The organism is Deefgea piscis, from assembly GCF_013284055.1.
GTDB classification, from domain to species: Bacteria; Pseudomonadota; Gammaproteobacteria; order Burkholderiales; family Chitinibacteraceae; genus Deefgea; species Deefgea piscis.
This window is the reverse complement of record NZ_CP054143.1, coordinates 2,818,020-2,875,690: the sequence shown is the minus strand read 5'-3', so window position 1 is coordinate 2,875,690 and position 57,671 is coordinate 2,818,020. Positions and strand designations below refer to the sequence as shown.

General features: G+C 47.6%; 59 protein-coding genes (2 of these 59 cut by a window edge). 14 read left to right on the top strand and 45 right to left on the bottom strand.

Going from position 1 to position 57,671, the window contains the following annotated elements; translation table 11 throughout:
- The 4 genes from ileS to HQN60_RS13470 all read left to right on the top strand — a co-directional run.
- Positions 1 to 967, top strand: partial view of an isoleucine--tRNA ligase gene (ileS, locus tag HQN60_RS13485; protein ID WP_173534143.1) — the 3' portion only. 1,913 nt of this gene lie to the left of the window's left edge; the window shows 967 of its 2,880 coding nt (coding positions 1,914-2,880); its start codon lies beyond the left edge, outside the window; its stop codon occupies positions 965 to 967.
- Complete coding sequence (lspA, locus tag HQN60_RS13480; RefSeq protein ID WP_173534142.1) at positions 960 to 1,442, top strand: signal peptidase II; 483 nt, start codon at positions 960 to 962, stop codon at positions 1,440 to 1,442. The genes ileS and lspA overlap by 8 nt, the downstream gene beginning before the upstream one ends.
- A complete protein-coding gene (gene ispH, locus HQN60_RS13475) occupies positions 1,439 to 2,368 on the top strand; it encodes a 4-hydroxy-3-methylbut-2-enyl diphosphate reductase (protein ID WP_217390143.1) in 930 nt (309 codons plus the stop codon). Before lspA ends, ispH begins: the two co-directional genes overlap by 4 nt.
- Before the next feature lie 121 nt (positions 2,369 to 2,489).
- Complete coding sequence (locus HQN60_RS13470) at positions 2,490 to 4,259, top strand: GGDEF domain-containing protein (RefSeq protein WP_173534141.1); 1,770 nt, start codon at positions 2,490 to 2,492, stop codon at positions 4,257 to 4,259.
- 59 nt (positions 4,260 to 4,318) lie between these two features.
- Here HQN60_RS13470 and rfaE1 read toward each other — a convergent pair whose 3' ends face one another.
- The 33 genes from rfaE1 to apaG all read right to left on the bottom strand — a co-directional run bounded on the left by rfaE1 (position 4,319) and on the right by apaG (position 35,467).
- Positions 4,319 to 5,248 (bottom strand): D-glycero-beta-D-manno-heptose-7-phosphate kinase, encoded by a 930-nt coding sequence (rfaE1, locus tag HQN60_RS13465; RefSeq protein ID WP_173534140.1) that lies wholly within the window; start codon positions 5,246 to 5,248, stop codon positions 4,319 to 4,321.
- A 2-nt stretch (positions 5,249 to 5,250) separates the two neighbouring features.
- Positions 5,251 to 5,943, bottom strand: a complete 693-nt coding sequence (gene pyrF, locus HQN60_RS13460; protein ID WP_173534139.1) for an orotidine-5'-phosphate decarboxylase — start codon at positions 5,941 to 5,943, stop codon at positions 5,251 to 5,253.
- A gap of 47 nt (positions 5,944 to 5,990) precedes the next feature.
- Positions 5,991 to 7,163, bottom strand: a complete 1,173-nt coding sequence (lapB, locus tag HQN60_RS13455; RefSeq protein ID WP_173534138.1) for a lipopolysaccharide assembly protein LapB — start codon at positions 7,161 to 7,163, stop codon at positions 5,991 to 5,993.
- 18 nt (positions 7,164 to 7,181) lie between these two features.
- Complete coding sequence (locus HQN60_RS13450; RefSeq protein ID WP_173534137.1) at positions 7,182 to 7,487, bottom strand: LapA family protein; 306 nt, start codon at positions 7,485 to 7,487, stop codon at positions 7,182 to 7,184.
- Between the two features lie 123 nt (positions 7,488 to 7,610).
- On the bottom strand, positions 7,611 to 7,895 hold the full coding sequence (locus HQN60_RS13445) for an integration host factor subunit beta (RefSeq protein ID WP_173534136.1): 285 nt from the start codon (positions 7,893 to 7,895) through the stop codon (positions 7,611 to 7,613).
- 14 nt (positions 7,896 to 7,909) lie between these two features.
- Positions 7,910 to 9,601, bottom strand: a complete 1,692-nt coding sequence (rpsA, locus tag HQN60_RS13440) for a 30S ribosomal protein S1 (RefSeq protein ID WP_254456631.1) — start codon at positions 9,599 to 9,601, stop codon at positions 7,910 to 7,912.
- A 152-nt stretch (positions 9,602 to 9,753) separates the two neighbouring features.
- Complete coding sequence (gene cmk / locus HQN60_RS13435; RefSeq protein WP_173534135.1) at positions 9,754 to 10,425, bottom strand: (d)CMP kinase; 672 nt, start codon at positions 10,423 to 10,425, stop codon at positions 9,754 to 9,756.
- A gap of 68 nt (positions 10,426 to 10,493) precedes the next feature.
- Positions 10,494 to 11,483, bottom strand: a complete 990-nt coding sequence (locus HQN60_RS13430; protein ID WP_173534134.1) for an aldo/keto reductase — start codon at positions 11,481 to 11,483, stop codon at positions 10,494 to 10,496.
- Entirely contained in the window at positions 11,480 to 12,361 is an 882-nt protein-coding gene (locus tag HQN60_RS13425) for a prephenate dehydrogenase (protein WP_173534133.1), read from the bottom strand. The genes HQN60_RS13430 and HQN60_RS13425 overlap by 4 nt, the downstream gene beginning before the upstream one ends.
- A 19-nt stretch (positions 12,362 to 12,380) precedes the next feature.
- A complete protein-coding gene (locus HQN60_RS13420; protein WP_173534132.1) occupies positions 12,381 to 13,397 on the bottom strand; it encodes an N-acetylneuraminate synthase family protein in 1,017 nt (338 codons plus the stop codon).
- Positions 13,398 to 13,553: 156 nt separating this feature from the next.
- On the bottom strand, positions 13,554 to 14,702 hold the full coding sequence (locus HQN60_RS13415; RefSeq protein WP_173534131.1) for an MFS transporter: 1,149 nt from the start codon (positions 14,700 to 14,702) through the stop codon (positions 13,554 to 13,556).
- Between the two features lie 117 nt (positions 14,703 to 14,819).
- Entirely contained in the window at positions 14,820 to 15,392 is a 573-nt protein-coding gene (gene pgsA / locus HQN60_RS13410) for a CDP-diacylglycerol--glycerol-3-phosphate 3-phosphatidyltransferase (RefSeq protein ID WP_173534130.1), read from the bottom strand.
- A gap of 12 nt (positions 15,393 to 15,404) precedes the next feature.
- A complete protein-coding gene (gene uvrC / locus HQN60_RS13405; RefSeq protein WP_173534129.1) occupies positions 15,405 to 17,300 on the bottom strand; it encodes an excinuclease ABC subunit UvrC in 1,896 nt (631 codons plus the stop codon).
- Positions 17,297 to 17,791, bottom strand: coding sequence for a phosphatidylglycerophosphatase A family protein (locus HQN60_RS13400; RefSeq protein ID WP_173534128.1), 495 nt, complete (start codon positions 17,789 to 17,791; stop codon positions 17,297 to 17,299). Before HQN60_RS13400 ends, uvrC begins: the two co-directional genes overlap by 4 nt.
- Entirely contained in the window at positions 17,788 to 18,750 is a 963-nt protein-coding gene (thiL, locus tag HQN60_RS13395; RefSeq protein ID WP_173534127.1) for a thiamine-phosphate kinase, read from the bottom strand. The genes HQN60_RS13400 and thiL overlap by 4 nt, the downstream gene beginning before the upstream one ends.
- A 47-nt stretch (positions 18,751 to 18,797) precedes the next feature.
- Positions 18,798 to 19,274 (bottom strand): transcription antitermination factor NusB, encoded by a 477-nt coding sequence (gene nusB, locus HQN60_RS13390; protein WP_173534126.1) that lies wholly within the window; start codon positions 19,272 to 19,274, stop codon positions 18,798 to 18,800.
- The gene (gene ribH, locus HQN60_RS13385) at positions 19,271 to 19,738 is read right to left on the bottom strand and encodes a 6,7-dimethyl-8-ribityllumazine synthase (protein WP_173534125.1); all 468 of its coding nucleotides are present in this window, start codon (positions 19,736 to 19,738) and stop codon (positions 19,271 to 19,273) included. The genes nusB and ribH overlap by 4 nt, the downstream gene beginning before the upstream one ends.
- A 2-nt stretch (positions 19,739 to 19,740) precedes the next feature.
- Positions 19,741 to 20,841 carry a bifunctional 3,4-dihydroxy-2-butanone-4-phosphate synthase/GTP cyclohydrolase II gene (gene ribBA / locus HQN60_RS13380; protein WP_173534124.1) on the bottom strand — a complete coding sequence of 367 codons (1,101 nt, stop codon included), beginning with the start codon at positions 20,839 to 20,841 and terminating at the stop codon, positions 19,741 to 19,743.
- The gene (locus HQN60_RS13375; RefSeq protein WP_173534123.1) at positions 20,841 to 21,449 is read right to left on the bottom strand and encodes a riboflavin synthase; all 609 of its coding nucleotides are present in this window, start codon (positions 21,447 to 21,449) and stop codon (positions 20,841 to 20,843) included. The genes ribBA and HQN60_RS13375 overlap by 1 nt, the downstream gene beginning before the upstream one ends.
- Before the next feature lie 8 nt (positions 21,450 to 21,457).
- Complete coding sequence (locus HQN60_RS13370) at positions 21,458 to 21,631, bottom strand: YfgJ family double zinc ribbon protein (protein WP_173534122.1); 174 nt, start codon at positions 21,629 to 21,631, stop codon at positions 21,458 to 21,460.
- Positions 21,628 to 22,737, bottom strand: a complete 1,110-nt coding sequence (gene ribD, locus HQN60_RS13365; protein WP_173534121.1) for a bifunctional diaminohydroxyphosphoribosylaminopyrimidine deaminase/5-amino-6-(5-phosphoribosylamino)uracil reductase RibD — start codon at positions 22,735 to 22,737, stop codon at positions 21,628 to 21,630. Before ribD ends, HQN60_RS13370 begins: the two co-directional genes overlap by 4 nt.
- Positions 22,738 to 22,739: 2 nt before the next feature.
- The gene (nrdR, locus tag HQN60_RS13360; RefSeq protein ID WP_173534120.1) at positions 22,740 to 23,192 is read right to left on the bottom strand and encodes a transcriptional regulator NrdR; all 453 of its coding nucleotides are present in this window, start codon (positions 23,190 to 23,192) and stop codon (positions 22,740 to 22,742) included.
- A gap of 208 nt (positions 23,193 to 23,400) precedes the next feature.
- Complete coding sequence (glyA, locus tag HQN60_RS13355) at positions 23,401 to 24,648, bottom strand: serine hydroxymethyltransferase (RefSeq protein WP_173534119.1); 1,248 nt, start codon at positions 24,646 to 24,648, stop codon at positions 23,401 to 23,403.
- 111 nt (positions 24,649 to 24,759) lie between these two features.
- Positions 24,760 to 26,415: a CorA family divalent cation transporter gene (locus HQN60_RS13350; RefSeq protein WP_173534118.1), complete on the bottom strand. Its 1,656-nt coding sequence runs from the start codon at positions 26,413 to 26,415 to the stop codon at positions 24,760 to 24,762.
- A gap of 36 nt (positions 26,416 to 26,451) precedes the next feature.
- Entirely contained in the window at positions 26,452 to 27,000 is a 549-nt protein-coding gene (locus HQN60_RS13345) for a hypoxanthine-guanine phosphoribosyltransferase (RefSeq protein ID WP_203564326.1), read from the bottom strand.
- Positions 27,001 to 27,136: 136 nt separating this feature from the next.
- A complete protein-coding gene (locus HQN60_RS13340; RefSeq protein ID WP_173534116.1) occupies positions 27,137 to 27,703 on the bottom strand; it encodes an adenine phosphoribosyltransferase in 567 nt (188 codons plus the stop codon).
- Positions 27,704 to 27,715: 12 nt separating this feature from the next.
- A complete protein-coding gene (locus HQN60_RS13335; RefSeq protein ID WP_173534115.1) occupies positions 27,716 to 29,008 on the bottom strand; it encodes an NCS2 family permease in 1,293 nt (430 codons plus the stop codon).
- Between the two features lie 79 nt (positions 29,009 to 29,087).
- On the bottom strand, positions 29,088 to 29,657 hold the full coding sequence (locus HQN60_RS13330) for a TMEM165/GDT1 family protein (RefSeq protein WP_173534114.1): 570 nt from the start codon (positions 29,655 to 29,657) through the stop codon (positions 29,088 to 29,090).
- Between the two features lie 260 nt (positions 29,658 to 29,917).
- Complete coding sequence (locus HQN60_RS13325) at positions 29,918 to 30,379, bottom strand: low molecular weight protein-tyrosine-phosphatase (protein ID WP_173534113.1); 462 nt, start codon at positions 30,377 to 30,379, stop codon at positions 29,918 to 29,920.
- A gap of 22 nt (positions 30,380 to 30,401) precedes the next feature.
- Entirely contained in the window at positions 30,402 to 31,769 is a 1,368-nt protein-coding gene (locus HQN60_RS13320; RefSeq protein WP_173534714.1) for an L-serine ammonia-lyase, read from the bottom strand.
- A gap of 107 nt (positions 31,770 to 31,876) precedes the next feature.
- Positions 31,877 to 33,112 (bottom strand): amino acid permease, encoded by a 1,236-nt coding sequence (locus HQN60_RS13315; RefSeq protein ID WP_173534112.1) that lies wholly within the window; start codon positions 33,110 to 33,112, stop codon positions 31,877 to 31,879.
- Between the two features lie 202 nt (positions 33,113 to 33,314).
- Positions 33,315 to 35,090, bottom strand: a complete 1,776-nt coding sequence (locus tag HQN60_RS13310; RefSeq protein ID WP_173534111.1) for an ABCB family ABC transporter ATP-binding protein/permease — start codon at positions 35,088 to 35,090, stop codon at positions 33,315 to 33,317.
- Entirely contained in the window at positions 35,090 to 35,467 is a 378-nt protein-coding gene (apaG, locus tag HQN60_RS13305; RefSeq protein WP_173534110.1) for a Co2+/Mg2+ efflux facilitator ApaG/CorD, read from the bottom strand. The genes HQN60_RS13310 and apaG overlap by 1 nt, the downstream gene beginning before the upstream one ends.
- Before the next feature lie 155 nt (positions 35,468 to 35,622).
- Between apaG and rpe the strand changes: the two genes are divergently transcribed.
- The 8 genes from rpe to trpC all read left to right on the top strand — a co-directional run bounded on the left by rpe (position 35,623) and on the right by trpC (position 42,257).
- A complete protein-coding gene (rpe, locus tag HQN60_RS13300; RefSeq protein WP_173534109.1) occupies positions 35,623 to 36,300 on the top strand; it encodes a ribulose-phosphate 3-epimerase in 678 nt (225 codons plus the stop codon).
- Positions 36,300 to 36,638, top strand: a complete 339-nt coding sequence (locus tag HQN60_RS13295; RefSeq protein WP_173534108.1) for an ArsC/Spx/MgsR family protein — start codon at positions 36,300 to 36,302, stop codon at positions 36,636 to 36,638. Before rpe ends, HQN60_RS13295 begins: the two co-directional genes overlap by 1 nt.
- Before the next feature lie 59 nt (positions 36,639 to 36,697).
- Positions 36,698 to 37,363, top strand: coding sequence for a phosphoglycolate phosphatase (locus HQN60_RS13290; protein WP_254456630.1), 666 nt, complete (start codon positions 36,698 to 36,700; stop codon positions 37,361 to 37,363).
- A 371-nt stretch (positions 37,364 to 37,734) separates the two neighbouring features.
- Positions 37,735 to 39,204: an anthranilate synthase component I gene (trpE, locus tag HQN60_RS13285; protein WP_173534106.1), complete on the top strand. Its 1,470-nt coding sequence runs from the start codon at positions 37,735 to 37,737 to the stop codon at positions 39,202 to 39,204.
- Between the two features lie 11 nt (positions 39,205 to 39,215).
- Positions 39,216 to 39,608, top strand: a complete 393-nt coding sequence (locus HQN60_RS13280; protein WP_173534105.1) for a GxxExxY protein — start codon at positions 39,216 to 39,218, stop codon at positions 39,606 to 39,608.
- A gap of 49 nt (positions 39,609 to 39,657) precedes the next feature.
- Positions 39,658 to 40,227 (top strand): anthranilate synthase component II, encoded by a 570-nt coding sequence (locus tag HQN60_RS13275; RefSeq protein WP_173534104.1) that lies wholly within the window; start codon positions 39,658 to 39,660, stop codon positions 40,225 to 40,227.
- 87 nt (positions 40,228 to 40,314) lie between these two features.
- On the top strand, positions 40,315 to 41,340 hold the full coding sequence (gene trpD / locus HQN60_RS13270; protein ID WP_173534103.1) for an anthranilate phosphoribosyltransferase: 1,026 nt from the start codon (positions 40,315 to 40,317) through the stop codon (positions 41,338 to 41,340).
- Positions 41,341 to 41,447: 107 nt separating this feature from the next.
- Entirely contained in the window at positions 41,448 to 42,257 is an 810-nt protein-coding gene (gene trpC, locus HQN60_RS13265; RefSeq protein WP_173534102.1) for an indole-3-glycerol phosphate synthase TrpC, read from the top strand.
- Positions 42,258 to 42,402: 145 nt separating this feature from the next.
- Here trpC and HQN60_RS13260 read toward each other — a convergent pair whose 3' ends face one another.
- From HQN60_RS13260 to HQN60_RS13245, 4 genes are all read right to left on the bottom strand, one after another.
- Entirely contained in the window at positions 42,403 to 43,278 is an 876-nt protein-coding gene (locus tag HQN60_RS13260; protein WP_173531757.1) for a hypothetical protein, read from the bottom strand.
- A 118-nt stretch (positions 43,279 to 43,396) separates the two neighbouring features.
- Positions 43,397 to 44,638, bottom strand: coding sequence for a tRNA adenosine(34) deaminase TadA (gene tadA, locus HQN60_RS13255; protein ID WP_173534101.1), 1,242 nt, complete (start codon positions 44,636 to 44,638; stop codon positions 43,397 to 43,399).
- Positions 44,639 to 44,834: 196 nt separating this feature from the next.
- Positions 44,835 to 46,487: a DNA repair protein RecN gene (gene recN / locus HQN60_RS13250; protein ID WP_173534100.1), complete on the bottom strand. Its 1,653-nt coding sequence runs from the start codon at positions 46,485 to 46,487 to the stop codon at positions 44,835 to 44,837.
- A gap of 228 nt (positions 46,488 to 46,715) precedes the next feature.
- Positions 46,716 to 47,591 carry an NAD kinase gene (locus tag HQN60_RS13245; RefSeq protein ID WP_173534099.1) on the bottom strand — a complete coding sequence of 292 codons (876 nt, stop codon included), beginning with the start codon at positions 47,589 to 47,591 and terminating at the stop codon, positions 46,716 to 46,718.
- Between the two features lie 73 nt (positions 47,592 to 47,664).
- On the opposite strand from HQN60_RS13245, the gene hrcA reads away from it, so the two are divergent.
- Entirely contained in the window at positions 47,665 to 48,681 is a 1,017-nt protein-coding gene (gene hrcA, locus HQN60_RS13240; protein ID WP_308419405.1) for a heat-inducible transcriptional repressor HrcA, read from the top strand.
- 13 nt (positions 48,682 to 48,694) lie between these two features.
- Positions 48,695 to 49,708: a lytic murein transglycosylase B gene (mltB, locus tag HQN60_RS13235; RefSeq protein WP_173534098.1), complete on the top strand. Its 1,014-nt coding sequence runs from the start codon at positions 48,695 to 48,697 to the stop codon at positions 49,706 to 49,708.
- Positions 49,709 to 49,862: 154 nt separating this feature from the next.
- On the opposite strand, the gene HQN60_RS13230 is transcribed toward mltB, so the two are convergent.
- The 8 genes from HQN60_RS13230 to cysM all read right to left on the bottom strand — a co-directional run.
- The gene (locus HQN60_RS13230; protein ID WP_173534097.1) at positions 49,863 to 52,391 is read right to left on the bottom strand and encodes a bifunctional diguanylate cyclase/phosphodiesterase; all 2,529 of its coding nucleotides are present in this window, start codon (positions 52,389 to 52,391) and stop codon (positions 49,863 to 49,865) included.
- 222 nt (positions 52,392 to 52,613) lie between these two features.
- On the bottom strand, positions 52,614 to 53,150 hold the full coding sequence (gene scpB / locus HQN60_RS13225; RefSeq protein ID WP_173534096.1) for an SMC-Scp complex subunit ScpB: 537 nt from the start codon (positions 53,148 to 53,150) through the stop codon (positions 52,614 to 52,616).
- Positions 53,151 to 53,350: 200 nt separating this feature from the next.
- Positions 53,351 to 54,163 carry a segregation and condensation protein A gene (locus tag HQN60_RS13220; protein ID WP_173534095.1) on the bottom strand — a complete coding sequence of 271 codons (813 nt, stop codon included), beginning with the start codon at positions 54,161 to 54,163 and terminating at the stop codon, positions 53,351 to 53,353.
- Positions 54,160 to 54,519, bottom strand: a complete 360-nt coding sequence (locus HQN60_RS13215) for a hypothetical protein (protein ID WP_173534094.1) — start codon at positions 54,517 to 54,519, stop codon at positions 54,160 to 54,162. Before HQN60_RS13215 ends, HQN60_RS13220 begins: the two co-directional genes overlap by 4 nt.
- Before the next feature lie 9 nt (positions 54,520 to 54,528).
- Entirely contained in the window at positions 54,529 to 55,173 is a 645-nt protein-coding gene (locus HQN60_RS13210) for a site-2 protease family protein (protein ID WP_173534093.1), read from the bottom strand.
- A 19-nt stretch (positions 55,174 to 55,192) separates the two neighbouring features.
- Positions 55,193 to 55,816 (bottom strand): L-threonylcarbamoyladenylate synthase, encoded by a 624-nt coding sequence (locus HQN60_RS13205; protein ID WP_173534092.1) that lies wholly within the window; start codon positions 55,814 to 55,816, stop codon positions 55,193 to 55,195.
- Between the two features lie 49 nt (positions 55,817 to 55,865).
- Positions 55,866 to 56,732, bottom strand: coding sequence for a 3',5'-nucleoside bisphosphate phosphatase (locus HQN60_RS13200; protein WP_173534091.1), 867 nt, complete (start codon positions 56,730 to 56,732; stop codon positions 55,866 to 55,868).
- 91 nt (positions 56,733 to 56,823) lie between these two features.
- Positions 56,824 to 57,671 carry the 3' portion of a cysteine synthase CysM gene (gene cysM, locus HQN60_RS13195; protein ID WP_173534090.1) on the bottom strand. The gene runs 31 nt beyond the window's last position, so 848 of the gene's 879 nt are visible here — the last part of the coding sequence; its start codon lies off the right edge, out of view; its stop codon occupies positions 56,824 to 56,826.

The following is a 57,671-nucleotide window of genomic DNA, read 5'->3' as shown; positions in this document are numbered from 1 at the left end:
CAAAGGCATGAAAATGTCAAAATCCAAAGGCAATGTGGTTGCACCGCAGCAAGTGATTAATCAAATGGGCGCCGATATGCTGCGCCTATGGACTGCGAGTACGGATTATTCCGGTGAAGTATCGATTTCAGATGAAATCTTAAAGCGCACTACCGACTCATATCGTCGTGTTCGTAATACCTTACGTTTCTTGCTGGCTAATTTATCTGACTTTACACCCGAAGATAAACTGCCAGTGAACGAATTGCTGACATTAGATCGTTATGCTTTGGTTGAATTGGCCAAATTCCAGCACAACTTGACGGCATTTTATGACAAGTATGAGTTCCATCTGGGCGTGCAAGAAATTCATCGCTATTGCGCTGATGAATTAGGTGCTTTCTACCTCGATATTATTAAAGATCGACTGTATACGATGGCAGCCGGCTCACATGGCCGCCGCTCAGCACAAACCGCCCTATGGTATATCACACAAGCTTTAGTGCGTTTGCTCTCACCGATTTTGTCATTTACCGCCCATGAAGCATGGGATGTACTGAAAAACGACGGTAATGTCTTTGTCGGTGAGTGGTTAACTCTGCCAGAAATTCATGATGCCGATACGCTACAAGCGACGTTTGCTTTGATCCGTGAAGTGCGGGCTAGCGCGCAAAAAGACATCGAACTGCAGCGCGCTGAAGGCGCTCTTGGTTCAAGCTTACAAGCGGAAGTAACGATTCATGCGCAAGGCGAAGTGTTTCAAGCCCTTGAATCTTTGGGTGATGAACTGAAATTCATCATGATTACCTCGCAAGCCCACATTCAGCCCGGCACGCCGGCGATTGAAGTGGCTGCGGCGACAGCGGAAAAATGTGAACGCTGCTGGCACTACCACCCAAGCGTAGGCACGATTGCGGCACACCCAACACTGTGTACTCGTTGCGATTGCAATTTGCATGGAGCCGGAGAAACTCGTCAACATGCCTAAGCGTTTTATGCAGTTTATGTTGCTGGCGTTGGTGGTTTTATCCTTAGATCAAATCACCAAACATGCTGCCGAGGCGGCGTTTCAGTACGCTGAAATTCTAACGGTGATTCCTGGCTTTTTTGACTTGACGCTAAGGTATAACCCCGGTGCCGCCTTTTCATTTTTGGCCGATGCAGGGGGATGGCAGCGCTACTTCTTTACTGGCTTAGCACTGATTGTTTCTGTGGTTTTGGTTTTTTTAATCAAAAAACATCATGCCGAAACGCGATATGCTCTGGCCTTGTCATTGATTTTGGGCGGCGCTTTAGGTAATGCGATTGACCGTATGGTGTTTGGCCATGTGATTGATTTTTTGCTGTTTCATTGGAAAAATCAATGGTATTACCCGGCGTTTAATCTTGCCGATTCAGCCATTTGCATCGGTGCGGTGCTGATGGTGATTGATAGTTTTAAAAAACCCGAGAAAACCACATGAGTATGAATATCATTTTGGCGCAGCCACGTGGATTTTGCGCTGGCGTTGATCGCGCGATTGCCATTGTTGAGAAAGCATTAGAAAAATATGGCGCACCGATTTATGTGCGCCATGAAGTGGTACACAATAAATTTGTCATTGAAGATCTCAAAGCCAAAGGCGCGATCTTTATTGAAGATTTATGTGATGTGCCAAGTGGCAATACGCTTATTTTTTCTGCACACGGCGTTTCGCAAGCAGTGCGTGCTGAAGCAGCTGAGCGTGGCTTAAATATTTATGATGCAACCTGCCCTTTAGTGACCAAAGTACATTTGGAAGTTAAACGTTTGCGCGAGCAGGGTTTTGAAATTGTAATGATTGGCCATAAAGGCCACCCAGAAGTTGAAGGGACAATGGGCCAGGCGCAATCGGGCATGTATTTAGTCGAAGAACCTAGCGATGTAGCTCATTTGCAAGTGAATGATGCCAGTAAATTGGCGTACGTCACTCAAACGACATTGTCTGTGGATGATGCCCAAGTGGTGATTGAAGCATTACGTATGCGTTTTGCTGATATCGTCGGCCCGAAAAAAGACGATATTTGTTACGCAACGCAAAATCGCCAAGATGCAGTAAAACAACTCGCGCGTGATGTTGATATTTTAATTGTGGTTGGCTCACCCAATAGCTCAAACTCGAATCGTCTGCGTGAAGTGGGTGCTAGTTTAGGGATTGATGCCTATATGGTTGACAATGAAACTGAACTCAATGCAGCTTGGTTTGATCAAAAAATGAAAGTTGGTATTACCGCTGGCGCTTCTGCTCCCGACGTTTTAGTGCAACAGGTCATTGCTAAAATCAAAAGTTTTGGCGCTGATTCAGTCGTGGCAATGGATGGCATTGAGGAAAATGTGATTTTCTCTTTGCCAAAAGGGTTGCTGTCTTAAGCTGGTTTTGGTACTCAAAATGCAAAACGCCGCGATTTTCGTGGCGTTTTGTTATTTAAATTGCGGAGCATGACTTTGGCTCAACTATAATGCGTTTACCTTTCGTGGCTAGAATCGACAAATGACCAAGCTCACCAATCCCACAGAAATCGCCCGTGAAACGCTTAAACAACTGGCAGTTCGGCGTATTTTGCCTTCGCCAGATCATTATGAAGCGATTTATCATGAAATAGCGCAAACACCCGACGATGCCCGCCTACACCCAGGATTTAAAGAATTAGTGGCTGCATTTGAGGCATTACCGATTCAATCTCCGGTGTTAAGTCGGCAGATCAGCCAAATTCGTACCTCAATTAGTACCGAAAAATGGGGTGAGCTGCCAGAACAAATATTTCGCATTATCAATAGCCAAAGTGGCCAAACCGAACTGACCAAAACTTGGTCTGATTTGATTCGAGAATTGATTTTGCAGTGGGATTTACGCAATCCAAGCTATCCGCCGAGTAGAAAAAAAGATGCGCTTGAAAAAGTGTTGCTCAATTTCAAGCAAGACAGCAATGTTCTAAATGAAAAACTCAGTGGTTTAGTGAATTCCTGGGCAGAAACTGGGATTGCTGGCTTGGGTTCGGTGATCGAACCCACTGCCAATGTGGAAAATACGGCAAACAGCAGCACCGATAATGTGGATATCCGTTGGCAAGAGTGGCGCGATGCATTTACGCAGGCCTTAGAGTTTGGGCTATCTGCCCGTTTATTACATAACCCAGATTTACAAACTGAAACCAATGCCATTGCTCAAGAAGCCAAAAGTGTGGATAACTCGGCATCTATGGAGAAGTGGCTGCCTCGTTTAAGAAAGTTTTGGCTCAAGCTGGAGCTAGAGAACGATAACGAGCAGCGTTTGTGCGATGGTTTGATGGGTTTGCTTAGACTACTGACCGATAATATTGCTTCAATCGTCATTGATGATGATTGGGTGCGAGGGCAAATTGCGGTTGTGCAGCACATCATGGCTCAACCACTCGATATGCGAGTGATTTATGATGCCGAGATGGGGCTGAAAGAAGTTTTATTTAAACAAAGTCAGGTGAAGCACAGTTTAGTAGAAGCACAAACCGTACTCAAAACCATGCTAACCTCTTTTATTGATCGATTGGGCGTGATGTCGGAAAGTACGGACAAATATCACGACAAAATCAATCAATATGCTGAAAAAATCGACTCTGCGAATGATTTAACCAGTATCCGGCATGTCATGGAAGATTTACTGCTGGATACTCGAAGCATGCAATTGGATGTGCAGCGCTCAAGAGATGATTTATTTAATGCACGAAAGCAAGCCGATGAAGCCCATAGCCGTGTGATTGAGTTAGAGCAAGAACTCAGCTCGCTCAGCGATAAAGTAAGGTCTGATCAGCTGACCGGCGCTTTAAATCGTCGCGGTTTAGAAGAGGCTTTTGACGTTGAGGCGGCAAGAGCTGTACGCAATTCATCGTCTCTAGCTATCGCACTTTTAGATATCGACAATTTCAAAAAACTCAATGATTTACAAGGCCATGCTGTTGGTGATAAAGCGCTCGTGCATTTGGTACAAGTCGTCAAAGATTTAGTACGCCCAACCGATAGTGTGGCTCGTTATGGTGGTGAAGAATTTATTGTTTTGATGCCTGATACGGATTTAGAGGCCGGCGTGCAAGTGATGCAAAGAGTGCAGCGTGAGCTAACACGACGCTTTTTTACGCATAATAATGAAAAGGTATTGATTACCTTTAGTGCTGGCGTGGCACTGTTTCACGCAGAAGATAGTCGAGATGCCGTTATCGAGCGCGCCGATCAGGCGATGTATGTTGCAAAAAAATCAGGAAAAAATCGGGTAGAAACCATGGATTAAATGGGTATTGCTTGCAAACGCCTCAAAGTCAAAGCGTAGTAAGCAATACCTATCAAAATTTATGCAAATAGTTCTGCGTTTGTCGCGACCGCTGTTCCTAATTTAGCAACAACAATCCCTGCTGCGCGATTTGACCAATCCATTGCTTCCGGTAAGTCCAAGCCGGCAGCCAGCATGAGTCCCATTGTGGCAATCACTGTGTCGCCAGCGCCAGAAACATCAAATACTTCTCGCGCTTGGGTTGGTTTATGCACCACCTGCCCATCGCGAAACAAAGTCATTCCTTCTTCACTACGTGTCACTAGTAAGGCATCAAGATTGAATTTTAATCTCAATTGATCGGCTTTTTCGATCAGTTCAGCTTCACTATTCCACTTTCCGGCGACTTGTTTGAATTCACTACGATTAGGGGTAAGCAAGGTTGCACCACGATATGCCTCGTATTCATCCCCTTTAGGATCGACTAAGACCGGCTTATTCATCGCGCGTGCAGCCAAAATCATTTGTTGCACATGCACTAAACTGCCTTTGCCGTAATCCGATAAAATAACTACATCACAATCAAGTAACGAAGCTTTGAAATCATCAAGCTTGGCTGCCAAAATTTCATGACTTGGGCTGTTTTCAAAATCAATGCGGAGTAATTGCTGTTGTCTGGCCAATACGCGCAATTTAACCGTGGTCGAGATTTCGGCGTCACGATGCAATACAGTTTCAACCCCTTGCGCAATAAGTAAGCGCTCAAGACTGGTACCCGCTTCATCATCCCCCACCACGGATAGTAATTTTGCTTTCCCACCCAAGGCGACTACATTACGTGCAACATTCGCTGCCCCGCCCGCTCGCTCATCGGTCTTGGTGATCCGAGCAACAGGTACTGGTGCTTCTGGTGAAATTCGTTCGACATCACCAAACCAGTAACGGTCTAGCATCACATCGCCCACCACGAGCACCTTGGCATTTTTAATTCGATCGTTCAATGTGTGCATACTTAGGCCAACTCTGCGTTAATTTGCTGCAAAGTCAAAATAGGATCAATGCTTTGGGTGATTGGACGGCCAATCACTAAATAATCTGAGCCAGCTTGCATTGCTGATTTTGGTGTCATGATCCGAGTTTGGTCATTGCTATCACTACCCATTGGGCGAATGCCAGGTGTAACCAGTTTAAAGTCCGCACCACAAACTTGCTTGAGTTGACTGGCTTCTTGTGCAGAACAAACCACGCCATCTAAACCGCATGATTGCGCTAATTTGGCAAGACGTTCAACTTGTATTGCCGGCGCAGGTAAGCCCATTTCTGCGAGTTCTTCTGCACCCATGCTGGTTAAAACAGTTACCGCGATTAACAACGGACGATGCGGTAACGCTTCAAGTGCGTCTTTTGTCGTTTCTAGCATTTTACGACCGCCAGATGCATGCACATTGACCATCCATACACCTAAACTGGCCGCAACTTTACACGCCTGAGCAACCGTGTGTGGAATGTCGTGAAATTTCAAATCTAAAAATACATCAAACCCACGAGCAACCAATTGTTCAACTAAAGCAGGGCCTGATGCGGTAAACAATTCTTTACCAACTTTTAATCGGCATAAGCTTGGATTGACGCGATCAGCAAAAGCTAAGGCTGCAGCAGCACTTGAAAAATCGAGAGCGACAATAACACGTGGATCAAAATTCATAATTCTTCCTATCAAGCTTTATATCTAATAATTACCAATGCAATAAATTACACCACTGAACGGCTTTTTCCGCGAACTGGAGCGTACGTTTCCCACTGATTGCAGCCAGGGCAATGCCAGAAAAATTGACGGGTTTTAAAGCCGCATTCACTACAGTAATACATGCTGTAACTGCGGGTATTGTCGTGCAGTAGTTTACCAATGACCTCTAGCTCAGACTTTTGATCCGCAGGTGCGACCAACAAATGAGCATCTAATAATTTTTTCAGGCCCGGCATGCTTGGATGTTCACGTAAACGTTCGCGAACAAAATCATAAGCAGCATCAATGCCTGCTGTCGCTAATAATTGTTCATAAATCAGATCAACGACATCTAATTCGGGATACTGCTGAACATAACGAATTAATAGCGCAATGCCATCGGCAAGTTGATTTTTGCTGTGGAAGGCCGCAATAAGATGCCTTGCGGCGAGTGCTAAGTAATGGATGTCTTGGGCTGGCATTTTTAGCCAATGTTCAATTGCGTCATCTGGCCGTGCTTCTGAAAGCGCAATTTCACCCAGCATCAGACGAGCGCGAGCACTATGGCGGTGCTCTTTTAATGCCAGATTGAGTTCGTTAATTGCTTTTTCGTTTTGATTACGAATCAGGCTTTCTGATGCTAGTTCACAGTAAAACTGAGCAATCTCATGCTGGAAACTGTTGCTTTCATCACGAAGTAGTTCGGCGGTTGCAATGGCTTTTTGCCACTCATGTTCTTGCTGATAAATTGCCAATAATTCTACACGCGCTAACCGAGCAGAGTCAGTATTTGATAGATCGTGCAAAATTTTCTCAGCGCGATCAAATAAACCCGACTTAATAAAATCAATGGCCAAATCAAGTTGTGATTGCTGTCTTTGTGACTCGCTTAAGTCGCGACGAGATAGGATTTTTTGATGCATGCGAATTGCACGTTCAAGCTCCCCTCTGCGACGAAACAAATGTCCGAGTGTGACTTGGAGTTCAATTGTTTCGGAATGATTCTTTGCGATTTCTATATAGATATCAATTGCTTTATTCATTTCACCGGCTAATAAATGATTAACCGCTTTGAAGTAAGCTATTGGCAAAGAATGGCTTTCGGCAATAACGTGCTTAATGTCAACACGAGCGGCTAGCCAACCAGCACCAAAGAAAATAGGTAGGATGGCTAACCACCAAAATTGGATTTCAATCATGTATAAACGCTTTAAAAATTAAAGGGCATCACGCGGCGGTTCGAATGCGACGGTAGGAGGAGCGGTAACAATACTATTAATCGGTTGACGCTTTTCTTTACGTAAAGCAACGAGTTCTCGACGCAAGCGAATAACCTGACCTAGGCTTGCCAAAAGGCCAATCACTGCACCAGAAACAAAAAATACCAATAAAATCAAAGCCAGTGGCGCATGCCAAGTATAATTAAAGAAGAAATTCAATGTTACTGGATTTGCATTGTGCATTGCAAAGCCAAATAGCATAACAAAGGCTATAAATTTAACTGCCCAAAATAAATATCGCATTATATTAAAACCTCCTGTTTTTGATATTGTAGCTTAATTACACATTATTTTTTTGGTTTAAGTACCCAACAAAAAGGCGACACTCGAAAGTGTCGCCTTTTTTATGCCACAATGAATTAAGAATTACGCATCAATATCAACACGTTCTCGTAATTCTTTGCCCGCTTTGAAGTGCGGAACAAACTTCTCCGGAACGGACACTTTCGTGCCCGACTTTGGATTTCGTCCAGTCCTTGGCGGGCGGTAGTTCAGGTCAAAGCTGCCAAATCCACGAATTTCGATACGTTGGCCTTGCGAAAGGCTGCGTGCCATCGCATCAAGTATCGTTTTTACGGCTAACTCTGCGTCTTTTGCTACCAACTGCGGATAACGAGCAGCAAGTTTCGCAATGAGTTCTGATTTGGTCATTCTAGCTAATACCCTTACTCAGCAGAGCCTGACAATTTAGCTTTTAACAATGCGCCGAGGTTAGTCGTGCCTGCATTGTCATCGCTAGAAGACAATTTGCTCATTGCTTCGCTTTGTTCAGCTTGATCTTTCGCTTTGATTGACAAGTTGATCGAACGGTTTTTGCGGTCAACATTGATGATGACAGCTTCAACTTCGTCGCCTTCTTTCAGAACAGTGCGGATATCTTCAACACGGTCACGCGAAACTTCAGTCGAACGCAAGTAGCCTTCTACATCATCCGACAAGGCAATTGTTGCGCCTTTAGCGTCGAGTGATTTAACAGTACCCTTAACGATCGCGCCTTTGTCAGACGTAGAAACGTAGTTGTTAAATGGATCACCTTCCATTTGTTTGATGCCGAGGCTAATGCGCTCTTTTTCAACATCAATAGAAAGAACCATTGCTTCAACTTCGTCGCCTTTCTTGAAGTTGCGAACGGCTTCTTCACCAGCAACGTGCCAAGACAAGTCAGACAAGTGAACCAGACCGTCGATACCGCCAGCCAAGCCAACAAACACACCGAAGTCAGTGATCGATTTGATCGCGCCTTTCAGTTTGTCGCCTTTCTTGAAGTTTTCTGCGAAATCATCCCATGGATTAGCCATGCATTGTTTCATGCCGAGGCTGATACGACGTTTGTCTTCGTCGATATCCAAGATCATCACTTCAACTTCATCACCTAAAGAAACAACTTTAGATGGGTGAACGTTCTTGTTAGTCCAATCCATTTCAGAAACGTGAACCAGGCCTTCAATGCCTTGTTCGATTTCAACGAATGAACCGTAGTCAGTCAAGTTAGTTACTTTACCGAACATGCGAGTGCCCGATGGGTAACGACGTGATAGACCCACCCATGGATCTTCGCCCAATTGTTTCAAGCCAAGAGATACACGGTTTTTGTCTTGATCGAACTTGAGAACCTTAGCTTCAAGTTCATCACCCACTGCCAATACTTCAGATGGGTGTTTAACACGACGCCATGCCAAGTCAGTAATGTGGAGCAAGCCATCAATACCGCCAAGATCAACGAACGCGCCGTAGTCAGTGATATTTTTAACGATACCCTTAACAATCGAACCTTCTTTCAAGGTTTCTAGCAATTTCTGACGTTCTTCACCTAGTGAGTCTTCGAGGACTGCACGACGTGAAACAACGACGTTGTTGCGTTTACGATCAAGTTTAATAACTTTAAACTCAACCATTTTACCTTCGTACGGCGTGGTATCTTTAACCGGACGAATGTCAACCAATGAACCTGGCAAGAAAGCGCGCAAGCCGTTGACCATAACAGTCAAACCGCCTTTTACTTTGCCAGAAATAACGCCAGACATGATCTCGCCGCGTTCGAGGCAGTCTTCCAACTCGATCCAAGACGCGAGGCGCTTGGCCTTTTCGCGAGAAAGCTTAGTTTCGCCGTAACCATTTTCAAGGCTGTCGATCGCAACAGGAACAAAATCACCGATCTTAACGTCGATTTCGCCGTTGTCGTTTTTGAACTCTTCCAACGGGATCAGCGATTCAGACTTCAAACCTGCATTCACAGTTACGAAGTTGTTGTCGATACCGACCACTTCAGCAGTAATCACTTCACCCGAGCGCATTTCTTGACGGGTTAAGCTTTCCTCAAATAGGGCGGCAAAGCTTTCCATAGTATCAATAGTCATATTTAGTGGAAAATTCCATTAGCTAGTGTGGAATACACCAGCAGGTTAGTTAATCAATCCCGACCCACGAATATGGGGCGAGCATTCAAAATCAGCACATGCCAAAAACGAATCTGGCGATTATACGGAAATCTTCTTGCTCTATCAAGTGCTTAGAGCGTTTTAGTCGATTTATCACGCCACCAAAGCAAGACTTGATTCACCGCCGCTTCAATCGATAAATTGGACGTTTCTAGTAAGTAAGCATCCGCAGCTTGAACTAGCGGCGCAACACTTCGTAAACGATCCCGCTCATCTCTTGCTTGCAAATCAGCAGTAATCACCGCTAAATCGGCCGGCTCGTTGCGAGCAAGTAATTGCTTAAATCGGCGCTGCGCACGAACTTCAGGTGTTGCGGATAAAAAGATTTTTAATTGCGCATGAGGAAAAACGACCGAGGCCATATCTCGTCCATCGGCGACCAGCCCCTCTTTCTCAGAAAACGCACGCTGTCTTTGCAATAAGGCCACGCGGACTGCAGGCAAGGCAGCAACTTGGGAAGCACCAGAGCCAATCAATTCCGAACGAATCTCGACTGAAACGTCGTCGCCCGACAACAAAATAGACTCACCAACAAAGACCACATCCAGTTTCGCCGCCAACTCAGCCACCGCCGCCTCATCAGTCCACAACACTCCTGCGCGTTGCGCGGCCAATGCCGTTAGGCGATACAACGCCCCCGAATCAAGATAAGCAAAACCAAGTTGATTGGCGACCTTTTGCGCGACCGTACCCTTGCCTGATGCGGATGGGCCATCAATTGCAATCACTGGAAAATGATTCATATTGTTCCTTAAATTAAAAAACCAGCGATGAACACGCTGGTTTTTTAATTATACGGACTCGCTACACCTTACGTCGACGCTAAAATGCGCTCTATTTCCTGCAATTCAGCCGCTGAAAAAGCTAAATTAGCAATCGCTCCGACGTTTTCTTCTAACTGCGAAACACGACTCGCGCCAATAATGACGGAAGTGACCGTGAGCAATGCCCATGCCAAAGCCATTTGCGCCAAGGTTTGCCCACGTTGCAAGGCCAAGTCATTCAACTGGCGCAATTGCATCAGACGCGGCGTCACCGCATCGCCATTTAGAAAATGATTATCGAGTGCAGCAGCCCTAGAATCAGCAGGAATGTCATTCAAATATCGGCTGGTTAACAAGCCTTGCGCTAAAGGACAGAATGCAATGCTGCCTATTCCTGAGTCACTGAGCACTTGTGTTAATCCTTGTTCAATTTCACGCTCGAACATTGAGTATTTAGGCTGATGAATTAGGCAAGGTGTACCCAGCGCTTGTAAAATACTGGCGGCTTCTAAAGTTTGCGCTGGCGAATAAGATGAAATACCGACATAAAGTGCCTTACCTTGACGCACGATCGCATCTAACGCGCCCATAGTTTCTGCCATAGGCGTTTCGGGGTCTGGTCGATGCGAATAAAAAATGTCGACATACTCTAAGCCCATACGCTGCAAGCTCTGATCCAAACTCGCCATTAAATATTTGCGACTACCCCATTCACCATAAGGGCCAGGCCACATCTCCCAGCCCGCCTTAGTACTTACAATCATTTCGTCACGATAAGCGCGTAAATCTTGCTTTAAAACTCGGCCAAAGGTTTCTTCGGCGGCACCGGGACGTGGGCCATAATTGTTGGCCAAATCAAAATGCGTAATCCCCAAATCAAAAGCGCGTAACAACATCGCCCGACTATTATCAAAGGGCTTGTTATCGCCAAAGTTATGCCACAATCCCAAAGAAATTGCGGGCAACTTTAGGCCACTATGACCGCAGCGGCGATAAGGCATTGAGGCGTAACGATTCTCTGCTGCTTGATAAGTCATTTTTTACCCTTTAACGGCTTGCCCCACTCAATTCGAGCCAAGCTTGCACGTTGAATGTAATTCGTTAAAGCGATACCGTCGCTCGATTCAACCAACTCGATTAAAGACTGCAATTGCTGCATATTGGCGCGTAAATCATTCAAAATGGCACTTTGATTGGCCAGCGCAATATCACGCCACATATCCGGATGCGAACCGGCAATGCGAGTAAAGTCGCGAAAGCCACTGGCAGCAAAATCCAAGCATTCAGCCGCATTGTAGCGATCCAGCACCGAATTCATATACGCAAAAGACAGCAAATGCGGTACATGGCTGACTGAAGAAAAAATTTCATCATGCGCTAAAGCACTCATTTGATACACCTGAGCGCCACAGGCCAGCCACCAATTTCGGACTTGTTCAATCACCACCGCATCCGATTCAGGCAAGGGCGTTAATACCACGCGGCGCCCTTCATACAAACCAAATTGCGCGGCTGCGGCACCCGATAAATCCGAACCCGCAATTGGATGACCTGGTACACAGTATGCCAACTGCTGCGGTAAATAAGCTTGATATAAAGCAGCGACATCTTGCTTGGTTGAGCCACCATCGGTCACGATACAATCGCGAGACAAATGAGGGGCGATTTTTTGCATTAAAGCGCCCATTTGTCCAACTGGTGTGCCAATAAACACCAAATCGGCACCGACAACCGCATGCGCTGCATCGTCGCTGATGGCATCAACCACATTTAAATCGAGCGCACGCTGAAGATTGTCTAGATTTCGGCCAACGCCAACCACGTGTTCAACCAAACGGGCGCGTTTTAATGCCAAGGCAAACGAGCCAGAAATCAAACCCGTCCCCAGTAAAACCAATTTTTTTACTGCCTGCATAATATAAAAACGCCAAAGTTTAAATCGTACGATTGAGCGCGGGAGCCATCGCGCGCAAGGTCGACAGCAAAGTCGTTAATTGGCACAAATCAAGCGACTGATCTGCATTGCGCCAAGCGGCATTCGGATTAGGGTGTACATCCAGCCAGATGCCATCGGCACCTGCGGCGACTGCCGCCTGCGCCAAAGATGGCACCAGCCAAGACTTACCTGCCGCACTGCTGGCGTCCACCACCACCGGTAAATGCGTCTCTTGCTTTAACCATGCAATACTTGCGACGTCGAATACATTGCGCCCTTCACTACCCAAGGCGCGCGCGCCATGCTCACAAAAAACAATATGATGATTGCCACCGGCCGCAATATATTCTGCTGCCATCAGCCATTCTGCCAGTGTTGCGGCATGACCGCGCCGCAATAAAATCGGCTTATTAATCCGACCTAATTCTTTGAGTAAAATCCGATTTTGCATTTGCCCTGCGCCCACTTGAATCAAATCCACATCGTGCGCCATCAAATCATCGAGCATTTGCAAATCAACTAATTCAGCAGCAAAGGGCAATTTAAACTGGCTGGCCACTGACTGCAGCAAAGACAAATTATCGTGCTCATTGCCTTGCAATTGATAAGGACCATCTAGCGTTTGGGCGATATCGCCCCATAAAAACGGACACCCCAAATCCACAATGCCTTGTGCCAAAGCAGCCATTTGCGCGGCATTTTCGATTGAACTGCTACCGGCAAAGACTTGAATCTGCTGGCCACCCAAAGGAATGCCACGGATTTTAACCACCGAGCCCGCTGGATGGGTATCGCGTGCGACGATACGGTACTGCTTGGTCACGCGAGACACCCGATCAACGCCAGGGAGCATTTCAAAACGCGCCGGATTGAGCGCGTCTTCGTCACCAATGGCACCAATAATCACGAGTTCCGCACCCCGCGAAACATGTTCAGTCAAACCGGCGCTGCGTATATAGGCAATGACTGCTGCAACCTCAGCTTCACTGGCATTGAACTTCATCACAATAATCATGCAAGCCTCACACTGATGTATTTAAAGCGAGGCTATGCTCAGTAAGCACTCACTGGCAATACCTCTATGCATTGAATATTAAACACTCAATGCTAGGATTGAATTTAACGCCTTGGTGCTTGGCAAAATCAAGCCTAAGCAACCATAAAGCGCAAATTAAGTATTATTTTTATTGATGCCGACCCAAGCCACACCAAACCCCAATAACGCCATGCAAGCGGATAGCATAAACACCATCGCCCCGCCTTGCGGCCACAGCACGCCAGCCAAAATACCACCTAAGCTACCACCAAGACCAAATGACACGGCAATATTTAATGCCTGCCCTTTGGCTTGATGCGCGCCAGAAAAATGACGATGAATATAACTCATCGTCACGGCATGATGGCTACCAAAAGTGAAGCCATGCGCCAATTGCGCCACAATTAAAAGCACAATAAAGTCAGCTGCCAAGCCAATGAGCATAAAGCGCAATACTGCCAGCAACAAACCCCATAAAAATATCTTTTTAAGGCTAAAGCGCTGCGTAATCGACGGCATCAACCAGAAAACCGCAATCTCAGCAATCACCCCCAAAGTCCATAACCAAGCAACAACTCGCTTGCTATAACCGTGCTCCACCATATAAATGGAATAAAAACTGTAATAAGCCCCGTGGGCCAGCGCCATTAAAAAACACGCCAACAATAAGGCTTTAACTTCGGTTTTGGCTAAAACATCAAAAAATTTCACGCTGGCTAGCTGATTTTTAACCAGAGCAGGCGCTTCGGGCACGTAAAAAGAATAAATAGCCAGCCCGGCCATCACGGAAACTACAGCCATTGGCAACACGCCAACACCGAAAGCTTCGATCAAATAGCCGGCCAGCAAAGCGGCAACGACAAAACCAATTGAGCCCCAGACGCGTAGTCGCGCATACGCCCCGCTATTGCCGGCGAGCAAAGTCATGCTCGTCGCCTCAACCAAGGGGAGTGCCGAGCTCCAGAAAAAACTCGCGATCCACACAGAAATCAATAAAGGCCAAAACGAATGCGTCAACAGTAGCGGCAAGAAAAAAACCAAACCCATCACGCCCGCCAGACGTAATATTTTTTGCCGTTGCCCACTGCGATCAGCTAACCAGCCCCATAGGGCTGGCGCATAAATTCGATTGATTTGCGTCAGAGACGTCAGAATACCGATTTGCCATGCAGGAAACGACAGTTCGGCAAGATACAAGCCCCAATAGGGAGAGAACAGGCCGTTAAAAGCAAAATAACAAAAATAAAACCCGGCGATCAGCAGTAATGCTTTTGACTTTTGCATGTCTTAGATGGGGTATATAAATAGAGAGGAGTAATACAGATCGCTAGCGATCAATACTCTTAGATATTAGTTATACGGCGTTAAACGTTGACGATACGAGATAACGCCGTAGTTGACTTATCCATGCTCGCGAAATTGCTCCGCAGCGACGCGTAGATAATAAAACATCGACCAAATGGTGAGGATAGCGGCAATATATAAGGCCAAAGTGCCCAATAGCTGCGTCGATACGCCCGGAATCAGCGGCTCAGACCAAAGTAACAACACAATCGCGATCATTTGCGCTGTGGTTTTAAGTTTGCCAATCAAATTCACCGCAACACTTTTCGCCTTACCCAATTGCGCCATCCATTCGCGTAAGGCCGAAATGGTAATTTCGCGACCAATAATAATCACCGCCAGCCAACTTTCGGTTCGATCTAGTTGCACCAACAAGATTAACGCAGCAGCCACCATCAATTTATCGGCCACCGGATCCAAAAATGCGCCAAATTGTGAGGTTTGATTCCAGCGCCGCGCTAAAAATCCATCAAACCAATCGGTCACTGCCGCCAGCATAAACAGGCTAGCGCCGACCATATTTTGCCAAGCCAAAGGATATTCAGCGTACGGCAAAGAAAAAACCCCGACAAAAACGGGAATGAGCGCAACGCGCAACCAAGTCAGAAAAATAGGTAAATTAAATGGCATTAGGACACTTTATTAGCCGCGCAAAGCAGCGTGAATTTTCTCAGCAAGCGCTTGGTTAATGCCATCAACTTGCACTAACTCATCCACACTTGCAGCTTTTACTCCTTGCAAACCACCAAAGCGGGCCAGCAATTTTTGCCGACGTTTGGGGCCAACGCCTTCAACGTCTTCAAGCGTTGAAGCGAGTCTGGCCTTGCCGCGCCGAGCGCGATGCCCGGTAATGGCAAAGCGATGTGCTTCATCCCGAATCTGCTGAATCAGATGTAAGCCAGGATGGTCGCGGCGTAATTGTACCGTGTTTCCTGACTTGGGCACGATCAATTGCTCTAAACCGGCTTTGCGTGTTTCGCCTTTGGCCACGCCAACCAGCCATGGCGTAGTCAAGCCGATTTCATTCATCACCTCAATCGCAATGCCCAACTGCCCTTTTCCGCCATCAATCAAAATCACATCCGGCATCACGCCTTCACCTGCAGCGACCTTCTCGTAACGGCGTAACAAGACTTGGCGCATTGCGGCATAATCGTCACCAGGCGTAATTAAAGTAAAGCCATCTTTGGCCGAACCCGAGTTATCGGTGCCAATGTTGTAGCGTCGATACTCCTTCGGTTGCATCGCTTGTCGATCATAAACCACACACGATGCCACAGTCGCCTCACCTAAGGTATGCGAAATATCAAAGCACTCTAAACGTTGCGTCTCCTCAGGCAAACCTAGCGCTTCAACCAAGGCCGCCAAGCGGCTCGCCTGATCGGCTTGCTGGCCTTTTTTCTGTAGTATAGCCAGCTCAGCATTGCGTTTAGCCATCTCCAGCCAAATACGTCGCTCACCATTGGGGTTGACATTAAGCAGCACTTTTCTTGCAGCCTGCGCGCTTAATAGCTCAGCCAACACCTCGCACTCATCGGGCTCTGGCGAACATAAAATCATCGTGGGGGTAATTCGGTCTAGATAATGCTGGGCTAAAAATGCATGAATCGCTGCGGCAGGTGTGTAGTCATCGGCATGGCTAGGAAATAAATTTTTGTCCCCAACATGGCGCCCGCCTCGAACCATCGCCAGATTGACACACAACATGCCCTCGCTTTCAACACAGGCCACAATATCAACGTCCATTTCACTGGTATTGGACGAAACAAACTGCCGCTCTTGTACTTGTGACAATGCTTGGATTTGATCGCGCACTGCGGCGGCGGCTTCAAATTGCCATTCTGTTGCCAGTACGTGCATTTTTTCTTCAAGGGTATTGAGAACTTCGTTTTCTTTGCCAGATAAAAACAACACGGCGTTATGCACGTCTTGTCGATATGCTTCAGGCGTAATCAAACCGACGCAAGGGGCTGAACAGCGTTTGATTTGGTGCAATAAACAAGGACGAGAGCGATTGGCAAAAACGGAGTCTTCACAGGTGCGCAGCAAAAAGACTTTTTGCAGTAACTGAATGCTTTCTTTGACCACATAGCCATTGGGAAACGGGCCAAAATAAGTGTTTTTTTTATCTAAACTGCCGCGGTAATACGCTAGCCGTGGGCTGGCGTGACCGCTGAGCATCACATAGGGATAAGACTTATCATCGCGAAATAAAATATTGTAACGAGGACTTAAGGCTTTAATTAAATTGTTTTCTAGCACGAGGGCTTCGGCTTCAGAACGCACCACCGTCGTTTCAACCGTTGCCACTTGCGCCAACATTAAGCGAATTCGTGGGCTTTGATCGTTTTTTTGAAAATAAGACGACACCCGCTTTTTTAGACTTTTGGCCTTGCCGACATATAACACCGTCCCATCCGCGGCAATATAACGATAAACGCCGGGCAAATCGGGCAAAAGACGTACGGTATCGAGCAAGGCCGCTCTTTGCAGTTGCGCCTCGTTCAATTCGGGTAATTCAGCAGGCGAATCGATCATAAATAAGCACGAAGCAAATACAGCGGAATCATGGCAAAAACAGCCGCCAAGATGTCGTCGATCATGACGCCAAATCCGCCTTTAACATACTGATCCAGCCAGCGAATTGGCCAAGGTTTCAGAATATCAAACACACGAAACAAGACAAAAGCCAACACCCAAGCCAATGCCGTCGGCGGCGCAATGCAAAGAACCAGCCACATGGCGACGATTTCATCGATCACGATGCCGCCATAATCACTCACCCCCAAATTGCGACCTGTCAGCTCTGCAGCCCAAGTACCAATAATGAAAGCGGGAATACACAGCAGCGCGATGGTCAGTGGCGTAAAAAAATACTGTAAGAGCGCAAATAAAGGCAGTGCCGCCAAAGTGCCCCATGTGCCCGGTGCAACTTTAGCTAAACCACTACCAAAGCCCAGCGCAATAAAATGTGCTGGATGCGCCAAAAGAAAGCGCAGATTGACTGCAATCTGAGGTTGTTTTTTCATTTAAAGTGGTCAAAACCAGTAAACGGGGTCGCAATGACGCCCCCTGATGCATCTAATACTTGCACTAACGGCGATTGCGGCTGATGGTCGATTATTTCCCCGACCCGATACAAAGGCGTCGCCAAACTTTGTCCAAGGGCTAAAATTTGCTGGCGATGCAAAGACGATGCCGTAAAGCAAAGCTCATAATCATCGCCACCCGCAAGTACGGCCTCTAAAGACAGCGCTGGGGAGAGTTCTTTTAGCTCTTCTGCATAAGGCATTAAATCAATATGAAGTCGTGCGGCACATTTTGATTGCTCACAAATATGCGCCAAATCACCCAGAATGCCATCCGACAAATCCAGTGCCGCGCTGGCAATACCGCGCAAAGCCATGCCTAAAGCCAGCCGTGGTGTTGGCTGATCTAAGCGTAAATCACAGCGCTGGGTGATATCGGGAGGCAAGGCGACGCGACCGGTACGGTGCATGACCGCGGCAGCGGCGGCGCCCAAAGGGCCCGACACCCAAACGTCGTCGCCGATTTGAGCGCCGCTACGTAGTAAAGCTTGCCCGCTTGGAATCTCGCCGGCAATTTGAATTGAAATGGTTAATGGTCCTTTGGTCGTGTCGCCGCCGACCAAAGACACCGCATGCTGATCGGCTAAGGCAAATAATCCACGACTAAATGCTGCCAACCAAGCTTCGTCCATGGCGGGCAAGGCCAGCGACAGCGTAAACCACGTCGGTTTAGCCCCCATTGCCGCCATGTCAGATAAATTAACGGCCAAGCATTTGTGCCCTAACCGTTCAGGATCGGCATCGGCAAAAAAATGCCGACCCGCGACCAGCATGTCCACCGAAATGGCCAATTGATGCTGAGCGGAGATCGACATTAATGCGGCATCATCACCAATACCTAAGTCGGCATTGACCGCTGGGCGGGTAAAATATTTAGCGATTAAATCGAATTCATTCACAAAATTTAACCCTGCCCAATCAACTGGGCAGTTAAGGGAATTTAAAATTAACGACGTTTTGCTGCAGCCGCCGCAAACTCATCGGCACGTACTAATGCAGCCAATTTGTCGAGTACACCATTCACAAAACGATGACCATCTGAACCACCGAATGTTTTGGCCAATTCAATCGACTCATTGATAATGACCGGATAAGGTGTTTCTGGCATTGAAATAATTTCGAAAGCGCCAGTATATAAAATCGCCATTTCAACGATGCTGACTTCTTCCAATGGGCGCTCAACGTGTGGCTCAAGTGCTTTGGTTAAAGCGCCGGCATCTTTAATCACGCCAAACAAAATGCCACGGTACAAGGCTTCATCGCACTTGTTAAAATAAGAAGTGCTGTTGTGAATAAACAGATCAATATTATTGACCGTATCCCGCGTCATTAGCCATTGGTAAGTCCCTTGAACGGCAAATTCACGCGCACGGCGACGAGCCGATTTTGGTTTTGGACGAGGTGCTACGATGGCTTCAGTCATACTTGTAATGCCTTAATTAAATTAGCCGTTTCCACGACAGTGCGAGCCGCATCACGGCCCTTTTCTTTGATACGAATTTCTGCTTGTTCATCAGTGTCGGTGGTTAAGATGGCATTCGCAATCGCGATTCCAAAATCCAAGCCCACGCGAGTTACTCCTGCGCCTGACTCATTGGCCACCAGTTCAAAATGATAGGTGTCGCCTCGAATGACTGCGCCAAGTGCAATCAAGCCATCAAAACGATCGCTTTCTGCCATGGTTTGCAACACGACAGGAATTTCTAATGCGCCAGCCACCGAGCACAGCACAATGTCTTGCTCTGCCACGCCAAGCGCTAATAACTCAGTCAGGCAAACATCACGTAGGCCTTCACAAACCGGGGTATTAAATCGGCTCATTACCACGCCAATTCGCAATCCCGCGCCAGACAAAACGGGTGCAATTGTTGGAATATTTTTTGACATTCTCATTTTCCTTCTGGGGCTACAAAGCCCGTAATTTCCAATCCAAATCCCATCATGCTCGGAATTTTACGCTCCGGCGACATCAGGCGCATACGGCCAACGCCAAGATCTTTTAGCATCTGCGCACCGATACCATAGGTGCGTAAATCCCATTTTTGCGGTGGATTTAGCTTCAACTCCGGTAGCGCTCGACCTAGTAAATCGGAGCCCAGTTCGGTGCGATGCAATAAAATCACCACGCCTTCACCTGCGGCGGAGATGGCATTCAAGGTGGCTTCAATCGACCAAGAATGCGCAGATGAGTCTAGATCAATCCAATCCATCACCGATAATGGCTCATGTACCCGAACCAGAACCTCACGATCGACTGCTGGCTGACCTTTGATTAACGCTAAGTGCGTTGCGGCGGTGAGTTTGTCGCGATAAACCGCCAATTCAAACTCGCCAGCCAAGGTGCGAATCATACGCCGACCAACACATTCGACCAGTGATTCTGTTTGACTACGGTAATGAATGAGGTCGGCAATAGTACCAATCTTGAGTTGATGTGTTTTCGCAAATTCAAGCAGCTCTGGCAAACGGGCCATGGTGCCGTCTTCATTCATGATTTCACAAATGACTGATGCTGGGGTTAAACCCGCCATCATTGCTAAATCACAACCAGCCTCGGTGTGTCCGGCACGCACTAAAACACCGCCCGGTTGTGCCATAATGGGGAACACATGGCCAGGCGAAACTAAATCACTGGCTTTAGCGCCAAAAGCAACGGCTTTTTGGATCGTCAGTGCACGATCATGCGCTGAAATGCCGGTGGTAACCCCTTCAGCCGCTTCGATTGAAGCAGTAAAGTTGGTGCCAAACGACGAGCCATTGTTTTTTACCATTGTTGGTAAATTAAGATGCTGGCAACGCGCTTGATCCAGCGTTAAGCAAATTAAGCCACGACCAAATTTAGCCATAAAGTTAATGGCTTCTGGTGTCACAAAATCAGCGGCCAACACCAAGTCACCTTCGTTTTCGCGGTCTTCTTCGTCGACCAAAACCACCATGCGACCAGCTTTTAATTCGGCAATAATTTCATTAACAGGTGCAATCTGGCTCATTATTTTGACTCCAAAGAAACCATACGTTCAACATAGCGAGCGATCAAATCAATTTCTAAATTGACCCGCTGACCTGGCTCAATCGCCCCTAGCGTTGTGACTGACAGTGTGTGTGGGATTAAGTTAATTGAAAATTCACAGCCATCGTTCACGTCACGGATCCAGTTGGTCGTGAGCGAAACGCCATTGACGACCACTGAGCCCTTTACGGCTAAATATTTGGCTAAGACCACCGGCGCCAGAATAATTAATTCGCGGCTATCACCCACTGGATCAAAACTACGTACTATCCCAACACCATCCACATGCCCTGAAACCAAATGACCGCCAAGCATATCGCCCAAGCGCATGGCTTTTTCTAAATTAACTGGGCCAACAGCATCTAATCCTGCAGTACAACGCAAAGACTCATCTGAAACGTCGATTAAATATTTACCATTGGGTATTTGCTCGACAACAGTCATGCATGCACCATTGTGAGCAATACTGTCCCCTAAACCAACATTAGATAAATCTAAATCACCCGCATCGATGGTTAAGCGTACGCCGCCATCAAAAGGCGAAACGGCTTCAATTTGGCCGATCGCTTGAATAATGCCTGTAAACATAAACGTCCTTATTTTTCCGGTTGAGCGGGAAAGACAATCGGATTGGCTGCCTTGACGCGCTGTGACGACTTCAATTCATTGCAATGATTGCAAAAAAAGTTACTAGCGCCACACGCTTTTAACACTTCAATTTCCTTGCCGCAATCAGGGCAAACAATGATGGGTTTTGAATTCATTTTCATTTTCCTAGCCAATCGGTTGCGGGGTCAGTAAAACGCATAATAATGCGCTGATCATCCCCCACCATACGTCGAGCAATATGCGTTGGGACTTGTTTTTGACTTAAATCACTTAAGGAAAATTGCGCCATCGCCTGCCCTTGTCCCAGCAATACCGGCGCTTGATATAGGCACAATTCGTCAATCAACCTTGCCGCAAAAAAAGCGCCAACTAAAGTGCCGCCGGCTTCAAGTGTGACTTCATTGCAACCGCGTGCTGCCAATACGCCACATAATGCGGCCAAATCAATACGAGCACCGGATTGGTCAGGACACAAAATTACTTGTGCACCCGCCGCCTCCAAAGGCAAACGACGCTCAGTCTCTTGCGCCGCGACAATCAACACAGGACCTTGCTGTAGAATTTTAGCCGAGACTGGGGTGCGCATTTGGCTATCTAAAATAACTTTAATCGGTTGACGCTCAACCGGAAAATCACGCACATTCAGCTGTGGATCGTCATGCAAAATCGTTGAAATGCCGGTGATCATCGCACATGAGCGCGCACGGATTCGCTGAACATCGGCACGTGCTGCAGCACCCGTAATCCATTGCGATTGCCCATTTCCTAGCGCAATTTGCCCGTCCAAACTAGCGGCAACTTTGCAACGCAGCCAAGGTCGTTGCCGAATCATTCGGCTAAAAAAACCTTGATGATGCGCCAATGCCTCGGCAGCCATTAAACCATGTTCAACGACAATGCCATGCTCGGCCAGTCGGCGTAAACCTTGCCCGGAAACCAGCGGATTCGGGTCCAATAATGCGGCGACCACTCGAGTAACACCAGCAGCAATCAGCGCATCCGCGCAGGGTGGTGTTTTTCCAAAGTGGCTGCATGGCTCTAAAGTGACATATGCAGTGGCACCTTGCGCAGCATGGCCCGCAGCACGCAGTGCCATCACTTCTGCGTGCGCGCCACCTGCGGCTTGGGTATGCCCCATGCTTAATATTTGATCATTTTTAATCAGAACACAGCCAACACTTGGATTGGGCGAGGTGTTGTTTTGGCCCAATTTCGCCTGATGCAACGCCTGGGCCATCATAAAGTAGTCGATCGAACGCCAAGCCATGTTTATTCCTTGCTGACTTCACGAATGACGTCGCGAAAATCTTCAACGTCTTGAAATGAGCGATATACGGAGGCAAAGCGGATATAGGCGACTTTATCGAGCTTGGCGAGCTCAGCAATCACCATTTCACCAATCTGTCGCGACATAATTTCTCGCTCGCCAACAGTCAGTACTTTTTGAATAATTCGGGAAATGGCTTCATCAACCAAAGGGGTCGGCACCGGGCGTTTGTGTAAGGCGCGCATAAAACTAGTGCGAATTTTTTCTCTTTCAAATTCGACACGCTGACCGGTTTGTTTCACCACTTGCGGCATACGCACTTCAGCAGTTTCAAAGGTGGTGAAACGCTTATCGCAAATCGCACAGCGACGACGACGGCGTACCGTATCCCCTTCGTCAGAAACGCGAGAATCCACGACTTGAGTGTCGGGTGAACCGCAAAATGGGCATTTCATAGCACGAAAACCTAAAAAGAACGAATAAAGAGCATCTTAAGCTGTTCATTTCATATTGAACAGTCAAGCCAAGGTACATTGGTAGTAATACGCTTGGTATATTAATCCAAGTCAACTGACAGCTGCCTTGGATTAATATACCTCAAACTAACACGACAAAATGCAAAAAGGTGGTGCAGGTGCACCACCTTTTTTAATTGCGTACGAATTATACTTCGTAAACTGGGAAACGCGCCGTTAATGCTTTTACTTTTTCAGCAACTGCCGCCAAATTAGCTTCATCATTCGGGTTGTCTAATACATCAGCAATTAAATGCGCAACTTGAATGGCTTCTGCTTCTTTAAAGCCGCGAGTGGTAATTGCAGGTGCGCCAATACGGATACCTGAAGTTACAAACGGGCTTTCAGGGTCATTTGGGATCGCATTTTTATTAACGGTAATGTGAGCTTTACCCAAAACGGCATCAGCAGCTTTACCTGTTAAGCCTTTAGGGCGCAAGTCAACCAAGAATACGTGCGATTCGGTACGACCAGAAATAATCCGTAAACCACGTTCAGCCAAAGTTGCTGCCATGGCTTGCGCATTGAGCAACACTTGTTTTTGGTATGTTTTGAATTCTTCCGTTGCCGCTTCTTTAAACGCAATCGCTTTACCGGCGATTACGTGCATTAGCGGGCCACCTTGCAGTGTTGGGAACACATTAGAATTGATTGATTTTTCAAACTCAGCTTTCGCCAAGATAATCCCGCCACGTGGGCCACGCAATGTTTTGTGTGTAGTCGACGTTACAAAGTGAGCGTGTGGCACTGGGTTAGGATAAACACCTGCCGCAATCAAACCGGCGTAATGCGCCATATCGACCATAAAGTAAGCGCCAACTTTGTCGGCGATCTCACGCATGCGCGCCCAGTCAAAACGCAGTGCGTAGGCTGAAGCACCACCGATCAACAATTTTGGCTTGGTTTCTAGCGCAACGCGCTCCATATCGTCGTAATCGATTTCTTCATTTTCATTCAAACCGTAAGCCACGATATTGAATAATTTACCCGATAAATTTGCTGGCGAACCATGCGTCAAATGACCACCATGACCCAGATTCATACCCATGATGGTATCGCCTGGTTTCAAGATAGAAAAATACACGGCTTGATTGGCTTGCGAGCCAGAATGCGGCTGCACATTGGCGTATTCAGCGCCAAACAAAGCTTTTACGCGATCAATAGCGAGTTGTTCGATGACGTCAACGTATTCACAGCCACCATAAAAACGCTTACCAGGATAACCTTCGGCGTATTTATTAGTCAGTTGCGAGCCTTGAGCCTCCATCACTGCTGGGCTAGTGTAGTTTTCCGATGCGATCAGCTCGATGTGTTCGTGTTGACGAACAACTTCGGCCGCCATGGCAGCGGCGAGATCAGGATCATACTGGGCAATGGTTTGAGACTTAGAGAACATGAGTTAACGCATCCGTATTCATCGTTAAAAGATGCGCAATTCTACCACGACATGAGCAACTTACAGCAGTCCGATCAACAAAACATCTACTCACACCCGCATGCATTATTTTCATGACCGAGTTTTTATATGCAAAAACTGCTTAAATTTACTCACCCAAAGCACTCGGTCGTCAGATAACACATCCAAAAACTCCGACAGGCTTTTTGATTTAGCCACGGTAAATAAAATTAAAATCGTAATTGGAATACTCACGCCAATGAAATACCACAAGCGATGCCAGCCACTTTCTTCCGCTAAAGCAAATAGATTCATCCCTAAAAAACCAGTAATCGTCGTACCCACTAAACCTAAAATAGTCACCACGGTCAAGCGCACAACGGTATCGGCTTGTCGACGTAAGTCTTCATTTTCAAGGTATTGACTCATTGCTTGCACCGACTCACGCACGTCCGAATATAAGGTCTCGGTATCTAGATGGCGCTTGAGCATCAAAAACAATTGACTGCTAATAGCTTGATTGGAAACTTCGCGAAACCAATATCGCTGGGTGAAACGCAAAAAAGCGGCCTGAAGTAGCCGCGTTTCACGCTTAAAATTGCGAATTGAGATTTCATCTTGCACATTAAGCTTGGCCAGCGCCACCGCTAGACGATCAGAAAACATCAATAACGAAGCTTTGTGAAAGTGGGCGATCAGTGTCAGCAAAAAATATTGATGCCGAAATTGCCCTAAAGAACCCGTATAAGGATCAACAAAGAATGGATTACCCGCCATACCCACCATCACAAACGCGTGACCATTACACATCAACCGTGTTGAGGCCATGGGACTGTTATTTTCTGGAATCCAAAATCGATCGTAGCAGCAATCAGCCTCAAAAGCCGCAAACACCTTGCTAGAAAAAGGCAGTGCATCCATGTCGCTCGGTCGACTGACCGTACCTAACCGATAAAAATCTTCGTCCGACAGCGCAAAAGGGTTCTCGAATGACAGGTAGGCCAACATCGGCATTCGATGGTATTCGATTTGTCGGTAGCGTAAATCGCCCACCGCATTAGAATGGTGCATCACCAAAGGGCTAAGCAAATATTCCCAATGGGATGCCATTTTGGGGGCGCAAAATTGCCCCATATGCTGCAAATAACCTGTTCGATCTTCGTAATCACTGGAGGCAATCACTTCACCAGCGGCGTCGAGCCAAGCCACTTTGCGCATACAACTCGTTGCAGTTTCGTTTTCATCCCATTGGGCGGGAAAGGTACGACCAAAACGAAACATGGCATCTTGCACCCGCCTTAACGATAAATTGTCACCCCCCAATTCCATCGCCAAAATAACAACATCAAGATCGTAAAAAAAATACAGGTCTAAATGGATCACTTTAAAATGGTGTGTTTTACCATCTTTAAAGACCATTAAGACCTGTTGAATATCTTTACGACGAAAGACGTGCATGGGTGAGTGCCCATAATTAGCAGCATCACCGGCTTCACTACGCCCTTCCCCGTACAAAAAACGCTGCACATACGGTAAAAAAGTGACAAATTCTCGATAGTGCCGTTCTTTAAATTCGGCTGGGTCGCCATCAAATTCCGTTGGCCTGGGTTGCCAAGGCGAGCCTGCAGCGGACATCGCTGACATCACTTCCCAGTGACGCCCCATCGCACGACTTCGCCCCCTTACCTCAGGCAAAGGCATTAATTGCAATGGCCAAATCAAAATTTGTCGATAATGCTTAACAACGATATCGGTGCTGTTGCCCATGATGTCTCCATGGCTGCAACACGCACCAATGCGGGATTACAGCCCTTTTACCGCATAAATCGCTAAAGTATTACGCCAGTAACCCTGATAATCCATACCACAACCAAACAAGAAGCGATCTTCTACTTCAAGACCAACAAAGTCGGCCTTAATTCCTGGTGCTTTGCGATCGTGTTTTTTATCAATCAACACCGCAACGTGCACAGCACTAGCACCTTGTTGCTTGCAATATTCAACGATGGCGGCCAAGGTATGACCCTCATCGAGAATATCATCAACAATAATGACCGTACGACCACGCAAGTCTTCGCGGGGTTTTACTTTCCAATCGAGCTCGCCACCACTCGTTTCATTGCGATAACGTGTGGCATGCATGTATGAAATTTCAAGCGGAAAACGTAGACGAGGCAATAAATGTCCCGACACAATCAAGCCGCCATTGAGTACGGTATAGACAATGGGATTGGTATGAGCCAATGTGGCGCACATGGCCTCACCCATTTGGTCTAACGCAGCTTGAACCTCAGCTTCATTATGCAGGCAGTCCGCATTATCAAGAATAGTTCTAGCTTCAGGTAATTGCATCGTCACGATAAATCCTTTATTTGTTTCATTACACTTACAACACCACACATCACACAAAGGTGAATCAATTCAAGCTAAACAAGCTATTTCAATGAATTGATCAGCACCTTGGTATGAATAATGTTAGTGCCTTTATTTAATGCCCAGAGAAATCACAAACTGTAAATAATTCAATATGTTGATCTCTCACCAATTTTGAGCCGCCTAACTCTGGCAAATCAACAATGGCTGCAGCTTCAACAACTTCAGCACCCAGCCGTTTCAACAGGTTTGCTGCGGCAATCATGGTGCCACCGGTTGCTACCAAATCATCAATCAGTAGAACGCGATCACCAGCCTGACATGCATCAGCATGCAATTCCACGGTAGCTGAGCCATACTCCAGCTCATACTCTTCGGCAATCGTATCAAATGGCAGCTTGCCTTTTTTACGAATAGGAACAAAACCGAGGTTGAGCTCATAAGCGACGACCGCACCCAAAATAAATCCACGCGCATCTATTCCAGCGACGACATCTAACTTTTGATCCATGTAGCGATGGACAAAAATATCCACTAACAGACGAAAAGTTTTCTTATCTTGCAATAAGGGCGTGATATCGCGAAACATAACCCCAGCCTGCGGCCAGTCGGCCACAGTTCGGATTCGATCACGGATATAGTTCGCATTAGGTAATGCGTTATTGCTAATGGATTTATTCATCCGAACGCTCGCTTAATGGAAAAAGGCAAATTTAACAACCCACAACGCAGCAATAATCAAAACTGCAGCACTCAGGTCTTTATAACGGCCTGCCAACAGTTTAATCACAGCATAGCTGATAAAGCCAAATGCAATACCATCAGCAATTGAGAAGGTAAATGGCATGGCCAGCGCGGTCATGACTGCCGGTGCTGACTCAGTTAAATCATCCCATTCAATCTCAGCCAAACCACGTGTCATTAATACGGCGACATAACACAGTGCTGGCGCTGTTGCGTAGGCTGGAACTGTGGCGGCCAAAGGCGAAAACCATAACGCCAATAAAAATAGAATCGCAACAACCAAAGAAGTCAAACCAGTGCGGCCACCAACTGCAGTGCCTGCGGCAGATTCAACATAAGCGGTACTTGAAGAAGTACCCATCACAGCACCGGCAGTAATTGCAACTGAATCAGCCAGCAAGGCTTTTTTCAAGCGTGGCAACTTGCCATCTTTATCTAACAAACCAGCGCGGTGTGAAACACCCACTAAAGTACCGGTGGTATCGAACAAATCGACAAAGAACAACACAAACACCACGCCCAACAAGGCCACATCTAATGCACCCATTAAATCCATTTGCATGAACGTTGGCGCCATTGACGGCGGAGCAGAAAATACGCCTTTAAATTCAGACAGCCCCATGCCAATTGACATTAAAGTGACTGCCAAAATTGAAATAATAATCGAGCCATGCACCTTGCGGTATTCCAAAGCAACGATCAAAAAGAAGCCAAAAATCGCCAGCAATGTTTGCGGCGCATGAATATCACCCAAGGTAACCAAAGTAGCAGGTGAACCTGTCACCACACCCGCGTTTTTCAGCGCAACAATCGCCAAAAACATACCAACACCGGCAGAAATCGCCAATTTAAGTGAGTGTGGGATCGCATTTACGATCGCTTCACGGACTTTAAAGAGTGAAACGCAAAGAAAAATCACCCCAGAGATAAATACGGCCCCTAGTGCTACCTGCCAAGAAACCCCCATACCCAAAACCACGGTATAGGTGAAATAGGCATTTAAGCCCATACCTGGTGCAAGTGCGATAGGATAATTGGCTACTAAAGCCATAATTGCAGTACCCAATGCCGCGGCTAAACAGGTAGCGACAAACACTGAATTAAAATCCATCCCGGTTTTAGCTAAGATCGACGGATTAACAAAGACGATGTAAGCCATCGTTAAAAATGTAGTGAAACCTGCGATAACTTCGGTTCTTACATCGGTACCGTTTTCTTTTAGCTTAAAGAAAGACTCCAGCATACCTACTCCCTGAGATGTTTTTTTAATTAACGAATAACAAAAGCGAGCACAAGGCTCGCCTTCTCTTTCAACTACATTTTTAACCCGCAACACCCATCAGGGCCAAGACACCTAGAATCGCAAAGACGCCAGCCGCAACAAATCGAATCATTTGCAATAAATGCATTCGCGCGGCAATCCAATTACCCAAATACACTGCGGGCACATTGGCTAGCATCATTCCTATCGTTGTTCCCATAACCACCTGCCACAATGGGGTGTACTTTAAAGCCAACGCGACCGTTGCGATTTGCGTTTTATCACCAATTTCGGCAAAAAAGAACGCTATTGTTGTCGCAACAAAAGCCCCGTACGGTTTTACTTGTGATTCTTCTTCGCTGATTTTATCGGGCACCAAAGCCCACGCAGCAATCGCCAAGAAACCAAGTCCGACAATCCAGCGCAAAATCTCGGCAGAAATCAAACCAGCCACCTGCTGCCCTATCCATGCAGCAGCAAAGTGATTCAAAACAGTTGCAACAAAAATGCCCGCCACAATCGGCAACGGCCGACGAAAACGGGCAGCAAGAATCAACGACAGTAATTGTGTTTTATCGCCCATTTCGGCAATAGCCACTACGCCAGTTGAAACTAACAACGTATCAAACATAAACAGCACTCCGGATGGGCAGAAACAAGAAGTCATTGCGCGTAGCCCATCCAGGAATACGCGACAATAACTTCAGGTCTCGTCAGGCGAAGCAAAAAGCTCGCTATCTATGCCATGCGTTCAGCTGCAAATATGTTGACACAGACCCTGCTCAAACGATTAGGCAATAGACCTAAACTCAGGCAGGCGACTACTCCCCCGAAGGGTAAGGCGGCATTTTAATGCTTTTTATGCCCTAAGTGCAAATCGGGGTTTACCCGCTAACGCAGAGATTGCAAAATCCCGTCGCAAGCATCTTCAATCAAATCAAGCACCAACTCAAAACCAGCATCCCCACCGTAATAAGGATCAGGCACTTCACGCTCGCTCGATTGGGTCGCAAAAGTCATAAATAAGCGCAGCTTGTGCTGATGGTTAACAGGGCAATGCTGTTTCAAGTAAGCTAGGTGACTTTTATCCATAGCTAAAATCAAATCATACTCAGCAAAATCCATAGCATTAACTTGCCTAGCCCGTAAAGCTGACAAATCATAACCACGGCGCAAAGCATGTTTTTGCGCCCGTCGATCGGGCGCCTCACCCACATGATAACTTTGCGTTCCAGCAGAATCGACTTCAATTTGTCCCGCCAAATGCTGTGCCAGCACTTTATGTCGCAACACACCATCCGCAGTTGGGCTGCGACAAATATTGCCAGTACAAATCATCAGCACTTTTTGCATGTGCTTACCTCCTGTTATTGGGTTAACACGCAGGCACACCCACCGTCAGCGCCAAACCACCCAGGGATGTTTCCTTATAGATATTATGCATATCCATGCCCGTGCGGTACATCGTCGCAATGACTTCGTCTAGGCTCACCTTGTGCTCGCCGTTTTCCATCAGCGCCAATTGTGCGACTTTAATTGCTTTTTCCGCAGCAACACCATTGCGTTCTACACATGGAATTTGCACCAAGCCACCAACAGGATCACACGTTAATCCAAGATGATGTTCCATACCAATTTCAGCGGCATTTTCAACTTGTTCTAAAGTACCGCCGAGCACCGCACAATACGCACCCGCTGCCATTGAACAAGCCACGCCCACTTCGCCTTGACAGCCAACTTCAGCGCCAGAAATAGACGCATTCATTTTATACAACATGCCAATCGCCGCGGCCGTTAGCAAAAAGTCCACCACACCAGCTTCATTGGCATTAGGCGTAAAATTACGATAATACTGCAATACTGCGGGAATAATCCCTGCTGCACCATTGGTCGGAGCGGTGACAATGCGTCCGCCACTGGCGTTTTCTTCAGAAACCGCAATCGCATAAATCATCGGCCACAGCATAAAATCAGCTCGACCCGTTAGCTGCATGCCAACCATTTTGCGGAAAATCCCCGGTGCGCGACGTTTTACGTGGTAGCCGCCCGGCAATTCACCCTCACGAGTACAACCATTATGAATGCACTGTTGCATCACATTGGCAATCTCTAATAATTGCGCACGGACAGTTGACTCAGACTGAGTCGCCAACTCATTGGCCATCATAATCTGGGCGATGGACTTGCCTTGTGCACGGCAATGCGCCAATAAATCAGCGGCATTTTGAAATGGAAACGGCACCGGCGTAGATTCACGAGTCTGACCAAATTCAGCCTCGCTCACCACAAAACCGCCACCAATCGAAAAGAACACATCGTTGGCCAACTCAACTTCATCGCCATCAAAAGCACGGAAACGAATGCCGTTAGAATGCTGCTTTAAAAACAAGTGTTTATGCAACTGAACGTCACGCTGAAAATCAAAAGCAATCGGGTGCGTGCCCGCGATCAACAATTGCGCATCTTGGCATTTAAGCTGCTGAAAACGTAAACCAACGCGCTCTGGCTCAACAAACTTAGGCGTATCACCCTCTAGACCAACCAAAGCAGCACTAACAGAGCCATGCCCCTCGCCCGTTAAAGCTAAAGAGCCGTAAAAATCAACGGAAACCCGACGCACTTGCAGCATCTTTCCCTGCGCGAGCAGATCATCAACAAACGTTTTTGCCGCAACCATCGGCCCCACGGTATGAGAACTCGATGGACCAATACCAATTTTAAATAAATCAAAAACACTTAACATCATTCACTCCCGTTAGCAGGATCACCACTAACTCTAAATAAAATGGATCAGACAGGCGGTGCGCCTGACTGATCCAGCAAAACAACCGTATTCAGTATTTATACTAATTACAAATAACTACCGGCAAAGTCGCCAACAATACCGACCAAACCCATCACAAAGATAAATCCAGCGGTCTTTGATTGATAGATAAACAAACGCGGAATTCGTTTCATCAACATGACTGGCATTAAGTACGCATAAATCGCAATAATTGGCGCCGACAAAGCACCGATGATTTTTAGAATGGGTGGGTTGTAAACCGCCAAGAACCAAAGACCAATCATCATGACAATGGTTACGATCATATTGATTTTTTTAAGATTTAAATTTGCTTCCGCCGCTGGATTATTCCAAGTCATCACTCGAGTCGTAATTCCCACCAAGCCTTCACGGGTGCCGACAAAATGACCAAAATACGAGCTAGCAATGGCTAAAAATGCAATCAGTGGAATCAAATATTGCAAGAAAGGCTGCGAAACAATTAAAGACACCGTTGTCAAAATATCAACATTCTTCGCTTGGGATGCCGCCAGTACTTCAGGCGAAGTCGCTAGCACCATCGAAAACACAAAGAACATCACAAAGACCAACAAAATCAATGAAGTCCATTTGATAACCCCATCCGTGCGCTTCACGGCTTCTTCAGCACCAAATTGCGAACGATACGAAGCCGCTAGTGTTGAACAAACTGGCGAAAAATTCATCGCAAAAACTAACACTGGGAACAATAACAACATATTTTTAAACACGTCACCCATCTCAAATGGCGCGCTTAGAATCGCTGTATTCCATTGTGGAATCATATAAATCGACAAACCAGCCAGCATAATGATCAATGGAAACGTCATCATTGACGTAATGCGAACCATGAATTTTTCACCGGCCAAAATGACACCCGTCAAACCGGCCAAGAGCAAAAAGGTCAACACGGTGCGTGACGTGCCAACAATGCCCAATTGATTATGCAAAAAAGACTCAACGATATTGGTTACACCCGTGGCATAGCCCACGCAAATGGTCACAATCGACAAGAAGTAAAGAATAGAAACTGCAAACCCAACATTACGGCCAAGGTCATATTCAACCGCGCCAATAATATCTGTCGGCTTCGGGCACGAAGCAACAACCCGAGTGATCCCGCGATGCGCAACAAACGTAATCGGAAAAATAATTGCGGTCAAAATCAACATCGGCCAGATTCCACCCAAACCAGCCCGGATAGGGAGGTATAAGATCCCAGCCCCCACCGCCGTTCCGAAACACGTCAATACCCATTCCCAATCTTTACGATCTAACGACATATGCAACCCCCAAAATAATAGCGCCACACACTGACGTACAGTATGTAGTCGATGTGGGCGCTATTACACGCGAATCGCATAAATAAAACTGTGACAAATTTACGCTATTTGCTTACATTCTGATTGGTGTTTGATTTTTAACAACAAACTCAATAAAGCTAGGGCTTTACTGTATATATTTTTTAAAAATCGAAGGTTTCGCTTATTCGGAACTCAATTGCAGGGCCCACATTTGCGCGTAAACGCCATCCAAAGCCAGCAATTGACGATGGTTGCCACGCTCGACAATGCAGCCATCGCGCATCACCAAAATTTCATCAGCATCCGATATCGTCGACAAGCGATGCGCCACAACCAAGGTCGTTCGATTTAGAGAAATCGCTTTTAATTCAGCCTGAATCGCTTTTTCAGTGTGTGAGTCAAGGGCACTGGTGGCCTCATCAAAAATTAAAATCGGCGGGTTTTTCAAGACGGTACGCGCAATCGCCACCCTTTGCTTTTCACCACCTGACAGTTTCAAACCACGCTCACCAACGGTCGTTTCAAATCCTTCGGGCAAACTCATAATGAAATCGTAAATATGGGCTGATTTTGCCGCCTCAATCACCTCATCACGACTCGCTGTTGGCTTGCCGTAAGCAATGTTGTAGTAAATTGTGTCGTTAAACAAAACCGTATCTTGCGGCACGATCCCGATATGCGCGCGCAAACTCGATTGCGTTAAATCACGCAGATCAACGCCATTAATCTCGATTGCACCCGAATTCACATCATAAAAACGATACAACAAGCGCGACAAGGTCGATTTCCCCGCGCCACTAGCACCAACAACCGCCACCGTTTTACCCGCAGGAATGCTAAAGCTAATATCTTGTAGGATTTGTCGATTTTGTTCATAGCCAAAATCAACATGTGAAAAGGTGATGGCCGCACTCGGGGTTTGTAGGGCTTGTGCATTGGGCTTGTCTTTGATTTCAGCGCCTTTACTCATTAAGCCAAACATTTTTTCCATATCGGCTAAAGAATTTTTAATCTCTCGGTAAACAAAACCCAAAAAATTCAATGGCGCATACAATTGCAATAAAAATGCATTCACTAACACCAAATCGCCCAGCGTCATCGTGCCCTTCACCACGCCATCGGCCGCCATACCCACCAAAAGCGTCACCCCAACGGCAATAATGATGGCCTGCCCAGCGTTTAAAAACGACAAAGACACTTGATTGCGTACCGCCGCGCCTTCCCACTGCTGCATGCTGGCATCGTAGCGCTCGGCCTCCCAGCGCTCATTGCCGAAGTACTTCACGGTTTCATAATTAATCAAACTATCAATGGCCCGGGTATTGGCATTGGAATCTAAGGTATTCATTTCTCGCCGATAGCGCATCCGCCACTCGGTAACGCCCAGCGTAAATGCGATATAAACCGCCACCGTTGCAAAAGTGACCGCAGCAAACCACCAATCGTATTTTTTAAGCAAAATCACCGCGACTAAAGCAATCTCAACCAAGGTTGGTAAAATATTGAACAACATAAAGTTCAATAAAAACGCAATGCCCTTGGTGCCGCGATCAATATCGCGACTCATGCCGCCGGTTTGGCGCTCCAAATGAAAGCGCAGCGACAAGCGATGTAAATGTTCAAACACCTGCAAGGCCACTCGACGAATCGCACCTTGGGTGACTTTGGCAAATACCGCATCGCGCATTTCACCAAAAACCGCCGAACTCAGCCGCAGCGCGCCATACGCCAAAATCAACGTTAAAGGCAATACTAAGGGCTGATTTTGCACATCCAGGTGATCAACAATGTCTTTGAGTACCAAGGGCACTGACACATTGGCCAGTTTGGCGGCAATCAGCAGACTGAGGGCAGCAAAAACCCGAAACTTATATTGCATCAAATACGGCAACAACGTGGATAAGGTCTGCCAATCTTTACGCGGTTTGTTTGATTTTTTTTCTACTGTTGATCTCATTAATGCAATGTCCGGGGCATAGAAAGAATAAATGGCGCGATGATCGCTTCGAATTCAGTGCCATCTGCGGCCATCATTTGGTAACTGCCGCGCATGGTGCCAACAGGGGCATTGAGCGTTACACCACTGGTGTATTCGAAACTCTCACCCGGCGCAATTTCTGGGTGTTCACCGACCACCCCCAAGCCGCGCACTTCTTGCTTTTGACCTTGGCCATCTTCAATCACCCAATGCCGCGCCATCAATTTGGCGGGCACATTGCCTTCATTGGTAATGGTAATTTGATAGGCAAAAGTGTATTGCTCTGCACTTTCATTGGACTGCTCAGCGAGATAAAACGGCCGAGCCGTCACGCTAATTTTATAAGTGGCTTCCAATTTAAAATTCTCCGTATGTCCTGTGGTAGATCAGGGCGATGTGGCAGTTTACCAGCGTGGCGAACGCATATTGAGCAAAGTCATCTTGTTTTCGCGTTAAACTGGCACACTAGAGCCTACTAGTGCCTATTCTTGCCTTCTTAGGAGCCGGATTCATGACTTATCGCATCGCCCCAAGTATTTTATCGGCTGACTTTGCCCGTTTGGGTGAAGAAGTAAAAAACGTTATCGCTGCTGGCGCCGACATCATTCACTTTGATGTCATGGATAACCATTATGTGCCTAATCTCACCATAGGTCCTTTGGTTTGCGATGCCATCCGGCCATGGACCGACGCGCCGATTGATGTGCATTTAATGGTAAAACCGGTTGATCGCATTATCCCCGACTTTGCCAAAGCGGGCGCCAACATCATTACTTTCCACCCCGAAGCCTCTGAGCATATTGATCGCTCATTGGGTTTAATTAAAGAATCGGGCTGTAAAGCAGGCTTGGTATTTAATCCGGCCACACCACTGCATTACCTTGACTACGTGATGGACAAAATTGACATGATTTTGCTGATGTCAGTCAATCCCGGTTATGGCGGCCAATCCTTTATTGCCGAAACTTTAGTCAAAGCACGGCAAGCGCGCGCTTTAATCGATGCTTATACCGCCAAAACTGGCCGAGAAATCTGGCTGGAAATCGATGGCGGGGTCAAAGTCGACAATATTGCCGCGTGTGCGGCGGCGGGCGTCGATACCTTTGTTGCGGGTTCCGCTATTTATGGTCAACCCGATTACAAAACCGTCATTGACCAAATGCGCGCCGAACTGGCCAAGGTGGCGTAATGCAGCTGCTGCACAATCCACGCTGTAGCAAAAGCCGCGAGGCCCTGAGCGAACTGAACGCCTTAGGGCATTCGCCAGAGGTTCGTCTTTACCTTGAGAACGCGCTGAGCGCCGATGAAATCACGGCTTTACTGGCGATGCTCGACATCGCCGCGCTGGATTTAGTGCGGCAAAAAGAACCGCTTTGGGCTGAGTTATGCCAAGGGCGAGTATTAAGCGCAGCAGAGATTATCGAGCACCTCGCTGCGCACCCCCAGTTGATCGAGCGGCCGGTTTTAATTCACCAAGGCAAAGCAGCAATCGGCCGCCCTTTTGCACGCTTACTGACTATTTTGTAAATCGATACGATCAATGGCGTTTTTTGACTTAGATTTTTGCAGACATGAATGAGGCTTCAATGAGTATTATTGCTTGTGCATTTGACCTTGACGGCACTTTAGTCGATTCAATCCATGATTTAGCCCGGGCCGCCAATTTAGCGCGCGCCGACGCGGGACTGTCCCCACTGGAAAGTGACCGCGTTGCCAGCTTTGTTGGTGATGGCGCCGCCAGTTTAGTCGCAAGGGTATTGGCCGATAGCCATGATGCAGAATATACCGGCAGCGATATACAGCGCGAGGGTATGCTGAGCTTTAATGCGCACTACCTTGCAGGCCTGCATATCGCAACGCGCTTTTACCCTAAAGTACTCGCCACCTTACATCTACTGCGCGAGCGGCAAGTTCCATTAGCACTGGTTACCAATAAACCAGAACGCTTCACCCTGCCTTTGCTACGCGAGTTGGGTATCGACACGCATTTTGATGTGGTGGTCGCGGGCGACACTGTCAGCAATAAAAAACCCTCTGCTGATCCGCTCCTGTATGCCGCCAGCCGATTAAACGTACCCACCAGTCAGTTGCTGATGGTCGGTGACTCAATCAACGATGTATTGTCAGCGCGGGCGGCGGGCTGCCCTGTACTGGCAGTCAGTTATGGTTATGGCAGCGACGTTGAATCACTCAATGCCGATGCGGTAATTCATAGCTTTGCTGATTTATGTGAGTTTCTCGATCTCGCTTAAACACAACGTTTGGGCAGGCTAAAGCACGTCATTAACGTCAGCGAATTCAAGTTTGAATATCGAAGGTGATGCCAAATCAAATCGCTGACTTTTGTTCCAGCTGACCGCGTGATTGGGCAGCAATGGCCGATTTAACGCCTATTGCTTGCGAACAAATCTATTTCTTCGCAAGCAATGTCACACCGATGGTGCGTGAATTTGACGGTATTGTTCAGTTCACGCACAATTGGGGCTTACTTCTCGATTTAAATAGATATCAATCCACATGGCTTTTTACTCCGCACCGCAGCAATACGAAATTTTTGAATGGCGATGGCGTCGCTGATCTCGCGCGCAGACGCCCTTCTTCTATTCTATTTGGAGTAATACCCATGATTTCCCGCATCGAATTTGATGCCTTGGCCAGCCAAGGCTTTAACCGCATTCCGCTAATCCAAGAATTATTTGCTGATTTAGATACCCCGCTATCGGTGTATCTCAAACTCGCCAATCGCCCTTACTCGTATTTATTAGAATCGGTCGTCGGTGGCGAGCGATTTGGCCGCTATTCATTTATTGGCTTACCCGCGCGCACCCGAATCAAAGTTTGCGGTACGCGCACTGAGCTGATTCATGACGATCAGATCATTGAAAGCCATGAAGGCAATCCACTGGATTTTATTGAAAGCTACCAAGCCCGTTTTAAAGCGCCGCCAAGCAAAGGTTTGCCGCGTTTTATGGGCGGTTTGGTCGGCTATTTTGGTTACGAAACCATTCGGTATATCGAGCGTAAACTCGCGCAATGCGATAAAGCCGATCCAATTGGCGCGCCCGATATCCAGCTATTACTCTCTGAAGAAATCGTCGTTGTCGATAATCTAAGCGGTAAGTTGTATTTAGTGGTGTACGCCGACCCGCATGAAATCGATGCATTTGACACCGCCAGCACGCGCATTCATGCATTACGAATGAAATTACGTGAGCCAGCCAATATGGCGCTCTCGCTACCGACCGGCAATGTGGGCGTGCCGGTATCTGAATTTGGCGAAGCGCCATTTAAGGCGGCCGTACTCAAAGCCAAAGATTACATCAAAGATGGCGACGTGATGCAGGTGGTGCTGGCGCAACGCATGAGTGCGCCGATGCAGGCCTCGGCGATGTCATTATATCGCTCTTTACGCAGCATTAACCCTTCGCCGTATATGTTTTATTACGATTTTGGCGATATGCAAATTGTCGGCGCGTCACCCGAAATTTTGGTGCGACTCGAAGACGACACCGTCACCGTGCGCCCAATTGCGGGCACCCGAACTCGCGGTAAAGATCGCGCAGAGGATCTCGCGCTCGAGCAAGAATTACTCGCTGACGAGAAAGAAATCGCCGAACACGTGATGCTGATTGATTTGGGCCGTAATGACGCTGGTCGCGTGGCACAAACTGGCTCAGTCAAACTCGTCGACAAAATGATTGTTGAGCGTTATTCCCACGTGATGCACATTGTGTCCAGCGTAGAAGCCAAGCTTAAACCTAAACTCAGCGCGATTGACGTGCTCAAAGCCACCTTCCCGGCTGGCACAGTTTCTGGCGCGCCCAAAGTGCGGGCCATGGAAATCATTGACGAGTTGGAGCCAACTAAACGCGGCATTTATTCTGGCGCGGTCGGTTATTTGGGCTTTAACGGCGAAATGGACGTGGCGATTGCGCTGCGTACTGCGGTGGTTAAAAACCAAACACTCTATATGCAAGCTGGCGCCGGCATTGTGGCCGACTCCGTACCGCAAAGCGAATGGCAAGAAACACTCAACAAAGCCCGCGCAGTGCTCCGCGCGGCTGAGCTCGCTGAACAAGGGCTGGACGCCTAAAGGCAAAAACGATGAACCACAAAGACACAGAGGCACAGAGAAACGCACTGAGCCAACGTGTAATTGGTGCAGCAATTGAAGCCCATCGACACTTAGGCCCTGGGCTCCTTGAGTCTGCATACCAGACTTGCCTCGCTTATGAATTAAGCCAAGCAGGCTTATTGGTTCAGCAACAATTAAATTTACCGCTGATTTATAAAGGCATTCAATTGGATGCCGCCTACCGAATCGATATTTTGGTAGAAAATCAGCTGGTACTCGAACTTAAAACTGTGGAAAAAATACTACCGATCCATGAAGCACAACTATTAAGCTACCTTCGCCTTGGCGGTTTTCCGCTCGGTTTATTGCTTAATTTTCATGCGCCTACGCTGAAAGAAGGCATAAAACGCCTTAAGCTTTGATGTGGTTTTCTTTGTGCCTCTGTGCCTCTGTGGTTAAAGGGTTTTGACTATGCTACTCATGATTGACAATTACGACAGCTTTACTTACAACTTGGTGCAATATTTTGGCGAACTCGGCCAAGAAGTCCAAGTGCATCGCAACGATGAAATCAGCATCGAACAAATCGAAGCTTTAGCGCCAAAATATCTGGTGATTTCACCCGGCCCTTGCTCGCCAAGCGAGGCGGGTATTTCGGTGGCGGCGATTAAGCATTTTGCTGGCAAGCTGCCGATTATGGGCGTGTGCTTGGGGCATCAAGCGATTGGCGAAGCTTTTGGCGGTGTGGTGTTGCACGCCAAGACCCTAATGCATGGCAAGGTATCGCCGGTTATCCATAACGACATCGGGATATTCAAAGATATACCCTCTCCTGTTACCGTCACCCGCTACCATTCATTGGCCATTGAGCGCGACTCGCTCCCCGATTGCCTTGAAGTGACCGCGTGGACCGCCGACGGTGAAATCATGGGTATTCGCCATAAAACTTTAGCCATCGAAGGCGTGCAATTTCATCCCGAATCGATCTTGACCGAGCATGGCCATCAGATGCTCGAAAATTTCCTGCGCGAATTTGCCTAATACAAAACTCACCACAGAGACACAGAGACACAGAGAAACTGATTTACGCTGTGCCTTTGTGCCTCTGTGGTTCAAAAGTGAGTCACCATGATTACCGTACAAGCCGCCTTAAATCGCCTGATCGACAATAACGAATTGTTTTACGATGAAATGCTGCATTTAATGCGGCAAATCATGTCGGGTGAAATGACGCCAGCGCAAATCGCTGCACTCTTGATTGGCCTACGTACCAAGGTTGAAACGGTTTCCGAAATCGCCGCTGCGGCCACCGTGATGCGCGAATTTTCGACCAAAGTGGCAGTACAAGATCAACGGCATCTCGTTGACACCTGCGGCACCGGTGGCGATGGCGCACATACGTTTAATATTTCTACGTGTGCGGCTTTTGTTGCGGCAGCAGCAGGCGCTAAAGTCGCCAAACATGGCGGCCGATCAGTGTCATCAAGCTCAGGCTCGGCCGATGTGCTCGAAAGCTTTGGCGTGAATCTGAATCTCACTGCCGAACAAGTCGGGCAATGTATTGACGAAGTCGGTTTGGGCTTTATGTTTGCCCCCAACCATCACAGCGCCATGAAATACGTCGCGCCAGTACGCAAAGAGCTTGGCGTGCGCACGATTTTTAATATCCTTGGCCCACTGACTAACCCTGCTGGTGCTGACAATCAAGTGATGGGCGTATTTCACCCAGATCTAGTGGGTATTCAAGTGCGCGTATTACAAAAGCTAGGCGCTAAGCACATACTCATCGTCCATGGCAAAGACGGCATGGATGAAATATCGATTAGCGGCCCAACGATGATTGCCGAGCTCAAAGACGGACAAATCACCGAATACGAATTTGACCCACGCCAGCTGGGTTTTGAGCTCGCCGACATTAAAGCACTACACGCTAGCAATGCTGCTGAGTCCAAAGCCAAGATCGAGTCGGTGCTCAACGGCGAAACCGGCCCTTGCCGCGACATCGTTTTACTGAACGCTGGTGCTGCCATCTACGCCGCCAACTTAGCTGTTACCCTCGAAGACGGCATTAACGCAGCGCATGAAGTGATTGCTAGCGGTGCGGCAAAAGAGAAATTGGCTGCGTTGATTCGTTTTACACAAGCGCTGGCCTAAGCCGATAGATTGACGTAGCTTGGCTTAACCGCGCAGCGGCGTAGCCACCATCTTAAAAATTTAAAATATTGGCGGGTTACGCGCTAACCCGCCCTACGAGTGAAGCCATGTCCGACATCCTAAAAAAAATCTGGGCGACGAAGTTTGAAGAAGTCGCTACGGCTAAAAAACACCTGCCACTCGCCGAAATTCGGGCGCAGGCTGAGGCCAATCAAGACCATCGCGATTTTGTTGCGGCGATTCGTGCTAAACACGCAGCAGGCAAAGCCGGGGTGATTGCCGAGATCAAAAAGGCCAGCCCGAGCAAAGGCGTGATGCGCGATCCGTTTGTGCCGGCGGAAATCGCCGCCGATTATGCGGCCAATGGCGCGGCGTGTTTGTCGGTATTAACCGATGTGCAATATTTTCAAGGTCATGCTGATTACCTTAAAGCGGCGCGAGCGGCCTGCGTTTTACCGGCGCTGCGTAAAGACTTTATGGTCGACGAGTATCAGTTTTATGAAGCGCGCGCTTGGGGTGCTGATTGCATTTTATTGATTGCCGCCGAGCTCGATTTAGCGCAAATGCGCGATTTTGAAGCGCTAGCGCATAGCCTTGGTATGGCGGTCTTGGTTGAGGTGCACAATGGTCAAGAGCTGGATGCTGCGCTGCAATTAACAACACCGCTGGTGGGGGTTAATAATCGTAATTTGCGTACATTTGAAGTGAGCTTACAAACAACGATCGACTTATTGCCACGGATTAACGACGCTGGCGGCAACCGAATCGCGGTGTGTGAAAGTGGCATTCATGCGGCTAGCGATGTGCAATTAATGCATGATCATCAAGTGCATACGTATTTGGTGGGTGAGGCCTTTATGCGGCAAGCCTCACCTGGACAAGGCTTAAGTGATTTGTTTAATCCAATTTATAATTAAATCTGCTGTATACAGCTCTAAGTAATATTTGATAACGCTTAGAGCTGTATACCCAATGCTTATTATTCGGCACCAAGGCTATGTGCGGTAGCACGATGAAACAATAGGATAGTTTCAATTTTTAATGGCGAAAACCATGCTCTGATTATTTATGACCGCCGCCTTCGCCTCCTTTACCGCCACCACCGCTTTTCCCGCCGCCGCCGCTACTGCCTCCACTGCTACCTCCGCTACTTCCGCCACTACTTCCGCCACTACTTCCGCCACTACTGCCGCCACTGCTACCGCCACTACTGCCTCCGCCGCTACCGCTTTCACCTGAGCCAGTGGAACCTTTGGATGAAGAGTTGGAATGACTTGATTGATGGCCTGTAGATTGATCGTCTCTACCACGACCTTTATCTGCGCTGCTTCTTCCTGTTGAATCATCCCCTAGTTCGCCAGAACGGTTTGATGGCTTATTACTTGAGCGATGACTTTCTTGTTCTGGTAAAGCTCGGCCATGTTCCATTTCGACCCCTTCACGCGACTGGTGCTCATTAAGCTGATGCAATGCATGCTGTGGTTCGTGACTTTTAGACACCACTGAGCCTAAATTTAGGCCTAATCGATTGGAAATCGCTCCCCAACCCAGACCCGAAGCACGCATCGATGAAACCGAGCTCAATGCCTGCGACAATGTCAGGCTAGTATTTTTTTGCATCATCGCACTCGCCAAGGCCAGCGTTACGTTCACATTGCCCCAGCCCATACTTTGCCCAGTACCGGCAATGGTTGTGCGGCTACCGTTGGCGGCAATCAACGTGGTCGAACGCCCCTCTCTGAGCGCCTCCGCCAGTTGGGCGGCATTTCTTTTTGATCCTGCCAGCGAGGCATAGGTATTGGCCATCGCATCTGCGACTTGTTTTGAGTCTTGTTGCTGGCTTAGTTGATTGGTTTGTTGTGCGCTGTCATCTAAGCCATCGGCGAAAGTTGGAAAACTCAGCAACAAAGCAGAGTAAAGCCATAAATGTTTCATCATTTGCTCCTAAAGCATAAGAAATAGACTTACTCAGTATGCTTCTCATGCAATCAAAGCTTGCGACAAGACAGAACATTCGCCGCCCAAAGGACAGTGTAAAGATAAGCAAAAAAAAGAATTAATCGAGCAGATATGAACGGATCTGTGCTTGTTGCTGTGGGCTTAGCCCTAAAACATGCTCGATATAGCGCGGCAAGGTGCCGGATATTTTTTTGACTTCATGTAGCGCGGCTTTTAAATAGTGGGCATCAACCCCCAAAAGCGCATTGAACAGCTCGGCCTCAACACCACTGGCAACGCCTTGAGCGATCAGCGCTTGATATTTGTGTAATACCAGCGCATTGCTCGCTAGATAGTCACGCAAAATCCGCTCGTGTGGCACACCCAATATCGTCAGCAATAAAACCGTCGCCCAGCCGGTGCGATCTTTACCTGCGGTGCAATGCCACAAGACGGGGTATTGCGCGGGACTACAAAGTGAATGCAACCATTGGCGCATTACCTCTTGGGCATGCGTGTTGCGAACCATTTCGCGGTATATATCGGCCATCAGCAAGGCCGCACGCCCTTGCCCTAAATGCAGATTTAATTGCGAAGGATCGGCCAGCAATGCGTTTAAACTCAGTGCTGATTGCAACTGCGATTGAGCTAACACATCCGCGGTGTGGTACTGCACTGCAGGCCACTGCGGATCTGGATCACGTGCTATTTCAGCGGAGGTACGAAAATCCCAAATGGTACGAATCGCCAATGCGGCAAAGGCTTGCTGATCTTGCAAACCGGCCAATTGGTCAGATCGAAACAACATCCGCGAGCGGATGGTTTTTCCTGCTGTCGTTTTTATGCCACCTAAGTCACGAAAATTAGCCAAACCCGCGATCTGCAATGGTGGCACAGGGATTGATGTTTGACGTTTTTGGGCAAAAAAAGCTTGCAGTAATTGTTTGGCTTGCTCGCCACCAGCGCCGTGTTCAATCTGGGTATGGTGATTTAACCGAGGTTCTAAATACGGATTACACACACTGCCTGCCGCCCCGGTTTTGGGCTCAGGCAGCGCGTACACCACGCGAGCAATCCGCGATTGCAAAATAACGCCGCTACACATTAAACATGGCTCAAGCGTAATAAATAGCTCGCACTCGGGTAAGCGGTAGTTGCCTAGGTGCTGCGCCGCTTGGCGAATCGCCAGCATCTCGGCATGCGCACTCGGATCGTGACGATGAATGGGTTGATTATGCCCACGGCCGATGATTTGCCCTTGATGGACCACGACCGCGCCGACCGGCACTTCGCCCAAAGCCAAAGCCAGCTCTGCTTGTTGCAAAGCCGCCTGCATAAAATCCAAATCGGTGTAACTCAACGCAAAATCCTTCGTGGGGTATACCACTGCAATCTATTATTGATGCTTTTTAGAAAGCAATACCTTTGTTATTTAACCTTCAGTTACGGCATTAACCTAGCTTAGTTTTGACTAGACACTGCACCGAGCCTTCAAGCCAATCCTGAGCAAATACGGTGAATCCGCAGCACGTCAAAACCGCAGCACGTCCAAACAGCTAAGCTAACATCTCAGCAGCATGCTGGCGCGTGGTTTCAGTAATGTCTAAACCACCCAACATGCGGGCGATTTCTTCGATTCTTGCCTCGTGGCTTAAGACGGCAATCGAGCTGATGACGCCTTCTTTGCCTTGCTGCTTGGCCACTTGCAAATGCTGCACACCGCAGGCGGCCACTTGCGGTAGGTGCGTAATACACAACACTTGCCGCGACTGGCCTAATTCAGACAATAGTCGACCGACAATTTCGGCGACCCGGCCACCAATGCCAACATCCACCTCGTCAAAAATCAGCGTCGGCACATTCGCCACTTGGCTGGTCACCACTTGCAAGGCCAAACTAATCCGCGACAACTCACCACCGGAGGCGACTTTGGCCATTGGGCGCAGTGGCGAAGCAGGATGATTGGCCACTTGTAATTCAACCTGCTCTAAACCATAAGCAGCTGGATGCGTTAAAGGCTGCAAAACCACTTCACAGCGGCTGCCCGACAAAGCCAAGACTTGCATTTGCTCTGTGACCAATTGCGATAATTTTTGCGCCGCGCTAGTGCGCGATTTACTTAAAGATGTGGCCAATTTGCGATAAGCGCTTTCTGCGGCTAAGACTTGTTTTCGCAAGGCATCCAAACCCTCTGCGCCGCCCAATTCGGCCAACCGCGCTTGCCATTCTTGCAATTGCGATAGCAGCTGCGACGGGTCGATGCGATATTTACGGCCCATTTTATAAATCGCATCAAGGCGGCTTTCAACTTCGCTTAAGCGCTCAGGATCGAGCTCTAAGCGGTCGGCATACAAGCGTAAAGCACTCACCGATTCGGCCAATTGCGCTTCGGCGCCCGCAATGAGCTCTAAGGTATCGTTAATTGATGGATCAAAATCAGCCAATTGGCTTAAGCGATGCGCGGCCGTGGCGAGCCAGCTTTGGCAATTATCATCACCATCGCTGAGCGCCATCAGCCCTTCTTGTACCCCATCGATTAAGCCTGCGGCATGGTGCAAACGCTTGTGATCAAGCTGCAACTCGGGCCATTCGCCCTCTTGCATATTCAGCGCCGCAACTTCGTCAATTTGCCATTGCAAGCGCTCGCGTTCGGTTTCAAAGCGCTCGGCATTTTGTTCGGCATCGTTAAGTTGCTGCGCCAGCGTGTGCCAAACTTGATATTTTTTAGCGGTATCACGCGCAACTTGGGTAGTGCCCGCGTAAGCATCGAGCAAATCACGCTGCGCGTCATGGCGTAATAACGATTGGTGGGCATGTTGGCCGTGGATGTCGACCAAGAATTCACCGACGCCTTTGAGCTGGCTCAGTGTAACGGGACTGCCATTGATAAATGATCTGGATTTGCCATTGGCATCAATTACTCGGCGAATAATCAATGGCGCACAATCTTCGCTGAGTCCTTGTTCAATCAGCCAGTCGGTCACGCCGCTTAAGGCTTCGCACATAAATTCCGCCGACAATTCAGCGCGCTCAGCGCCGTGACGAACCACGCCGGCATCCGAGCGATCTCCGAGCAATAAACCCAGCGCGTCAATCAAAATAGATTTACCAGCGCCGGTTTCACCGGTGAGTACGGTTAAGCCCGCTTGAAAGTCTAAATCCAGTTCACGAACAATGACAAAATCACGTAAATGCAGCGCTGCCAGCATGGTCTCACCTAAGTTAAAAGCTCAGAACAAGATCAAAGTGTACATTCGTTCTATAAAAATGGCGAGCGCTGGTCATTAAAATTCATCGATAGCGCACGAAAATCCGCCCAAAGCGCCCCCGTTTCGTAACGATTGAAATTGAATAGTTATCGCATTACGCCATTTTTAGGTGCACCAGCTAATCTGCGAGACACACTCAACAAGACGATGCTAAGCTGCAGCAAAACCTTACAGTAGCTTTTCGCCCCAGCGCAATTTGGCGCGCAGCATATCGTAATAGCTATAACCATGCGGATGCAAAATACGCAGAGAATTGGTGTAGCGGCGGATCATGACGCGATCCATTTCATGCAATTCAAAATCCGATTGATTATCAAAATGCACGCGCGCGCCCTGCCCGCGCGTTAATAAAAACGCCACTTGGGCGTTATCTGACACCACAATCGGGCGATTGGATAAAGATTGCGGGCAAATTGGCACTAAGGTGATCGCGGGTAGTGCAGGATGCAAAATCGGCCCACCGGAGGCCAGTGCATAGGCGGTAGAGCCGGTTGGCGTGGACACCACCAAACCATCCGAGCGCTGGCTGTAGACAAATTGATTGTCGACAAAAATCTCAAACTCAATCATCGAGCCAATCGAGCCGCGGCTAAACACCACATCGTTAAACGCTAAAGAGGTGCTAATCGGCTGGCCATCGCGCAAAATCGTTGTTTCTAGCAAAATGCGTTCTTCAGGAACGAACTGCCCAGCGATCATATTGCTAACGGTGACTTCCATTTCATGCAATGGAATATCGGTCATAAAGCCTAGGCGGCCTTGATTAATCCCCACCAAGGGTATGCGATAGGGAGCCAATAACCGCGCCACCGACAGCATGGTACCGTCCCCCCCTAATACCACAACCAAATCAGCTAATTTGCCAATATGATCGCGTGATACTTTTTGGTATTCAGTAATGCCATGCTCTTGGGCAATATCTTGCTCGACCAATACTTTAATGCCGCCGCCTTCTAGCATGGCGGCCAAACGAGCAATCGGATCCCCAAGCGCGGGGGTATTTAAGCGGCCAACAAGGGCGATGGTTTTAAATAAGCTATGCATGACGTGTGGTTTTACACCAAATTAAATCACAGAACGCATTAATAACACGCCAGACAGGTTAAAATCCAGCGCTATGATGCTCAATGATCGATCCCACATCCTTTTAAAGACGCTGGTTGAACGCTATATCGCCGACGGCCATCCTGTTGGCTCAAAAGCGTTGTCGCAATATTCTGGCCTTGATGTCAGTTCGGCCACGATACGCAATGTCATGGCCGACCTCGAAAACCTCGGCCTGATTGCCAGCCCACACACCTCGGCGGGGCGAATTCCGACCGCGCAAGGCTACCGCCTGTTTGTCGATCGATTACTGACCACGCAAGGCAGTACCACTCATGCGGCCTTGCCTGAGTTACTCAGTACTGAATTGCCGAACGATCATCCGCAACACAGCATTGCCGCCGCTTCGCAACTATTATCCCAGCTTACACATTTTGCGGGCGTTGTGACGCCGCCACGCCGTAGCGAAGTGCTACTCAAACAAATTGAATTTTTGCCGCTCTCGGATAAACGCGTATTGCTCATTTTGGTGACGCAAGATGGCGAGGTACAAAATCGCATCGTGCAAACCGAGCGCATTTTAGGCATCAATGAGCTCAATGACGCGGCGCATTTTTTAAATCGCCACTGCGCCGGCAAAACCATTGGCAATCTCATGCAGGTTTTGCAACAAGATTTAGGCCAAGTTAAACGTGAATTACTTGAGCTGATGAATGCCGCCATGCAAATGGGACAAGATTTAAGCCACGACCATATGGTGATTGCGGGGGAACATCAATTGCTGGGGCTGAATGATTTTGGCAGCAATATGCGGCAAATGCGCCAGTTGTTTGAACTTTTTGAACAAAAAAGCACCCTACTCAAACTAATGCAACTGGGGCAAAGCGCCGAAGGCATTCAAATTTATATCGGTCATGAATCGGGCATCGCGCCACTGGATGAATGCTCAGTTATCGCCGCGCCGTATCGAGTGGATGGCGAAATCGTCGGTACTTTAGGCGTGATTGGCCCAACTCGTATGGCGTATGATCGCGTAATTCCCATTGTTAACATTACAGCGCAGCTACTCTCTAGCGCGCTGTCTCATTAAATCGATCTTATTCATGAAAAAAATCACCCTTGCCATCTTGGCGACCCTCGCTGTATCGGCCCCTTCTGTTGCGGATGATGAATTAATTAGCCGCCCAGAAGTGCAAGACTACATTCGCCAAACCGCCGCCACGCATGGATTTAGTGAAGACTACTTAACGAGTGTGTTGCAAGACGCGCAAACCAAAAACAATATCATTACGATTTTGGATCGCCCCTCAACCAGCCGACCTTGGCATGAGTTTCAAGCCAATTTTGTGAATAAAACGCGCATCAATAATGGCGCCAAATTTTGGCGCAATCATGCCGATTTAATTAATGCCATTGCCAAGCAATACAAAGTGGCCCCCGAAGTGATGTTGGCCATTTTGGGCGCAGAAACCAATTACGGCACGTATACCGGCTCGTTTCGGATTGTTGATGCTTTAAGCACCATTGCGTTTAATTACCCACGCCGTGCCGCGTATTTTCAAAAAGAACTCACTGAGTTTTTCTTATTAGCGCAAGCAGAGCAACAAGACGCCGCGTCATTTAAAGGCAGTTACGCCGGTGCCATGGGCTGGCCGCAATTTATGCCCTCGTCTTTCCGGAAATACGCCCAAGATTGGGATGGCGATGGCCGTCACGACATTTGGAACAACCCCGGCGACGCGCTGGCCTCAGTGGCCAACTATCTCAATCAGCATGGCTGGGTGGATCAAGGCGACACCTTTACTGCAGTCAATATGAATCAAGACCCTAGCCAATTATTGGCCGATAAATTTAATATCCATTACACCGTGGATGAATTAATCGCCAAAGGCGTGGCGCCGATTGCCGAAATCAACACTCAGCAACCGGCAGTGTTATACGCGCTAGAAACTGAGCCGGGGTTTACTCAGCACTTTTTAGGCTTTAATAATTTTTACGTGATAACTCGCTATAACAAGAGCACTTTGTACGCGACGGCGGTCTTGCAGCTAGCCGATGAAATCAAAGCGGCTTATCTGCGTGGCGATGAGCCAGCCAAGCCAGCGGCCAAAAAATAAACCCATTCACACCCGCCCCCTGCCTTGGTTCACGCCCGCACAATGACGAGCGTGAACCAAGTAACGGCCGACCCATACAACAGCAAACCGTGGCATCTTAACTCAGCACACCTTACCCGTATTGCTCCCTAGACCAAGTTAAATAAAGCCTAGATTAATATACCTCAGTCACTTGCTTAGCCATGCTGATCAGCATATTTTCCATATCCGGTGCTGATAATGGTTTACTGTAGAAGTAACCCTGCGCACAAGCGCAACCCATATCCCGCAAGACCTGCATTTGTGCCTGCGTCTCAACGCCTTCGGCAACGACATTTAAGCCCAGTTTTTGGGCCAAAATCACAATGGTTTCGGCAATCACCACATCATCAGCCTGCTCAGGAATACCTTCAATAAACGAGCGGTCGATTTTTAATGTATCCAGCGGTAAGTTTTTCAGTTGCGATAAGGATGAATGACCCGTTCCAAAATCATCAATAGCCACTTTCACGCCCAATTGTTTGAGCTGCTGCAAAATGGCAATGGCTTCATTAATCCGCGTCATAATCAAGCTTTCAGTGACTTCAAGCTCCAACACGTGGGCGGGTAGTCCGCTATTTTGCAGCGCTTGCGTCACTTGCGACAGCAAGAGATCAGGCCTAAATTGCCGCACCGACAGGTTTACGGCAATTTGTGGCACCACAAATCCTTGCTGCCGCCAGCGCTGCACGCATTGGCACGCTTCATTCAGTACCCAATCGCCAATGGGAATGATCAAACCATTTTCTTCGGCAATTGGAATAAATTCGAGTGGGGATATCAAACCCAATTGCGGGTGCCGCCAGCGAATTAAACATTCCAATCCGGCCAATTGCCCGGTCGCTAAATCAAACTGCGGTTGATACCATAATTGCAATTGCTGACGCTCTAAGGCAAAACGCAGCGCATTTTCTAAATTCAAATGCGACATTTGATGCGCCATATTCATATCGATCGAATAAAACTGGTAAGTGTTTTTGCCCATTTCTTTGGCGCGATACATCGCAATGTCAGCATTTTTCATTAATTGCGCCGCTTGCCCAGCATCATGCGGATATAAACTAATGCCGATGGAGCCTGTGACAAAAAGTTCATGTTCGCCCACTTGATACACTTCACCCAGCGCCAACAAAATACGCTCGGCGACCTGAATAATTTGCTCGTTATGAATGACGTTTTCCAATAGCACCGTAAACTCATCCCCACCCAAGCGCGCCACCGTATCTTGTTGCTTGACATTGCCTTGCAAGCGCTGCGCAACCACTTTGAGTAGCTCATCACCAACATCGTGGCCCAAAGTATCGTTAATGGTTTTAAATCGATCCAAATCAATAAACAGCAAAGCAAACGAGCGGCATTTGGTACTGGCCCGCGTTAATGTTTGCCCCAGAGCCTCGTGTAAGCCGCTGCGATTGAGTAAGCCGGTTAACGCATCATGCTGCGCCAAATGACGCATTTTTTGCTCAGACTCTTTGCGCGTGGTGTAATCGGAAAAAACCGCCACGTAATTGGTAATTTGATTATATTCATCACGCACCGCGCTCATTGACAGCCAAGCAGGATAAGCGCCGCCGCCTTTGCGCCAATCTTGCACCTCGCCCTCCCAATGACCTATTTGATGCAAACTGGTTAATTGATTCGATTGCAGCACGCTTAGCCGGCCTTGCTGGCGGCCAAAAATACGCGAGGTTTTGCCAATCGCATCGCGAGCTTGAAAACCGGTTATTTTTTCAAAAGCGGGATTGATGGCAATAATCTTGGCATTGGCATCGGTTAGTAAAATGCCTTCACTGGCATGCTGAAAGATCTTACCCGCCAAGCGCGCAGCATTGATTGCGCGCTGATTTTCACGGTGTGAAGCGGTTAAAAAAATCGCTGTTTGCAGCGCGATTGCCAACAAAAATAACAATCGAACCGTATGCACAACGGAATTAGTTTCGCCAATATATTGACTACTGATCACCAACAAAATAACTAAAGCAATGGCGCTATTGGCAATCTGCCCGAGACGCAATGATGACCAAATAAATAAAGGAAACATTAAATAAGCAAATTCTAGGGCATACACATTATGCCCTTGCAGCAATAAAATGCTGCCGCCGGCGACTACGGTAATGATTAAGGTTAATTCAATAATCCAATTGGCATTGAGCGACTCTTTATCGCTCAATACCGCATATATACCGGGAATTACAATTAATAAACTCAAGGACTGAGCCAGCCAGACCATGAGCCAATTTTGCAGCAATAAAGGTTGCGCAATTACAAACTGCACCACAGAGATAAACATGCTAGCAAATAAAATATTGCTATAAATTGGGCCTGCTAATAATAAACGATGACTATCGTTAATTCTAAATTCGCCTTCGGATACAAACAGTGGCAACAAGCTAAAAACACAGAGCGCCTGCGCTAGATTGAGCAGTGTCACAGTGGCCGCAAGCCATAAAGTCGGTGCGGCAAGCTCAAGACCATAACAAATTGCACCGGGAATACAGCACAGTATCGCTCTGGGCCCCATTAGCAACAAGCCCGCCACAGCAATACCTAATTGCAAGTTTAATGGACTAAACCAAGTATCTTTGGGTAAGACACTGCAATCAATCAGTCCAGCCAAAAGATAGGCTAACGCCAATAAATAATATTTTTGCTTAGATTGCGACATCGGCAATAGAAGATCATCGAAATGGAACGTTGATCAACATAAGCTTTTTCTATGTAAGCTGTCTACAAAATGTAGCTGACATTATCAGACTACCAACAGCTATACGTCAGAAATTAGAAATCATGACGAATGCTGTTCTGCCAATACACTCAATGCCAAACCGACAAATCCGCACAGCGGCCAACACGTACCGCCAATTATCCCAAACAAAGACAAACTACATTAATCACGTTGAATCAATGTTTCTGCATCCAAAGCAAAAGACGGCAACTCGCTTAATTTCTTTAAGCCTAAATCCGCAAGGAAAGTTGCATTGGTTGCTAGCAATTCCGGCCGACCGGGCACTTCTTTATGCCCAATGACCTCCAACCAGCCACGCTCTTTTAAGGTTTGAATAATCTGGCTTGACACCACCACGCCGCGAATCTCTTCGATCTCACCACGCGTAATCGGCTGTTTATACGCAATAATCGCCAGCGTTTCCATGACTGCGCGACTATAACGCGGTGGTTTTTCTGGATTTAATTGGTTTAAATAAATTTGCATTTCAGGTTTAGCGCGAAAGCGCCAACCATTGGCGAGCTCTAATAATTCAATACCACGATCTTGCCAAGACGCCGCTATTTCATGCAAACATTGCAAAACAAACGCGGAACTCAATTCATCATTAAATATCTTTTTAATTTGCGAAACACGCAATGCTTCTTGACTCGTTAACAATACCGTTTCAATGATTTTAATTGCTTGATTTTGATCCATTTAAAACTCACAAAAAATTTAGTGGCAGATCCATCTGTTAATCGGCAATTGTGGTATTACGACGCCAACAAACAACATTCCCAATCGAAATGAATATATTCTGATGGCTAAGCGGGCCGTGTCGCCGCCAGTTCCTCGAGCGCCGGAGAATATCGCCACATCGCAGTGAAAAACGATTTTACGTTTATCTGGGGTTTAATTTATGCTGCAGCGGATTCAGCACGAATTAACTGAATATAAACCGGCGTTAATACCGCATATTGCGTCACTGAAATTAAACGCTCTTTAACCAATTCTAAAATTGCAATAAAAGTCACCACCAATAATGGCACACCCTGCTGCAAATCAAACAGTTCATTAAACTCATAATAGCGTCCATTGGCGATGACTCGCAAAATATGCGCCATTTGCGCCCGCACTGACAATTGCTCGCTGGCAATCACATGGTGCTGAACTTGTTGACTACGCGCACTTAAACCCAGCCAAGCGAGTTTTAAATCCATTAAACTCACATCAGGCAAAACTGCTGCACACTCTGATTCGACATGCACTGCAACCCAAGTAAAATCTCGCTCAGCTTGCGGCAAAACATCTAATGCTTGCGCCGCTAGTTTCATTTGTTCGTATTCTAATAAACGGCGCATTAATTCCGCACGCGGATCTTCTTCATCCATAAAATCAACTTCGACAACGGGCTTGGGCACCAAGAGTCGAGATTTAATTTCAATCAGCATGGCGGCCATTAATAAATATTCTGCCGCCAATTCAATATGACACGCTTCCATCGCTTCAACATAAGCCATGTATTGCGTAGTCACCTGCGACATTGGGATATTGAGAATATCAATATTTTGTTTACGAATTAGATAGAGCAATAAATCAAGCGGACCTTCAAACTCAATCAATAAGACGCGCAAAGCTTCAGGCGGGATATATAAATCGGCTGGAAACGCATGTACTGGCTCACCAAATACATGCGCCAATGGCGTTAGCGGTAAATCGGCTACATTCATTCTGGTTGACGCGGTGGTAAGGGTTGCTGATCCCACGGTTTAGGTGGCGCAGCGGCAATCCAGCGCGAACGCGCCAGCAGCATCAAAATGCCGCACAATATGAGTAATATCGGCCATTGAATCGACAGCGGCAATTGATATTGCTGACGCAAAAAGGTCGTAATTGCACCGGCAATCAACATTGGGCCTAAAACAATGGTGGATTTATTCACTCCTTCAATCGCCAACAACGCCACCCCTGCGCTCATTAAGCCAATTATGATTATCCAGCTCACGCTAGGGAAAAAATCTAGCGAATTCATCAGCCAGCCCGCACCAATTACAATCAGCACCACCGGAAAAACAATGCCTCGCATTAGCTGCACCTACAAAACAATTTGAATTAAACGCATCACCATCGTCATCAATGGCACCAAGATGTACCCTAAAATACCGGTGACCAATAAGGCAATGATAATGAAAAAGCCATAAGGCTCAACTTTCATTAAAGTTCGCGCTAAATTGGGTGGCAAAATAGAAATCATGATTCGCCCACCATCCAATGGTGGAATTGGTAACAAATTAAGCACCATTAAAATCACATTAATTTGAATCCCAGCCTGACTCATTAAGGCCAATGGCAATTGAAACGAGCTACCTTCTAACCCACTGGCGGCAAAACGAAACAATAAGGCCCAAATAAAGGCCATGACTAAATTGGCCAACGGCCCTGCCGCCGCCACCCATCGCATATCGCGCTTGGGATTATTTAAGGCATGAAAATCAACTGGAACGGGCTTGGCGTAACCAAACAAAAATCCGCCCGGCAGCAATACACACAATAAAGGCAATAAAACCGTCCCAATCGGATCGATGTGTTTCATGGGATTAAACGTCATTCGGCCTTGTAAAAAAGCCGTGGGATCGCCCAATCGCTTAGCTGCATACGCATGCGCAGCTTCATGCGCAGTAATTGCAAACAAGACCGGCAAAGCCCAGATTGCAATTGTTTGAATAATATTCAGTTCCATAACCGCCTTTTAACGCATTTTAAAGTGCAAACGGCGCTATATCGCCTTTGCCTTGCCGAATCAGTGTCGGCACATCACCAGAAAGATCAATCACCGTTGTCGGCTCCGTACCGCAATAACCGCCTTCAATCACCAAATCGACTTCGTGCTCTAAACGATCGCGAATTTCCCACGCATCCGTCATTGGGTACTCTTCATTGGGCAACAATAAAGAACTCGACAGCATCGGCTCACCCAATTCTTCCAATAAGGCCAATGCCACCGGATGATCCGGCACCCGCAAGCCAATCGTCAGTTTTTTAGGGTGCGACACCCGGCGCGGCACTTCTTTGGTCGCCATCAAAATAAACGTATAACTACCCGGCGTCGCCGCTTTGAGTAAGCGAAAAGCTTGATTATCTACGCGGGCATAATTGCCGAGCTGCGATAAATCACGGCAGGCCAAGGTAAAGTGATGTTTGTCGTCCAATTGGCGAATCCGTCGGATCCGCTCAATCGCATCTTTATTATCTAAAGCGCAACCCATGGCATAGCACGAATCGGTGGGGTAAATGATAATCCCGCCTTTACGTAAAATATCCACTGCCTGTTTAATGAGGCGAGCCTGAGGATTTTCAGCATGAATAGAAAAAAACTGTGACATGAGTTTCCAACTTGTTAAATAGGTATATCGCTACACACCATAATCAATGTTAGTTAGCGCGAGATACATCTTGCAAAGGCTGTTTTAGCCAGCGCTCCCACACGGGTGTGCAGCCAAAAGGAAGATCGGCATTTAAACCTGGCTCTCTCGACCCCTCACCCGTGGCATGATAATCAGTACCGCTAGAGCATTGATAATTAAAGTCATTGGCCAAACGGCCAAATCGCGCCGCATCGGCAATGCTATGTGTGCCAGAAACCACTTCAATCGCTTCACCGCCCATGCGGTGAAATTCGATCAAGAGCACGCGCAAGGTTTCATTGCCTAAATCATAGCGCCCTGGGTGCGCCAGTACGGCAACGCCACCCGCGCCGCGAATCCAATCAATGGCATCGTGTAAGCGCGCCCATTCATGCTCGACATAGCCCGGTTTACCGCGCACCAAATATTTTTTAAATACCGATTTAGTGTCTTTACAGCGGCCAGACTCAACCAAGAAACGGGCAAAATGCGTGCGGCTAATCATTTCTGGATTTTCGGCAAACTTTTGCGCGCCAGCCAACACGCCTTCAATGCCCAGCTTTTCTAGCCCTTTGGCCATCCGTTCAGCACGCTCAGCGCGGCCCTCGCGCACACTAGCAAGCCCAGCTAAAAGCGTGGGGTCATTTTCATCAAAACCTAAACCCACAATATGTAAGGTGTGCTTGCCCCAGCTGACTGAGATTTCAACACCATTCACAAACTGCATGCCTAACTCATCGGCGGTTTGCCGCGCTAACGCCAAGCCACGCACATCATCATGATCGGTTAATGCAAATAATTGACAGCCTCGTGAATGGGCACGTCGTACAACTTCATCGGGTGGCAATAAGCCATCAGAAATATTGGAATGACAATGTAAATCAACTGGCGTCATTGTGTTCTCTTAATTTGAAACATTCAGTAAGCAAAATAGTTGCCGCTTTAATACTTTGTATGCCAAAGATCGAATAATGTCTTGGCATCACTTACGCCGGAAACACTCCGGTAGACAGGTAGCGATCGCCTCGATCACAAACAATACTCACAATCACCGCGTTTTCGACTTCTTGCGACAAAGCCAGTGCCGCGCATAAAGCGCCACCTGAGGAAATGCCGGCAAAAATACCCTCTTCACGCGCAAGGCGCCGCGTCATGGCTTCGGCATCGGTTTGATTGACTTCCATTAAGCGATCGATCAAATCAAAATGACAAATCGTCGGCACATATTCTGGCGTCCATTTACGAATGCCCGGAATTTGTGCGCCATCGCAGGGCTGCACGCCAATAATTTGCACGGCTGAATTTTGTGCTTTTAAAAAGCGCTGCGTTCCCATAATGGTACCGGTGGTCCCCATGCTAGAGACAAAATGCGTAATCGTTCCAGCTGTATCGCGCCAAATCTCTGGACCGGTACTTTCAAAGTGCGCCAGTGGATTATCCGCATTGGCAAACTGATCTAAAATCAATCCCTGCCCCGCTTGCGCCATTTGTAAAGCCTGATCTCGAGCCGCTTCCATGCCCTCGGTTAAAATCACTTCAGCACCGTAGGCTTTCATGGTTTGAATTCGTTCAATGCTGGAATTTTTTGGCAGCAATAACACCATCCGATAGCCCATCACTGCTGCGGCCATGGCTAAAGCAATACCGGTATTGCCACTCGTGGCTTCAATTAAAGTATCGCCAACTTGAATGTCGCCGCGCATTTGTGCACGGCGGATCATCGACAAAGCGGGTCGATCTTTCACAGAGCCAGCCGGATTATTGCCTTCGAGCTTCACTAAAATCGTGTTAGTCGTATCACCGGGGATACGCTTGAGTTTGACGAGCGGCGTAT

Bases quoted from the DNA above. Each gene is read 5' to 3' on its own strand.
- pyrF (WP_173534139.1), bottom strand. From the start codon at position 5,943: ATGAATTTTGATCCACGTGTTATTGTCGCTCTCGATTTTTCAAGTGCT.
- HQN60_RS13295 (WP_173534108.1), top strand. From the start codon at position 36,300: ATGCAGCTGCTGCACAATCCACGCTGTAGCAAAAGCCGCGAGGCCCTG.
- HQN60_RS13420 (WP_173534132.1), bottom strand. From the start codon at position 13,397: ATGATTATTGTGATGAAGTTCAATGCCAGTGAAGCTGAGGTTGCAGCA.
- HQN60_RS13415 (WP_173534131.1), bottom strand. From the start codon at position 14,702: ATGCAAAAGTCAAAAGCATTACTGCTGATCGCCGGGTTTTATTTTTGT.
- HQN60_RS13350 (WP_173534118.1), bottom strand. From the start codon at position 26,415: ATGGGCAACAGCACCGATATCGTTGTTAAGCATTATCGACAAATTTTG.
- uvrC (WP_173534129.1), bottom strand. From the start codon at position 17,300: ATGATCGATTCGCCTGCTGAATTACCCGAATTGAACGAGGCGCAACTG.
- HQN60_RS13220 (WP_173534095.1), bottom strand. From the start codon at position 54,163: ATGAATGTAGCCGATTTACCGCTAACGCCATTGGCGCATGTATTTGGT.
- HQN60_RS13215 (WP_173534094.1), bottom strand. From the start codon at position 54,519: ATGCGAGGCATTGTTTTTCCGGTGGTGCTGATTGTAATTGGTGCGGGC.
- HQN60_RS13200 (WP_173534091.1), bottom strand. From the start codon at position 56,732: ATGACGCCAGTTGATTTACATTGTCATTCCAATATTTCTGATGGCTTA.
- HQN60_RS13375 (WP_173534123.1), bottom strand. From the start codon at position 21,449: ATGTTTACAGGCATTATTCAAGCGATCGGCCAAATTGAAGCCGTTTCG.
- recN (WP_173534100.1), bottom strand. From the start codon at position 46,487: ATGCTGGCAGCGCTGCATTTACGTGATTTTGTCATTGTTCGTGAACTG.
- HQN60_RS13310 (WP_173534111.1), bottom strand. From the start codon at position 35,090: ATGAGATCAACAGTAGAAAAAAAATCAAACAAACCGCGTAAAGATTGG.
- ribH (WP_173534125.1), bottom strand. From the start codon at position 19,738: ATGTCAAAAAATATTCCAACAATTGCACCCGTTTTGTCTGGCGCGGGA.
- lspA (WP_173534142.1), top strand. From the start codon at position 960: ATGCCTAAGCGTTTTATGCAGTTTATGTTGCTGGCGTTGGTGGTTTTA.
- HQN60_RS13205 (WP_173534092.1), bottom strand. From the start codon at position 55,816: ATGTCACAGTTTTTTTCTATTCATGCTGAAAATCCTCAGGCTCGCCTC.
- ribD (WP_173534121.1), bottom strand. From the start codon at position 22,737: ATGGCTTGGCGTTCGATCGACTACTTTATGATGGCCCAGGCGTTGCAT.
- HQN60_RS13315 (WP_173534112.1), bottom strand. From the start codon at position 33,112: ATGTCGTTAGATCGTAAAGATTGGGAATGGGTATTGACGTGTTTCGGA.
- lapB (WP_173534138.1), bottom strand. From the start codon at position 7,163: ATGATTGAAATCCAATTTTGGTGGTTAGCCATCCTACCTATTTTCTTT.
- HQN60_RS13260 (WP_173531757.1), bottom strand. From the start codon at position 43,278: ATGATGAAACATTTATGGCTTTACTCTGCTTTGTTGCTGAGTTTTCCA.
- nrdR (WP_173534120.1), bottom strand. From the start codon at position 23,192: ATGAAATGCCCATTTTGCGGTTCACCCGACACTCAAGTCGTGGATTCT.
- trpE (WP_173534106.1), top strand. From the start codon at position 37,735: ATGATTTCCCGCATCGAATTTGATGCCTTGGCCAGCCAAGGCTTTAAC.
- HQN60_RS13445 (WP_173534136.1), bottom strand. From the start codon at position 7,895: ATGACCAAATCAGAACTCATTGCGAAACTTGCTGCTCGTTATCCGCAG.
- glyA (WP_173534119.1), bottom strand. From the start codon at position 24,648: ATGTTCTCTAAGTCTCAAACCATTGCCCAGTATGATCCTGATCTCGCC.
- HQN60_RS13320 (WP_173534714.1), bottom strand. From the start codon at position 31,769: ATGTTAAGTGTTTTTGATTTATTTAAAATTGGTATTGGTCCATCGAGT.
- HQN60_RS13335 (WP_173534115.1), bottom strand. From the start codon at position 29,008: ATGCTGGAGTCTTTCTTTAAGCTAAAAGAAAACGGTACCGATGTAAGA.
- HQN60_RS13370 (WP_173534122.1), bottom strand. From the start codon at position 21,631: ATGAAAATGAATTCAAAACCCATCATTGTTTGCCCTGATTGCGGCAAG.
- HQN60_RS13210 (WP_173534093.1), bottom strand. From the start codon at position 55,173: ATGGAACTGAATATTATTCAAACAATTGCAATCTGGGCTTTGCCGGTC.
- pgsA (WP_173534130.1), bottom strand. From the start codon at position 15,392: ATGCCATTTAATTTACCTATTTTTCTGACTTGGTTGCGCGTTGCGCTC.
- ribBA (WP_173534124.1), bottom strand. From the start codon at position 20,841: ATGAGCCAGATTGCACCTGTTAATGAAATTATTGCCGAATTAAAAGCT.
- scpB (WP_173534096.1), bottom strand. From the start codon at position 53,150: ATGGATCAAAATCAAGCAATTAAAATCATTGAAACGGTATTGTTAACG.
- HQN60_RS13290 (WP_254456630.1), top strand. From the start codon at position 36,698: ATGAGTATTATTGCTTGTGCATTTGACCTTGACGGCACTTTAGTCGAT.
- HQN60_RS13325 (WP_173534113.1), bottom strand. From the start codon at position 30,379: ATGCAAAAAGTGCTGATGATTTGTACTGGCAATATTTGTCGCAGCCCA.
- HQN60_RS13340 (WP_173534116.1), bottom strand. From the start codon at position 27,703: ATGAATAAATCCATTAGCAATAACGCATTACCTAATGCGAACTATATC.
- mltB (WP_173534098.1), top strand. From the start codon at position 48,695: ATGAAAAAAATCACCCTTGCCATCTTGGCGACCCTCGCTGTATCGGCC.
- HQN60_RS13345 (WP_203564326.1), bottom strand. From the start codon at position 27,000: ATGCAATTACCTGAAGCTAGAACTATTCTTGATAATGCGGACTGCCTG.
- nusB (WP_173534126.1), bottom strand. From the start codon at position 19,274: ATGACTGAAGCCATCGTAGCACCTCGTCCAAAACCAAAATCGGCTCGT.
- rfaE1 (WP_173534140.1), bottom strand. From the start codon at position 5,248: ATGCACACATTGAACGATCGAATTAAAAATGCCAAGGTGCTCGTGGTG.
- ispH (WP_217390143.1), top strand. From the start codon at position 1,439: ATGAGTATGAATATCATTTTGGCGCAGCCACGTGGATTTTGCGCTGGC.
- HQN60_RS13470 (WP_173534141.1), top strand. From the start codon at position 2,490: ATGACCAAGCTCACCAATCCCACAGAAATCGCCCGTGAAACGCTTAAA.
- HQN60_RS13330 (WP_173534114.1), bottom strand. From the start codon at position 29,657: ATGTTTGATACGTTGTTAGTTTCAACTGGCGTAGTGGCTATTGCCGAA.
- cmk (WP_173534135.1), bottom strand. From the start codon at position 10,425: ATGAATCATTTTCCAGTGATTGCAATTGATGGCCCATCCGCATCAGGC.
- HQN60_RS13430 (WP_173534134.1), bottom strand. From the start codon at position 11,483: ATGACTTATCAAGCAGCAGAGAATCGTTACGCCTCAATGCCTTATCGC.
- hrcA (WP_308419405.1), top strand. From the start codon at position 47,665: ATGATGCTCAATGATCGATCCCACATCCTTTTAAAGACGCTGGTTGAA.
- HQN60_RS13400 (WP_173534128.1), bottom strand. From the start codon at position 17,791: ATGAAAAAACAACCTCAGATTGCAGTCAATCTGCGCTTTCTTTTGGCG.
- trpD (WP_173534103.1), top strand. From the start codon at position 40,315: ATGATTACCGTACAAGCCGCCTTAAATCGCCTGATCGACAATAACGAA.
- HQN60_RS13230 (WP_173534097.1), bottom strand. From the start codon at position 52,391: ATGTCGCAATCTAAGCAAAAATATTATTTATTGGCGTTAGCCTATCTT.
- trpC (WP_173534102.1), top strand. From the start codon at position 41,448: ATGTCCGACATCCTAAAAAAAATCTGGGCGACGAAGTTTGAAGAAGTC.
- HQN60_RS13425 (WP_173534133.1), bottom strand. From the start codon at position 12,361: ATGCAGGCAGTAAAAAAATTGGTTTTACTGGGGACGGGTTTGATTTCT.
- rpe (WP_173534109.1), top strand. From the start codon at position 35,623: ATGACTTATCGCATCGCCCCAAGTATTTTATCGGCTGACTTTGCCCGT.
- rpsA (WP_254456631.1), bottom strand. From the start codon at position 9,601: ATGACTATTGATACTATGGAAAGCTTTGCCGCCCTATTTGAGGAAAGC.
- HQN60_RS13280 (WP_173534105.1), top strand. From the start codon at position 39,216: ATGAACCACAAAGACACAGAGGCACAGAGAAACGCACTGAGCCAACGT.
- HQN60_RS13450 (WP_173534137.1), bottom strand. From the start codon at position 7,487: ATGCGATATTTATTTTGGGCAGTTAAATTTATAGCCTTTGTTATGCTA.
- HQN60_RS13245 (WP_173534099.1), bottom strand. From the start codon at position 47,591: ATGCATAGCTTATTTAAAACCATCGCCCTTGTTGGCCGCTTAAATACC.
- HQN60_RS13275 (WP_173534104.1), top strand. From the start codon at position 39,658: ATGCTACTCATGATTGACAATTACGACAGCTTTACTTACAACTTGGTG.